Annotated in this window: 29 protein-coding genes (2 of these 29 running past the window's edge); 15 read left to right on the top strand and 14 right to left on the bottom strand. The window is 72.5% G+C overall.

The window, feature by feature from the left end:
• On the bottom strand, nucleotides 1-789 hold the 5' portion of the coding sequence (locus AB0A63_RS00965; protein ID WP_360383776.1) for a BTAD domain-containing putative transcriptional regulator. It extends 999 nt beyond the left edge of the window; only the first 789 of its 1,788 coding nucleotides appear in the window; the start codon lies at nucleotides 787-789; its stop codon lies beyond the left edge, outside the window.
• A 347-nt stretch (nucleotides 790-1,136) separates the two neighbouring features.
• On the opposite strand from AB0A63_RS00965, the gene AB0A63_RS00960 reads away from it, so the two are divergent.
• From AB0A63_RS00960 to AB0A63_RS00895, 14 genes are all read left to right on the top strand, one after another.
• Nucleotides 1,137-1,583 (top strand): helix-turn-helix domain-containing protein, encoded by a 447-nt coding sequence (locus AB0A63_RS00960; protein ID WP_360383773.1) that lies wholly within the window; start codon nucleotides 1,137-1,139, stop codon nucleotides 1,581-1,583.
• A 19-nt stretch (nucleotides 1,584-1,602) separates the two neighbouring features.
• The gene (locus tag AB0A63_RS00955; protein WP_360383771.1) at nucleotides 1,603-2,106 is read left to right on the top strand and encodes a hypothetical protein; all 504 of its coding nucleotides are present in this window, start codon (nucleotides 1,603-1,605) and stop codon (nucleotides 2,104-2,106) included.
• Nucleotides 2,106-3,269: an MAB_1171c family putative transporter gene (locus AB0A63_RS00950; RefSeq protein ID WP_360383769.1), complete on the top strand. Its 1,164-nt coding sequence runs from the start codon at nucleotides 2,106-2,108 to the stop codon at nucleotides 3,267-3,269. Before AB0A63_RS00955 ends, AB0A63_RS00950 begins: the two co-directional genes overlap by 1 nt.
• 38 nt (nucleotides 3,270-3,307) lie before the next feature.
• Nucleotides 3,308-3,619 carry a helix-turn-helix domain-containing protein gene (locus AB0A63_RS00945; protein ID WP_360383766.1) on the top strand — a complete coding sequence of 104 codons (312 nt, stop codon included), beginning with the start codon at nucleotides 3,308-3,310 and terminating at the stop codon, nucleotides 3,617-3,619.
• Nucleotides 3,616-3,864, top strand: coding sequence for a hypothetical protein (locus AB0A63_RS00940; RefSeq protein ID WP_360383763.1), 249 nt, complete (start codon nucleotides 3,616-3,618; stop codon nucleotides 3,862-3,864). The genes AB0A63_RS00945 and AB0A63_RS00940 overlap by 4 nt, the downstream gene beginning before the upstream one ends.
• A gap of 107 nt (nucleotides 3,865-3,971) precedes the next feature.
• Complete coding sequence (locus tag AB0A63_RS00935; RefSeq protein WP_360383761.1) at nucleotides 3,972-6,107, top strand: MMPL family transporter; 2,136 nt, start codon at nucleotides 3,972-3,974, stop codon at nucleotides 6,105-6,107.
• Between the two features lie 73 nt (nucleotides 6,108-6,180).
• The gene (locus AB0A63_RS00930; protein ID WP_360383759.1) at nucleotides 6,181-6,396 is read left to right on the top strand and encodes an MbtH family NRPS accessory protein; all 216 of its coding nucleotides are present in this window, start codon (nucleotides 6,181-6,183) and stop codon (nucleotides 6,394-6,396) included.
• A gap of 28 nt (nucleotides 6,397-6,424) precedes the next feature.
• Complete coding sequence (locus AB0A63_RS00925) at nucleotides 6,425-25,921, top strand: amino acid adenylation domain-containing protein (RefSeq protein ID WP_360383756.1); 19,497 nt, start codon at nucleotides 6,425-6,427, stop codon at nucleotides 25,919-25,921.
• The gene (locus tag AB0A63_RS00920) at nucleotides 25,918-27,135 is read left to right on the top strand and encodes an MFS transporter (protein ID WP_360383753.1); all 1,218 of its coding nucleotides are present in this window, start codon (nucleotides 25,918-25,920) and stop codon (nucleotides 27,133-27,135) included. The genes AB0A63_RS00925 and AB0A63_RS00920 overlap by 4 nt, the downstream gene beginning before the upstream one ends.
• Nucleotides 27,132-28,322, top strand: a complete 1,191-nt coding sequence (locus AB0A63_RS00915; RefSeq protein WP_360383750.1) for a cytochrome P450 — start codon at nucleotides 27,132-27,134, stop codon at nucleotides 28,320-28,322. The genes AB0A63_RS00920 and AB0A63_RS00915 overlap by 4 nt, the downstream gene beginning before the upstream one ends.
• A complete protein-coding gene (locus AB0A63_RS00910; protein ID WP_360383747.1) occupies nucleotides 28,319-29,071 on the top strand; it encodes an alpha/beta fold hydrolase in 753 nt (250 codons plus the stop codon). The genes AB0A63_RS00915 and AB0A63_RS00910 overlap by 4 nt, the downstream gene beginning before the upstream one ends.
• A 69-nt stretch (nucleotides 29,072-29,140) precedes the next feature.
• Nucleotides 29,141-33,880 (top strand): amino acid adenylation domain-containing protein, encoded by a 4,740-nt coding sequence (locus tag AB0A63_RS00905; protein ID WP_360383746.1) that lies wholly within the window; start codon nucleotides 29,141-29,143, stop codon nucleotides 33,878-33,880.
• Nucleotides 33,877-34,140 (top strand): phosphopantetheine-binding protein, encoded by a 264-nt coding sequence (locus AB0A63_RS00900; protein ID WP_360383744.1) that lies wholly within the window; start codon nucleotides 33,877-33,879, stop codon nucleotides 34,138-34,140. Before AB0A63_RS00905 ends, AB0A63_RS00900 begins: the two co-directional genes overlap by 4 nt.
• Nucleotides 34,137-35,480 carry an NAD(P)/FAD-dependent oxidoreductase gene (locus AB0A63_RS00895; RefSeq protein WP_360383741.1) on the top strand — a complete coding sequence of 448 codons (1,344 nt, stop codon included), beginning with the start codon at nucleotides 34,137-34,139 and terminating at the stop codon, nucleotides 35,478-35,480. Before AB0A63_RS00900 ends, AB0A63_RS00895 begins: the two co-directional genes overlap by 4 nt.
• A 248-nt stretch (nucleotides 35,481-35,728) precedes the next feature.
• On the opposite strand, the gene AB0A63_RS00890 is transcribed toward AB0A63_RS00895, so the two are convergent.
• The 7 genes from AB0A63_RS00890 to AB0A63_RS00860 all read right to left on the bottom strand — a co-directional run bounded on the left by AB0A63_RS00890 (nucleotide 35,729) and on the right by AB0A63_RS00860 (nucleotide 50,754).
• Entirely contained in the window at nucleotides 35,729-40,564 is a 4,836-nt protein-coding gene (locus AB0A63_RS00890) for a type I polyketide synthase (RefSeq protein WP_360383739.1), read from the bottom strand.
• Nucleotides 40,565-40,647: 83 nt separating this feature from the next.
• Nucleotides 40,648-41,694, bottom strand: a complete 1,047-nt coding sequence (locus AB0A63_RS00885) for a ketoacyl-ACP synthase III family protein (RefSeq protein ID WP_360383737.1) — start codon at nucleotides 41,692-41,694, stop codon at nucleotides 40,648-40,650.
• Between the two features lie 11 nt (nucleotides 41,695-41,705).
• Nucleotides 41,706-46,973, bottom strand: coding sequence for an amino acid adenylation domain-containing protein (locus tag AB0A63_RS00880; protein ID WP_360383734.1), 5,268 nt, complete (start codon nucleotides 46,971-46,973; stop codon nucleotides 41,706-41,708).
• A 9-nt stretch (nucleotides 46,974-46,982) separates the two neighbouring features.
• Nucleotides 46,983-47,975: a 2,3-diaminopropionate biosynthesis protein SbnB gene (gene sbnB / locus AB0A63_RS00875; protein WP_360384954.1), complete on the bottom strand. Its 993-nt coding sequence runs from the start codon at nucleotides 47,973-47,975 to the stop codon at nucleotides 46,983-46,985.
• 16 nt (nucleotides 47,976-47,991) lie between these two features.
• Entirely contained in the window at nucleotides 47,992-49,308 is a 1,317-nt protein-coding gene (locus AB0A63_RS00870; protein WP_360383731.1) for a cation:proton antiporter, read from the bottom strand.
• 15 nt (nucleotides 49,309-49,323) lie between these two features.
• Nucleotides 49,324-49,818 (bottom strand): flavin reductase family protein, encoded by a 495-nt coding sequence (locus AB0A63_RS00865; protein ID WP_360383729.1) that lies wholly within the window; start codon nucleotides 49,816-49,818, stop codon nucleotides 49,324-49,326.
• Nucleotides 49,819-49,821: 3 nt separating this feature from the next.
• Nucleotides 49,822-50,754 carry a TauD/TfdA family dioxygenase gene (locus AB0A63_RS00860; RefSeq protein WP_360383727.1) on the bottom strand — a complete coding sequence of 311 codons (933 nt, stop codon included), beginning with the start codon at nucleotides 50,752-50,754 and terminating at the stop codon, nucleotides 49,822-49,824.
• A 145-nt stretch (nucleotides 50,755-50,899) separates the two neighbouring features.
• Between AB0A63_RS00860 and sbnA the strand changes: the two genes are divergently transcribed.
• Nucleotides 50,900-51,847: a 2,3-diaminopropionate biosynthesis protein SbnA gene (gene sbnA / locus AB0A63_RS00855; protein ID WP_360383724.1), complete on the top strand. Its 948-nt coding sequence runs from the start codon at nucleotides 50,900-50,902 to the stop codon at nucleotides 51,845-51,847.
• Nucleotides 51,848-51,851: 4 nt separating this feature from the next.
• Here the strand turns inward: sbnA and AB0A63_RS00850 are convergent, their stop codons facing one another.
• The 6 genes from AB0A63_RS00850 to AB0A63_RS00825 all read right to left on the bottom strand — a co-directional run.
• Entirely contained in the window at nucleotides 51,852-52,598 is a 747-nt protein-coding gene (locus AB0A63_RS00850) for an alpha/beta fold hydrolase (protein WP_360383721.1), read from the bottom strand.
• Entirely contained in the window at nucleotides 52,595-53,854 is a 1,260-nt protein-coding gene (locus tag AB0A63_RS00845; RefSeq protein ID WP_360383719.1) for a cation:proton antiporter, read from the bottom strand. Before AB0A63_RS00845 ends, AB0A63_RS00850 begins: the two co-directional genes overlap by 4 nt.
• An 11-nt stretch (nucleotides 53,855-53,865) precedes the next feature.
• Complete coding sequence (locus AB0A63_RS00840; RefSeq protein ID WP_360383716.1) at nucleotides 53,866-54,954, bottom strand: acyl-CoA dehydrogenase family protein; 1,089 nt, start codon at nucleotides 54,952-54,954, stop codon at nucleotides 53,866-53,868.
• On the bottom strand, nucleotides 54,951-56,423 hold the full coding sequence (locus AB0A63_RS00835) for an amino acid adenylation domain-containing protein (protein ID WP_360383714.1): 1,473 nt from the start codon (nucleotides 56,421-56,423) through the stop codon (nucleotides 54,951-54,953). Before AB0A63_RS00835 ends, AB0A63_RS00840 begins: the two co-directional genes overlap by 4 nt.
• 188 nt (nucleotides 56,424-56,611) lie before the next feature.
• A complete protein-coding gene (locus AB0A63_RS00830) occupies nucleotides 56,612-56,872 on the bottom strand; it encodes an acyl carrier protein (RefSeq protein WP_360383711.1) in 261 nt (86 codons plus the stop codon).
• Nucleotides 56,872-57,671 carry the 3' portion of a chlorinating enzyme gene (locus AB0A63_RS00825; RefSeq protein WP_360383708.1) on the bottom strand. 163 nt of this gene lie beyond the right edge of the window, so 800 of the gene's 963 nt are visible here — the last part of the coding sequence; the start codon falls outside the window, past its right edge; the stop codon is at nucleotides 56,872-56,874. The genes AB0A63_RS00830 and AB0A63_RS00825 overlap by 1 nt, the downstream gene beginning before the upstream one ends.

The raw sequence follows: 57,671 nt of genomic DNA, 5'->3' as shown, positions 1-57,671 counted from the left end.
CAGCGCCACCGGTCTCGGCGCCGCGGTCATCGCGTGGCGCTGCTGGGGGAACGCCGACGGCACCTCGTTGGTCAGGATCGCCTGGTAGGCGCCCTTCAACGTCGGTCCGGGGTCGACACCGAGCTCGTCGGACAGCAGCCTGCTGCCCTCGTGGAACGTGGCGAACGCCTCTGCCTGCCGATCCGCCCGGTACAGCGCGACCATCAGCTGGGCTCTGAACCGTTCGCGCAACGGGTTGGCGTTCACCAGCCCGACCAGTTCGGAGGTGAGCTCGTGGTGCCGGCCGAGTGCGAGCTCGGCGTCGATCCGGAGCTCCAGCGTCTTCATCCGGACCTCCTCGATCCGTGGCCGCTCGGTCTCGGCCAGCAGGTCGGTCACGTCCGTGAGCGTCGGGCCGCGCCACAGGTCGAGCGCACCGCGCAACGTCTCGGAGGCGTGGTCGAACCGGCCGGCCCGCAACGCCTCGCGGCCGGTGCCCGCGAGCTCCTCGAACTCGTGGAAGTCGAACCGGGACGCCCCGATCCGCATGAAGTAGCCCGGTCCCTGCCGGATCAGCGCCATGCTGCCCTGCAGGTGCCTGCGCAGCCGGGAGGCGTAGGTGTAGATCTGGGCCTGATAGGTCGCGGGCGGGTGCTTGCCCCACAGCACCTCGCCGAGCTGGGCGTCGGAGAGCACCTTCTCCCTGGCGAGCAGCAGTGCCGCCAGGATCGTGCGCTGCTTGGAACCCTTCAGCGGAAGCTCAGCACCGTCCAGCCACAGGCCGACCGGTCCCAGTATTCGGAACTCCAAAGGACACTTCCCCCATTCGAAGTGTGCACCTTTCAGCAGTTCAGGATTGGTGCATACCCTGAAGAACCGAGCTCAGGACCTGATCGGACCAGGATTGTGCGTTCCGGCCGTGAGCTCGGTCGTCGTGCGCGCCAAATCCGCTCGCCGGTGTTCCCCTGGGCGAGCGCATTCCTCACCAGTTGTCGCGCGATCTCGTTGGTTAATCCCCAAACAAGGCCAACGTACCGAGACGCCCCAGGGGGCGTCAACTGTGGTGGGTGGTTCATGTACCTTTCATCCACATCGGCTGATACGTGTAGGGTCGACGGGCCCACCGGTGGCGGGTGTGCTGACAGCGGAGGTAGTGGATGGCCGATGCGGACGGGCCGCCGGAGGGCTCCCTGGCGGCGAAGGTCGACCACCTGTTCCGGACCGTGCGCCCGCGTGCCGGGCGCGAGTACTCGTTCGACGAGGTCGCCGAGACGATCAAGGCCCGTGGCGGGCCGACCATCTCCGCCACCTACGTGTGGCAGCTGCGCCGGGGCCTGCGGGACAACCCCACCAAGCGCCACCTCGAGGCACTCGCCGGGTTCTTCGGCGTGCCGCCCGCCTACTTCTTCGACGACGCGGTCACCGAGATGATCGACTCCGAGCTCGCGCTGCTGATCGCGCTGCGCGACAGCTCGGTGCGCCGGATGGCGTTGCGGGCGTCGGGTTTGTCGGCCAAGAGCTTGCACGCGCTCACCGCTATGGTGGAACGGGCGCGGGAGCTCGAAGGCCTTTCCGAGGGGTCGGAGGAGGAAGCGGGCTCGTGACCCGCCGGTGGGGGGTGTCGTGTTCGGTGGGGGACTGAGCCTGCGGCGGTTGCGCCGCCGGTGTGCCGCACGGGTGCGGGAGCTGCCGATGCCCGACCCGTTCGACGTCCGCGCGCTCTGCGCCCTCGTCGCCGGGCAGCGCGATCGGCCCATCACGCTGCTCCCGATGACCGGACGGCACGGCGTGCTCGGGTTGTGGGTCGCCACCGACGACAGCGACCTGATCTTCTACGAAGAGGCGACCACGCGGCCGCACCAGGACCACATCATCCTGCACGAGCTGTGCCACCTGCTCTGCGACCACTACGCGGCACCGCTGCCCGCGGCGAACCTGATGCCCCACCTCGACCCGGACATGGTCCGCTCGGTGCTGGAGCGCACCGGGTACTCGGCGGTGGAGGAGCAGGAGGCCGAGCTGCTCGCGTCGCTGATCCTGCAGCAGGCCGGTCATCCGGCCGCACCGCCCGCCGAAGGGCTCGCGCACCGGATCTCCGAGGCGCTGAACTGGCCAGACCCGCGCTGATGCTGGACGCACTCCGGTTCTACCTGCCGCCCCTGCTGGTGATCAGCTTCTTCGTGGCCATGCTGGTCAACGGCGAGTACCGGCCGCGCACCGACGCCCAGCGCGCGGTGCGCCTCGGCCTGCTGGCGCTCGGCATCTCGCTGATCGTGCTGACCCCCGCCGGCTACGCGTTCGCGGCGCGGGTGACCGGCGTTCCCAACATCGGCCGGCTCATCGGGCACGGCACGATGCTCGTGGTGGCGTGGGCGGGGCTGGCGTTCGTCGCCTGGCTGACCGCGCCGCTCACCGCCCGGCGCCGGTCCAGACGCGTCGCGTGGTGGCTGCTCGCCGGATTCGCGGTGCTGGTGGTCCTGTTCGTGCTGGCCCCGGTCGACGTGGACGACGTCCGCTTCTCCACGCGGTACGCGCGCACGCCGTGGGTGCTGGAGTACTGGGTCTTCTACGCGGCGTGCCTGACCCCCGCGTTCGCCACGGTCGTGCGCGAGTCGTGGCGGTTCGCGCGGGTGACGCCGGATGCCGTGCTGCGCCTGGGGTTGCGGTTCGTGGCGGCCGGCGGGTTCTGCGCACTGGCCTATCACGTCCACAAAGGACTGCTGTTCGCGGCGGCCAGGTTCGGCCTCCCGTACCTGTCCGTCCCGTTCGTGGACAAGTACTTCCCGCTCGCGGCGAACGTGTTCGCCTTCGGCGGCGCCACGATCCGCTGGTGGGCGCCCCGGATCGGGCTGACCGCGCTGGTGGCGCGGGTGAAGCAGTACCGCACGTACCGGTGGCTGCGGCCGCTGTGGGTCGACCTGCACCGGGTCAGCCCGCACATCGCGCTGCACCCGCCGCGCAGCGCCGCCGTCGACCTGCTGCCCGACGACCTGGGGCTGCGGCTGTACCGGCGGGTGATCGAGATCCGGGACGGCCGGGTCGCGCTCCAGCCCTACCTCGACCCGGAGGTCGCCGCGCGGGCCCGGCGCACCGCCGAGCACGACGGGGTGCGCGGAACGGACGTCGACGCGCACGTGGAGGCGGCGGTGCTGGCGGACGCGGTGCGGGCCGCGTCACGGGGCCGGGTGTTCACCGCGGAGGCGCAGGTCGGCGTGCCCGGCGGTGGCGACCTCGACAGCGACACGGCGTTCCTCGTCGCGGTGGCCAGGGCGTATCGCAGGCTCGCCTGACACCTGCTAACATTTCTTGGCATGTGCAGGGTTCAGTTGTGACAGGGGATGAGCTGCTGCGCATCCTCGCGACGCTGGCCAACCCGCACCGGTTGCGGGTGCTGGCGGTGCTCACGAGGGAGCGCACCTACGTCAGCGCGCTCGCCCGCGAGCTCGGGATCAGCCGCGCGCTGCTGCAGGTGCACCTGCGCAAGCTGGAGTCGGCCGGTCTGGTGCGCGCGCACCTGGAGCTGTCCGAGGACGGCAAGGCGATGAAGTTCTACGAGGTCGAACCGTTCGCCGTCGAGCTGTCACCGGAGTCGGTGGCGGTCGCCGTGCGGACTCTCACGGAGAAGGAAGCGCAGGCATGAGCCCCTACGACTGGCAGGAGATCATCGGCGTCGTCGGGGTGTTCGTCCTGATCACCGCGGTGACGACCGTCCTCATCTGGCAGCTGGCCGCGACCTGGCGGGCGAAGGCGGCGCTGGCGCGGGAGAACGAGTACCGGGCGCTCGCCGAACGGGCGGTCCAGGCGCAGGAGAGCTCGGAGCGCAAGCTCGACGAGCTGCAGGAGCGGATGCGGTCGGTCGAACGCATCCTCAAGGAAGTCGAGTAGGGGAAGTGCTGGGCCGGCGAGCGGCAACTCGGCGGCCCAGCGGAAGAAGCGGCTCTCGCCCGAGGGCGAGTTCTGGTGAGCACTCCTTCGAGGAAGGACTTTAGTCGATGCTGCCTGCGCGCAGGTCGAAGGTCGCACTGGTGGAACGGGTGGCCGCGTGGTCGGTCCGGCACCGGGGCGTGGCGGTGGCCGGATGGCTCCTGGTCGTGTTGCTGGCCGTGCTGGCCGGTGCGCTGGCGGGACAGGGGGCGTCCGCACGGGACCCCGGTGAGTCCGGCGTGGCGGGCGAGGTGCTGGACCGGCAACGGACCTACGCCCCCGTCCGGGAGAACGTGCTGGTCGAGGGGGCGGGGACCGAGGACCTCGTCGCCGCCCTGCGCGGCAGCGGCGCGGTCACCGAGCTGACCACCACCGGTGGGACGCCCTCGCTCGTGACGTTCCACGTCGCCGGTCCCGACGACCGGATCGCCGGCAACTACGACACGGTGGTCCGCGTCGTGTCCGAGGTGTCGTCCCGGCACCCGGACACGCGGTTCTCCCAGGCGGGCGACCGCAGTCTGGCCAAAGCCGTCGACCAGGCGGTGAAGGACGACTTCCAGCGCTCGGAGCTCATCTCCCTGCCGATCACCGTGCTCATCCTGCTGGTCGTGTTCGGTTCGCTGATCGCGGCGTCGGTGCCGTTGCTGCTGGCCGGGACCACGGTGGTCGCCGCGTTCGGGCTGCTGGGGCTGGTCGGCACCTGGGTACCGGTGAACAGCGCGACGTCGTCGATGATCCTGCTGATCGGCATCGCCGTCGGGATCGACTACTCGCTGTTCTACCTGCGCCGCGAACGCGAGGAACGCGCGGCGGGCCGGTCGGTGGCCGAGGCGCTGCGGATCAGCGCCCGCACCTCCGGCCGGGTCGTCCTGGTGGCCGGGCTGACGGTGATGCTGTGCGTCGCGGGCCTGCTGTTCACCGGTCTGGACAACTTCCGCGGCCTCACCGTCGGCACCGCGCTGGTGGTGGGCCTGGCCGTGCTCGGATCGGTCACCGCCCTGCCCGCGTTGCTGTCGCTGCTGGGCCCGTGGGTGGACCGGGTGCGCGTGCCGTTCCTGCGCCGCACGCACGTGCGCGAGTCACGGCTGTGGACCGCCGTCGCGCGTGTGGTGGTCCGCCGCCCGTGGCTGTGGGGCGGGCTCGCCGCGCTGTCGCTGGTGGTGCTGACGATTCCCGCGCTGGACATGCGGTTGCAGGACGCGGGCGCGGTGAACAGCCTGCCGCGCACGGTCGCCGCGGTCGACGGCGCGATCCGCATGCAGGAGGCGTTCCCCGGCACCCCGACGCCCGCGCAGGTCGTGCTGTGGGGGCAGGTGGACGACGTGGACGTCGCCGCGCTGCGCCGGGAGATCGCGGCCAGCGGCGGGCTGCTGCACGAGCCGCTCACCGCGGCACGGGTGGACTCCGCGCTGGTGGTGCGGGTGCCGCTCGCCGGCACCGGGACCGACGACCTGTCCAACCGGGCCCTGGAGCACCTGCGGTCCCAGGCGCTGCCCGCCGCGTTCGGCGACGTGCCTGGAGTGTCGTACGCGGTCTCGGGGAAGACGGCGTTCGCCCACGACTTCACCGCGCAGATCCGGTCCACCACACCGCTGGTGTTCGGGTTCGTGCTGCTGCTCGCGTTCGTGCTGCTGGTCGTGGCGTTCCGCGCGCTGGCCATCCCGCTGATCTCGATCGGCCTGAACGTGCTGTCGATCGGCGCGGCCTACGGGGTGCTCACGTGGGTGTTCCAGGACGGGCACCTGGAGTCGGCGCTCGGCTTCACGTCCTACGGCGGCGTGGTCGGGTGGCTGCCGCTGTTCATGTTCGTGCTGCTGTTCGGGCTGAGCATGGACTACCACATCTTCATCCTCAGCCGGATTCGCGAGCGCTGGTTCGGTGGTGCCGACGCGCGCGCCGCCGTCGTCGGGGGAGTGGGCAGCAGCGCCGGGGTGGTCACCAGCGCCGCGGTGATCATGACCGCGGTGTTCGCCGTCTTCGTCACGCTCAGCGCCATCGAGTACAAGATGCTCGGCGTCGGGATGGCCGTGGCGATCCTCATCGACGCCACCGTCGTGCGCGGCGTGCTGCTGCCCGCGGCCATGGCGGTGCTGGGCGAGCGCGCCTGGGTGCTGCCCGGTGGCCTGGGGCGGTTCTCGCACGTTCCCCGGCTGGCCGGCGGCGCTTCGCCGCAGCCGGTGGCCGCGCGCCTCGGCTCCGGATAGTTCGCGTATAGACGCAGTATTGGGCCCGCGAGAACTGTTCAGGCGACCGGAGACGATCACCTGAGGAGTTCTCGTGGCCGAGGAACAGGACGACAAGCAGACCTACCGCGTCGTGCTCAACGACGAGGAGCAGTACTCGATCTGGCCTGCCGACCGGGACCTGCCCGCCGGATGGCGCGCGGACGGCACCGAGGGTTCTCGGACCGACTGCCTCGCGCACATCGGTGAGGTGTGGACGGACATGCGCCCGCTCAGCCTCCGCCGCCGCATGGCGGAAGCAGCGCACTAGTCCACACGATCGGGAGGACAGGTCGACCATGAGCACCGGCGAGATCGAGCACACGAGCACCTCCGCCGACAGGGACGAGCTCCTGCGCCGGTGGCTCAGCGGCGGCGTGCGGGGCAGGCGGCGGACGATGGGGCGGGCGGACCGGTCCGCGCCGCTGCCGCTGTCGCACGGGCAGCGGCAGATGTGGTTCCTCAACCGGCTGGACCCCGGCAGCGCCGAGTACCTGGTGCCGCTGGCGTTCCGGTTGCGCGGGCCGCTGGACGTCACCGCGCTGGAACGGGCCTGGGAGCACGTCGTCGCCCGGCACGAGGTCCTGCGCACGCGGTACGCGGTGAACGGCACCGAGCCCGTGCAGGTGATCGACCCGCCCGCGCCGGTCGCGCTGCCGGTCACGCGGGTGTCCGATGTGGACGAGGCGGTGGGCGAGGAGGCCGTCGCGCCGTTCGACCTCGAACACGACTGGCCGGTGCGCGCGAAGCTGTGGCGCACCGGGCCCGAGGACCACGTGCTGACGCTCGTCTTCCACCACGTGGCGTTCGACGCCTGGTCCACGCGCGTCGTCGGCGAGGAGCTGGAGGCGCTCTACACGGCGTTCACGCGCGGTGAGCCCGCGCCGTTGCCGCCGGTGCCGACCCAGTACGCGGACTACGCCGTGTGGCAGCGCGAGGACCCGGCCCTGGAGCAGCAGCTCGCCTACTGGCACGAGCAGCTCGCCGGCATCGAGGTGGCCGACCTGCCCGCCGACCTGCCGCGGCCCGCGGTGCGCGACGCCGCCGGTGACGCCGTGGAGTTCGCGGTGCCGGCCGAGGTCGCCGGCAGGATCAGGGCGGTGGCCAAGGAGTACGGCACGACGCCGTTCGTCGTGCTCCTCACGGCCTTCCAGGTGCTGATGGCCCGCTACACCGGCCGCTCCGACGTGCCGGTCGGCACCACCGTGTCCGGCCGGACCCGGCCAGAGCTGCAGGGCATGATCGGCTACGGCGTCAACAACCTCGTGCTGCGCGCGCGGTGGGAGGGCGACCCGTCCTTCCGCGACCTGCTCGTCCAGGCACGCGGCACGCTCGCCGACGCCTACGACCACCAGGCAGTGCCCTTCGCCCGGCTCGTCGACGACCTGCAGCCCGAGCGGGACATGTCCCGCACCCCGCTGTACCAGGTCGCGTTCACCATGCACGACCGCGGCGGCGCGCCGTTCGGGCTGCCCGGCGTCACCGTCGAGCCGCGCACCGCCACCGGGCGGGTGGCCAAGTGCGACCTCGAACTGCAGATCAACGACCTGCCCGACGCCTCGTTCGCGGGGCAGCTGGTGTACGCGACGTCGGTGTTCCACGAGGAGACCGTGCAGCGCGCCGCCGGGCACCTGGTGCGGTTGCTGGAGTCCGCGCTGGCCGACACCGCGCTTCCGGTGTCCCGCCTGAACATCCTTGACGACGCGGAGTACGCGCTCGTCACCGGCGTGGTGCCCGGTCTGGGCAGCCCGGTGACCGACTGCGTGCACACCCTGTTCGAGGAGCAGGCCGCCCGCACGCCGAACGCCGTGGCGATCGTCGCCGGCTGCACCAGGCTGACCTACGCCGAGCTCAACGCCCGCGCCAACCGGCTGGCGCACCACCTGCGCGACCTCGGCGCCGGGCCGGAGACGCTGGTCGGCGTGCGCCTGGAACGCGGGCCCGACCTGCTGCCGGCCCTGCTCGGCGTGCTGAAGTCCGGCGCGGGCTACCTGCCGCTGGACCCGGTGAACCCGGAGGACCGGCTGCGGTACGTGCAGGCCGACGCGGACGTGTCCGTCGTGGTCGACGAGGAGCTGCTCGCCGCACTGCCGGACGGGCCAGACACCAACCCCGTGAACCGGTCCGCTCCCGACAACGTCGTCTACACGATCTACACCTCCGGCTCCACCGGCAAGCCCAAGGGCTGCGTGCTCACCCACGCCAACGTCGTGCGGCTCATGCGCACCGCCCAGGAGCACTACGAGTTCAACGAGTCCGACGTGTGGTCGATGTTCCACTCCTACGCGTTCGACGTGTCGGTGTTCGAGATGTGGGGCGCGCTGCTGCACGGCGGCACCCTCGTCGTCGTGCCGCGGGAGGTGACGCGGTCACCGGAGGACTTCCTGGACCTGCTGGTGGACAACGAGGTCACGGTGCTGAGCCAGACGCCGTCGGCGTTCCGCTCGCTCGTGTCCGCCGCCGCCGACGGCGACTCGCGCATCGACCGGCTGGTGCTGCGGGCGGTGATCTTCGCGGGCGAGAAGCTGGAGATGCCCGAGCTGCGGCCGTGGACCGACCGGCGCGGCCTGGACGAGCCGGTGCTCGCCAACATGTACGGCATCACCGAGACCACCGTGCACACCACGTTCTACGAGGTGCGGCCGGGAGACCTGGAGCTGTCGGCCGGCAACCCGATCGGGCGGCCGCTGGGCGACCTGAACGTGTACCTGCTCGACGCGCACGGCGGGCTGGTCCCCGTCGGCGTGCCCGGTGAGATCCACGTCGGCGGCCCCGGAGTCGCCCGCGGGTACCTCAACCGGCCGGAGCTGACCGCCGAGCGGTTCGTGCCGAACCCGTTCGGGCCGCCCGGCTCGCGGCTGTACCGCAGCGGTGACCTCGCACGGCGCCGCCCGGATGGCAGCCTGGACTTCCTCGGACGCGCCGACCACCAGGTCAAGATCCGCGGCTACCGCATCGAGCTCGGCGAGGTCGAGCTCGCGCTGACGGCACTGGACGACGTGCGCGACGCCGTGGTGATCGCACGCGACGAACGCCTCGTCGCCTACGTCGTGCCGGTCGCCGCAGAGCTGGACACCGCGTCGGTGCGGACGGCGCTCGGCCGCGACCTGCCGGACTACATGGTGCCGGCCGCGTTCGTGCGGCTCGACTCGATCCCGTTGACCCCGAACGGGAAGCTCGACCGCCGCGCACTGCCCGCACCCGACCTCGGCGCGTTCGCCCACGGCGAGTACGTGGCGCCGCGCACGCCGGTCGAGGAGCAGGTGGCCGCGGTGTGGGCGACGGCGCTGGAGGTGGAGCGCGTCGGTGTCCACGACGGGTTCTTCGACCTCGGCGGCGACTCGATCCGGGCGGTCGCGCTGGTGGGCGCGCTGCGGGCGGAGGGCTTCGACCTCGCCGTGCGCGACGTGTTCGAGCGCCGCACGGTCGCCGAGCTGTGCGAGCTGCTGACCGGCCGCACCGCCCTGGTCGCCGCGGACGACGCGCTGGTGGAACCGTTCGCGCTGATCTCGGCGCAGGACCGGGCCGCCCTGCCGGACGGCGTCGTCGACGCCTACCCGCTGTCGCAGATCCAGACCGGCATGGTCATCGAGATGCTGGCCGACGACAGCAAGAACAACTACCACAACTGCTCCTGCTTCCGGATCCTCGACGACCGCCCGTTCTCGTGGGAGGCCTTCGAACGCGCCGCGCGGATCGTGGTGGAGCGCCACGACATGCTGCGCACGAGCGTGCACCTCACCGACTACTCGGTGCCGCTGCAGCTGGTCCACGCCACCGCGACCATGGAGGTCGGTCAGCGCGACCTCGGCCACCTCGACGAGGAGGGCCAGCTCGCGACGCTGCGGGACTGGGTGCGCGAGCAGCGCGCCACGCCGTTCGACCTCACCGAGCCCACGCTCATGCGGTTCCACGCCCACCTCACCGGCACCGACCGGTGGTGGATCTCCATCACCGAGTGCCACCCGGTGATGGAGGGCTGGAGCTACCACTCGCTGCTGATGGAGCTGCTGCGGTTGTACCGCTCGATCCGCGACGGCGTGGAACCCGAGCCCCACGACCGCCCCGGCGTGCGGTTCGCCGACTCGGTCGCGGCGGAGCTGGAGTCGCTGGAGTCCGGTGTGGACGGTGCGTACTGGCGCTCCGTCGTCACCCGCTACCCGAAGGTCACGCTGCCGGCGGGCTGGGGTGAGGAGCCGGGGACGACGCACCACGTGCGGGTCTCGTGGGAGGACCTGGAGCCCGGCCTGCGGGCGCTGGCCGCGGACGCCGGTGCCTCGCTCAAGGCCGTCATGCTGTCGGCCTACCTCAAGGTGATGAGCCAGCTGACCGACCTGCCGTCGTTCCACGGCGGCCTGGTCTACGACGTGCGGCCCGAGGTGCTCGGCGCCGACCGGGTGTTCGGCATGTACCTCAACACGCTGCCGCTGCCGTTCGACCGCGGCGCGCCCTCGTGGCTCGACCTGGTGCGGCAGGTGTTCGCGCAGGAGGTCGAGTCCTGGGAGCACCGCCGGTACCCGCTGCCCGCAGTGCAACGCGAGTACGGCGCGGCCCAGCTGATCGACGTCTTCTTCAACTACCAGGACTTCCGCCAGGTGGACACCGGGCTGGTGGACGCCTCCGTCGGCATCGACGACAGCCCCACCGAGTTCCCGCTCACGATCTCCTCGCGCAACAAGCACATCTTCCTCACCGCCGCCTCGTCGTCGCTGAGCCTCGCCAACACCGAGCGCATCGCGGCGATGTTCCGCGCGGTGCTCGCGGACATGGCCGCTGACCCGGCGCGCGACGCCCAGAAGACGTTCGTCGCACCGGAGGAGACCGCGCGGACGCTGGGGGAGTGGGCGGTCAACCCCGCCCCCGCGGTCGAGAAGTGCACCTACGAGCTGTTCGAGGACCAGGTCGCCCGCACGCCGGACGCCGTCGCCGTCACCGACGGAACCCGGCAACTGTCCTACGTGGAGCTGGACGCGCTCGCCAACCGGTACGCGCACCGGCTGCGCGGCATGGGCGTCGATACCGAGTCCGTGGTCGGCGTGCTGCTCGACCGCGGCCCCGACCTGCTGGCGTGCCTGCTGGGCGTGTGGAAGGCGGGTGCGGCGTACCTGCCGATGGACCCGTCGTTCCCGGCCGGCCGCGTCACCGGCGCGCTCGCCGACGCCGAGGCCGCCGCGTTCGTCACGCAACCCGGGTACACCAACGACTTCGCCGGCCCGACGCTCCTCGTCGGCGTGGACGACGTCTCGGCCGAACCGGCGACCGCTCCCCAGCGGGTCGCCGACCTCGACCGGCTCGCCTACGTGATCTACACGTCCGGCTCGACCGGCCGGCCCAAGGGCGTCCAGGTGCCGCACCGCGGCCTGGTCAACCACGTGTGGTGGGCCGTGCAGGAGCTGGCGTCGCAGGGCACCGGTGGCGCGCCGCTGTTCTCGTCGATCGCCTTCGACCTCGTGGTGCCGAACCTGTGGGCGCCGGTGCTGGCCGGTCAGGCCGTGCACATGGTGCCGCAGGACACCGACCTGGCCGCGCTGGGTGAGGCGTTGTCCGGCCCGTACAGCTTCATCAAGCTCACGCCCGCGCACCTGGAGGTGCTGACCCACCAGCTGCCGCCCGAGCAGGCCAACGCGCTCGCGTCGGTGCTGGTGGTCGCGGGTGAGGCGCTGACCCGCCGGGTCGTCACGGCGTGGCGCGAGCTGGCGCCGGACGTGCGGCTGGTCAACGAGTACGGCCCGACCGAGACGTCCGTCGGAACGTGCACCCACCCCGTCGAGGGCCCGATCACCGCGGAGGTCCAGCCCATCGGGCGGCCGCTGCCCAACGTGACGATGTACGTGCTGGACCACCGGCTGGAGCCGGTGCCCGTGGGCGTGCCCGGCGAGCTGTACGTCGGCGGCACGGGTGTCGCACGCGGCTACGCCGACCGGCCGGAGCTCACCGCGGAACGCTTCCTGCCCGACCCGTACGGGTCGCCGGGAGCGCGGCTGTACCGCAGCGGCGACGTGGTCCGCGTGCTGCCCACCGGTGACGTGGACTTCCTGGGCCGCGGCGACGGCCAGGTCAAGATCCGCGGCTACCGGGTGGAGCTCGGCGAGATCGAGGCCAGGATCGCCGAGGACCCGCGCGTCACGGACGTGCGCGTGGTGCTGCGCGAGGACAACCCAGGTGAGAAGCAGCTCGTGGCCTACCTGGTCGGCGCGGACGCCGACCCGCAGGAGCTGCGCGCGCTGCTGGAACCCGTGCTGCCCACCTACATGGTGCCGTCGGCGTTCGTCCAGCTCGACGCCATCCCGTTGAACGCCAACGGCAAGGTCGACCGGGCCGCGCTGCCCGCACCCGGCGCGGACGCGTTCGCGCGGGCAGTGAGCGTGGCACCCAGGACACCGCTGGAGGAGCGGGTCGCCGCGGTGTGGCACGACGTGCTCGGCGCCGACTTCGGCGTGCACGACGACTTCTTCGACCTGGGCGGCGACTCGATCCGCGCGGTCGCGCTGATCGGCGCGCTGCGGGCCTCCGGGTTCGACGTGTCCGTGAAGGACGTGTTCGGGCACCGCACGGTCGCGGCGCTGTGCGAGCGGCTGTCCGGCCGCGCCGCGGTGTCGGAGGAGACCTTCGTCGAGCCGTTCGCGCTGATCAGCGCGGAGGACAGGGCGGCGCTGCCGGACGGCGTCGTCGACGCCTACCCGTTGTCGCAGGTGCAGACCGGCATGCTGGTCGAGATGCTGGCCGACCCCGGCCGCAGCAACTACCACAACGTCAACGTCTACACCGTGCACGACGACCGGCCGTTCGACGTGCTGGCGTTCGCCCGCGCGGTGCGGATCGTCGTGGCACGGCACGACGTGCTGCGCACCAGCGTGCACCTGACCGGTTTCTCGGTGCCGCTGCAGCTCGTGCACTGGGTCACCGAGACGCCGATCGGCCGGTTCGACCTGCGCCACCTCGACGTGCGCGACCGGCGGGCCGCGGTGTCGGACTTCGTCGCCGCCGAACGCGCGGACGTGTTCGACCTCGCCGCCGGCACACCGCTGCTGCGGGTCAGCGCACACCTCATGACCGACGACGAGTGGCTGTGCTCGTTCACCCAGAACCACGCGGTGATGGACGGCTGGAGCAACCAGCTGTTCCTGATGGAGCTCGTCGAGGTCTACCGGCGGGTGCGCGACGGCCAGGAGCCCGACCGGTACGAGCCGGTCCCGGTGCGGTACGCGGACTTCGTGGCGGCCGAGCTGAGGTCGCTGGAGTCGCGGGAGGACGCCGGGTACTGGCAGCGGCTCGTCGACGAGCACGCCAAGTTCGAGATCCCCGCCGGCTGGCACGGTGACCGCACCGCCCCGGTGGCACCCGTGCGCGCCGGCACCGACTTCGGCGACCTCGCGGACGGGCTGCGCGCTCTGGCGTCGGCGGCGAAGGTGTCGATGAAGAGCGTGCTCGTCGCCGCGCACGTCAAGGTGATGAGCCAGCTCACCGGCGAGACCGCGTTCCACACCGGGCTCGTCACGCACTCCCGGCCGGAGGCGCCCGGCGCGGACCGGCTGTACGGCAACTTCCTCAACACCCTGCCGTTCCCCTCCGACCGCTCCGCGCGCACCTGGCGCGAGCTGGTGCGGCAGGTGTCCGACCGGGAGATCGAGGCCTGGGCGCACCGGCACTACCCGATGCCCGCCATCCGCGGGCACGGCGGCCGGCTCGTGGACGTGTTCTTCGGGTTCCTCGACTTCCACCGGCTGGACGCGCGGGTCGCCGAGGACGGCTGGGGCTTCAACGACGCGCCCAACGAGTTCGCGCTCGCGATCACGACGCTCGGCGGTCTGCTCGCCATCACCACGAACTCGCACGTCCTCAGCCAGGACAACGCCGACCGCGTGGCCGGGATGTTCCGCGCCGTGCTGGCGTCCATGGCGGCCGAAGTGGACGGCGACGCACGGGCGGTGTACCTGCCGGAGGGCGAGCGGGACCGGCTCCTGGAGCTCGGCGGCACCAGCCCGGTACCCGTGGTGAAGTGCGTGCACGAACTGTTCGAGGACCAGGTCGCGCGCACGCCGGACGCGGTGGCCGTGGTCGCCGGCGGGGTGTCGCTGACCTACGCGGAACTCAACGCGCGGGCCAACCGGTGGGCGCACCACCTGCGTTCGCTCGGCGCGGGACCGGAGCAGCTGGTGGGCGTCTCGCTCGATCGCGGCCCCGGCCTGCTGCCCGCACTGCTGGGCGTGCTGAAGTCCGGTGCGGGCTACCTGCCGCTGGACCCGGTGAACCCGCCGGAGCGGCTGGAGCACATCCGCGAGGACGCCGGCGTCTCCATCGTGATCACCTCGCCCGAGGTGCCGGAGGGACCGGAGACCAACCCCGTCACGGTGTCCGGCCCGGACAACGTCATCTACACGATCTACACCTCCGGGTCGACCGGTAAGCCCAAGGGCTGCGTGCTGACCCACCGCAACGTCGTGCGGTTGATGGCGACGGCGCAGGAGCACTACGCGTTCGACGAGTCGGATGTCTTTTCGTTGTTCCACTCGTATGCGTTCGACGTGTCGGTGTTCGAGATGTGGGGGGCGTTGCTGCACGGCGGCACGCTTGTGGTGGTGCCGCGTGAGGTGACGCGGTCGCCGGAGGACTTCCTGGACCTGGTGGTGGACACCGGGGTCACGGTGCTGAGCCAGACGCCGTCGGCGTTCCGGTCCATCGACCCCGAGGACCCGCGCACCGGCCGGTGGTCGGTGCGGACGGTGGTCTTCGCCGGTGAGAAGCTGGAGATCGGCGAGCTGCGGCCGTGGCTGGACCGGGTCGCCCTGGTCAACATGTACGGCATCACCGAGACGACCGTGCACACGACCTACCACCGCGTCGCCGCGGCCGACCTGGCCGGTGGCAACGCCATCGGCTCGCCGTTGCGCGACCTGTCGGTGCACCTGCTGGACCCGCACGGGCAGCTCGTGCCGTTCGGGGTGCCGGGCGAGATCCACGTCGGCGGTCCCGGTGTGGCCCGCGGGTACCTGAACCGGCCGGAGCTGACCGCCGAGCGGTTCGTGCCGGACCCCTTCGGTGCGCCCGGCTCGCGGCTGTACCGCAGCGGTGACCTCGCGCGGCGCCGCCCGGACGGCAGCCTGGACTTCCTCGGACGCGCCGACCACCAGGTCAAGATCCGCGGCTACCGCGTGGAGCTGGGCGAGATCGAGGTCGCGCTCAGCTCGCTGCCCGGCGTGCGGGAGGCCGTCGTGGTCGTGCGCGACGACCGGCTCGTCGCCTACGTCGTCGGTGCGGACGGGACCGACCTGCGCCCGGCGCTGGCCAGGAACCTGCCGGACTACATGGTGCCGTCGGCGTTCGTGCCGCTCGACGCCATCCCGTTGACCGCCAACGGCAAGCTCGACCGGCGCGCACTGCCCGACCCGGACGCCGGCGCGTTCGCGGGCACCGGTCACGTCGCCCCGCGCACCCCCGTGGAGGAGCGGATCGCCGCGGTGTGGCGGGACGTGCTGAAGCTCGACCGGGTGGGCGTCCACGACGGGTTCTTCGAGGTGGGCGGCGACTCGATCCGCGCGGTGCGGCTGGTGGGCGCGCTGCGTGCGGGAGGCGTCGACCTGTCCGTGCCCGAGGTGTTCGAGCACCGCACGATCGCGGGCCTCGCCTCGATCGCGTCCGGACGCGCGGACGTCACCGCACGCGGACCGGTCGAGCCGTTCGAGCTGGTCAGCGCGGCGGACCGGGCGAAGGTGCCCGCGGGTGCCGCCGACGCGTACCCGATGTCGCAGGTGCAGACCGGCATGGTCGTCGAGCTGCTGACCGAGGACGACGCCTACCGCAGCTTCGCCTCCTACCGGATCGCCGGGCCGTTCTCGGCGGACGCCCTGCGCGCGGCGGCGCGGATCGTGGTGGCACGGCACGACCTGCTGCGGACCTCGTTCGACCTCTACACGTACTCCGTCCCGATGCAGGTCGTGCACGCCGAGGTCGACGTCCCGGTGACCGTGCACGAGGTGCACGGCGAGGACGCGTTGATGGAGTCGCTGCTCGCCCAGCGCAACGCGACCTTCGACCTGGACTCGGCGCCGCTGCTGAAGATCGCCGCGCACCTCACCGGTGACGACGGCTGGTGGCTCTCGCTGTGCCGGCCGCACGCGATCGTCGAGGGCTGGAGCCACAACTGGCTGCTCGCCGAGCTGGTCGACTGCTACCGGCGGCTGCGCGACGGCCTCGCGCCGGCGCCGCACACCCCGCCCGGAGTGCGGTACGCCGACTACATCGCCGCCGAGCTGGCGTCACTGGAGTCCGAAGAGGACGCCGCCTTCTGGCGTGATGTCGTGCACGCGCACGCCCCGGTGACGCTGCCGGAGCCGTGGCGCGGCGAGGAACCCGGCGAGAGCTACGACGTGCCGGTCGCGCTGGACGAGCAGGCGCTGACGGCGGTCGCGGCCGAGCTGCGCGTGTCGGTGAAGACCGTGCTGCTCGCCGCGCACGTCAAGGTGATGGGGCAGCTGACCGGGGCACCGGCGTTCCACGTCGGCCTGGTGTGCGACGCGCGGCCCGAGCTCGACGGCGCCGACCGCGTCTACGGCATGCACCTCAACACCGTGCCGTTCCCGGCGGACCGGTCCGCGACGACGTGGCGCGAGCTGGTGCTGCGGGTGTTCGACCGCGAGGTCGAGCTGTGGCCGCACCGCCGTTACCCGATGCCCGCGATCCAGCGCGCCTGGCCGGGCGGCCGGCTCGTGGACGTCGCGTTCAACTACGTCGACCTGCGGCACGAGGAGTCCGCCGGCGAGGACGTCGAGTCCCGGTACTCGGTGTCGCAGACCGAGTTCGGCCTCACGCTGCACTGCCGCCCGAACCGCCTGAACCTCACCGCGAACACCGCCGTGCTGTCCCGTGCGGACGGTGCGCGGCTCGGCGAGATGTACGCGGCGGTGCTCGACGCGATGACCGCCGACCTCGACGGCGACGCCCGCACGACCCACCTGCCCACCGGGGAACGCGCCCGCCTGCTCATCGAGGCGTCGGCAACCGAGCGGGAACCGGTCGACCTGTGCGTGCAGCAGGAGTTCGAGCGCCGGGTCGCGCTCGCCCCGGACGCCATCGCCCTGACCTCCGACGACTACGCGGCGACCTACGCCGACCTCAACGCACGCGTCAACCGGTTGGCGCACCACCTGACCGGCCTCGGCGTCGGACCCGAGACGGTCGTCGCGATCTGCCTGGAGCGCTCACCGGAGCTGGTCACCGCCGTGCTCGCGGTGCTCAAGGCGGGCGGCGCCTACCTGCCGCTCGACCCGGAGACCCCGCCCGCGCGCCTGGAGTTCATGCACTCCGACGCCGGCGCGCGGCTCCTGGTCACGCGGAGCTCCCTGCTGGACCGGGTGTCGCACGAGACGGTCGTCCTGGTCGACGAGCCCGCACTGCAGGACCTGCCCGACACCGACCCCGCCCCGCGGGCCACGCAGGACAACCTCGCGTACGTCATCTACACGTCCGGGTCCACCGGCCGGCCCAAGGGCGTGATGGTGCGCCGCGGCGGCATGGGCAACCACCTGCTCGCCAAGGTCGAGGACCTCGGGCTCACCGAGCGGGACAGCGTGGTGCAGAACGCCTCGCCGTCGTTCGACATCTCGGTGTGGCAGATGCTCGCACCGCTGGTCGTCGGCGGCGAGGTCCGGGTCGTGGACGGCGACACGGCGCTCGACCCGGACGCGCTGTTCGGCCTCGTGGCGCAGGAGCGGATCACCGTGCTGGAGGTCGTGCCCTCGCTGCTGCGCACCGCGCTGGACAGCACGGGCGCGGACGGCACCGGGCTGCCCCCGCTGCCGCACCTGCGGTGGCTGATGGTGACCGGTGAGGCGCTGCCGGCGGAGCTGTGCCCGCGGTGGTTCACCCGGTACCCGCGCATCCCGCTGGTCAACGCCTACGGCCCGACCGAGTGCTCGGACGACGTGACGCACGCGTTCCTGACCGAGCGGCTGCACGGACGGCGCGTGCCGATCGGTGAGGCCGTCCGCAACACCCGCCTCTACGTGCTGGACGCCCGGCTGGAGCCGGTGCCCTCCGGTGTCGCGGGCGAGCTGTACGTCGGCGGGCTCGGCGTCGGTCGCGGCTACCTGAACCGGCCGGACCTCACCGCGGAGAAGTTCGTGCCCGACCCGTTCGGCCCGGCGGGCGCGCGGCTCTACCGCACCGGTGACCTCGCGAGCTGGCGGCCGGACGGCGCACTGGACTTCCTCGGCCGGATCGACGACCAGGTGAAGGTGCGCGGCCACCGGATCGAGCTGGGCGAGATCGAGGCGGAGCTCTCGGCGTTCGACGAGGTCCGCGAGGCGCTGGTGATCGTGCGCGACGACCGGCTGGTGGCCTACTACACCGGTGGGTCACCGGCGCGGGAGGAGCTGCGCGACCGGCTCGCCCGCACGTTGCCCGACTACATGGTGCCGGCGGCGTTCGTGCGGCTCGACGAGTTCCCGTTGACGCCCAACGGCAAGCACGACCGCAAGGCGCTGCCCGAACCCGGTGACGACGCGTTCGCCCGCGGCGAGCACCTCGCGCCGCGCACGGAGACCGAGGCCCGCGTCGCCGAGATCTGGCGGACCGCGCTCGGACTCGACCGAGTAGGCGTGCGGGACGGGTTCTTCGACATCGGCGGTGACTCGATCCGCGCGGTCGGACTGGTCGGCGCGTTGCGGGCCGAGGGCTTCGACGTCGCCGTGCGGGACGTCTTCGAGGCGCGCACGGTCGAGAACCTGTGCCGGCTGTTCACCGGTCGCGGCGTGGCGGCCGAGCAGGAGTACGTCGAGCCGTTCGCGCTGGTCTCGGCGGAGGACCAGGCGTTGCTGCCCGCGGACGTCGTCGACGCCTACCCGGTGGGCCGCACCCAGCTCGGCATGATCATCGAGATGCTGGCCGACGACGGCAGGCACCCGTACCACATCATCAACACGTTCCGGGTGACCGAACCCGAGCCGCTCGACCACGCCGCGCTCACGGCGGCCGCCCGCGTGCTGGCCGACCGGCACGAGGTGCTGCGCACGTCGTTCCGGCTCACCGGCTTCTCCGAGCCGCTGCAGCTCGTGCACGGCAGCGCCGACCTGCCGGTCGAGCTCCGCGACGTGCGCGGACTGTCCGAAGAGGACCTGGTCGGCGTCAGGCAGGAGCTGGCGGCCGAGCAGCGCGCCGCGGTGTTCGACGTCGCGAGGGCACCGCTCATGCGGATCATCGCGCACGTCGAGGCCGACGACGCGTGGTGGGTGACGTTCACCCAGTCGCACGCGATCACCGAGGGCTGGAGCTACCACCTGCTGCTCATGGAGCTGCTGGACGTCTACCGGGCGATCCGCGACGGCGCCGAACCCGAGCCGTACGACCGGCCGCGGGTGCGGTTCGCCGACACGATCGCCGGTGAGCTGGCGGCACTGGGCTCCGCGGCGGACCGGGCCTACTGGCAGCGCGTCACCGGCACGCAGGCGCCGGTGGTCATGCCACCGGAGTGGGCCGGCGACTCCGACGAGCGCGTCTACGTCGAGGTGCCGTTCGACGACCTCGGCGCCGCCCTGCGCTCGGCGGCCAGCGCCGCCGGTGTGTCGATGAAGAGCGTGCTGCTGGCCGCGCACCTCAAGGTGATGGGCCAGGTCACCGACGAACCGGCGTACCACACCGGCCTGGTGTGCGACGTCCGCCCGGAGGTGCTCGGCGCGGACCGGGTGCCCGGCATGTACCTCAACACCCTGCCGATGGGCGTCGACCGGTCGGCGCGGACGTGGCGCGAGCTGCTGACGCAGGTGTTCGACGCCGAGGTCGAGCTGTGGGCGCACCGGCGGTACCCGATGCCCGCGGTCCAGCACGACTGGGGCGGCGGCCGGCTGATCAACGTGCTGTTCAACTACCTCGACTTCCACCACGTCGACACCGACCGCGTCGCGACCGGCACCCGGATGAACATCGGCCCCAACGAGTTCGACCTGTCGATCTTCAACCGCGGCGACCGGCTCTGGGTGAACTCGCACGAACGCGTGCTCAGCCGCGCCAACACCGAACGCCTCGCCGGCATGTACCGCGCGGTGCTCGAAGCCATCGCGTCCGACGTGGACGGTGACGCGCGGGCCGTGCACCTGCCGGCCGGTGAACGGGAACGGCTGCTCGGCTTCACCGACGCCGTCGCGGAACCGGTGTCGTCCTGCGTGCACGAGCTGTTCGAGCAGCAGGCGGCGCGCACCCCCGACGCGGTGGCCGTGGTCGCCGGCGGGGTGTCGCTGACCTACGCCGAACTCAACGCGCAGGCCAACCGCCTGGCGCACCACCTGCGTTCCCTGGGCGCCGGGCCGGAGCAGCTCGTCGGCGTGTGCCTCGACCGCGGTCCCGACCTGCTGCCCGCACTGCTGGGCGTGCTCAAGTCGGGCGCGGGCTACCTGCCGCTGGACCCGGTGAACCCGCCGGAGCGGCTGGAGTACGTCCGCGAGGACGCCGGCGTCTCGATCGTGGTGGACGCGGAGGTGCTGGCCGCTCTGCCCGAGGGGCCGGACGCGAACCCCGTGTCGCTGACGGTGCCGGACAACCTGATCTACACGATCTACACCTCGGGTTCGACCGGCAAGCCGAAGGGCGTCTGCCTGACCCACAGCAACGTCGTGCGGTTGATGGCGACGGCCCAGGAGCACTACGCGTTCGACGAGTCGGATGTGTTCTCGTTGTTCCACTCGTATGCGTTCGACGTGTCGGTGTTCGAGATGTGGGGTGCACTGCTGCACGGCGGCACGCTTGTGGTGGTGCCGCGTGAGGTCACCCGCTCGCCGGAGGACTTCCTGGACCTGTTGGTGGACACCGGGGTCACGGTGCTGAGCCAGACGCCGTCGGCGTTCCGGTCCATCGTCGCGTTCGCGGACGACCCGCGGATCACGCGGCTGTCGGTGCGCGCGGTGGTCTTCGCCGGTGAGAAGCTGGAGATCGGCGAGCTGCGGCCGTGGGTCGAGCGCGTCGGGCTCGGGCGGGTCGCGCTGGTGAACATGTACGGCATCACCGAGACGACCGTGCACACGACCTACCACCGGCTGTCCAAGAAGGACACGCTGCCCGGCGCGGGCAACCCCATCGGCCGACCGCTGAGCGACCTCGCCGTGCACCTGCTGGACGCGCACGGCAACCTCGTGCCGATCGGCACCCGCGGCGAGATCCACGTCGGTGGCCCCGGCGTGGCCCGCGGCTACCTGAACCGGCCGGAGCTGACCGCCGAGCGGTTCGTGCCGGACCCGTTCGGACCGCCCGGATCGCGGCTGTACCGCAGCGGCGACCTGGCCCTGCGGCGACCGGACGGCAGCCTCGGCTTCGCCGGCCGGGCCGACGACCAGGTCAAGATCCGCGGCTACCGGGTCGAGCTGGGCGAGATCGAGGCGGCACTGGTCGCTCACCCGGACGTGCGTGACGCGGTGGTCGTGCTGCGCGACGAGTCGCTGGTCGGCTACGTCGTGCCCGCGGGTGACCCGGCCGGACTGGACGCTGCCGCAGACCCGGCCGGGCCGGACTCCGCCGGGCCGAACCCCACCGGCCTCGACCCCGCCGACCTGCGGGCCTGGCTCGGCCGCACGTTGCCGGACTACATGGTCCCGGCCGCCTACCCGGTGCTCGACCGGATTCCGCTGACCCCCAACGGGAAGCTGGACAAGCGGGCACTGCCCGCACCGGACCGGGGCGCGTTCGCCGGTGCCGAGTTCGTCGCCCCGCGCACGCCGGTCGAGGAACGGGTCGTGGCGATCTGGCGCGCGGTGCTCGGCGTCGACCGGGTCGGGCTGGCCGACAGCTTCTTCGACCTGGGCGGGGACTCGATCCGCGCCGTGATGGTCGTGGGGAAGATGAAGGCCGCCGGGATCGCGGTGACCGCCCTCGACGTGCTGCGGCACCAGACGATCGCCGCGGTGCTGGCGCTGTCGTCCCACGACGCCGGTGCCGAGCCGGTCGAACCGTTCGCGTTGCTCTCCGACGCCGACCGGGCGCTGCTGCCGGACGGGCTGGTGGACGCCTACCCGCTGACCCAGCCGCAGACCGGCATGCTGGTGGAGATGCTGGCCGGGGACGGCCCGCGCAGCTACCACCGGGTGGCGTCGGCGCGGATCAGCGAACCGTTCTCCCGCGACGCCCTGCACCGCGCCCTGCACCTGCTCGTGTCACGGCACGAGGCGCTGCGGACGTCGGTGGACCTCGACCGGTGCTCGGTGCCGGTGCAGCTGGTGCACGCCTCGGCCGAGGTGCCGTTGAAGGTGGTGGACCTGACCACGGCCGCTGACGCGGACGAGCAGGTGCGCGCGGCGTTGCGCGGTGAGGCGGAGACCGCGATCCCGCACTCCGCGGCACCGTTGCTGCGGCTGACCGTGCACCGGCTCGCCGGCGGGCAGTGGCAGCTGACGATCACCCAGTCGCACGTGGTCATCGACGGCTGGACGTTCAGCACCCTGCGCGCCGAGCTGCTGGAGACCTACCGCGCCGTGCGCGACGGTGCCGACCTGCCCGCGTTCACGCCGTCCCGGCTGCGGTTCGCGGACACCGTCGCGGCGGAGCTGCGCGCGCTGCGGTCCACTGAGGACCGCGCGTACTGGCAGGACGTCGTCGACGGGTTCGAACCGTTCGCGCTGCCCGACGGATGGGGCGGTTCCGGTGAGGACAGCCACCTCCGCGTGCCGCTCGACGACCTGTCGGAGGGGCTGCGCGCGGTCGCCGCGGCGGCCGGGGTGCCGGTGAAGAGCGTGCTGCTGGCCGCCCACCTCAAGGTGCTCAGCCAGCTCACGCCCGCGCGGCGGTTCCACTCGGGGCTCGTCACGCACTGCCGCCCGGACGGCGGCGACCGCGTCTACGGCACGCACCTCAACACCGTGCCGTTCCCGGTGGAGGTCACCTCGTCCTGGACGGACCTCGCCCGGCAGGTGTTCGACCGCGAGCTGGGGATGTGGCCGCACCGGCACTTCCCGATGCCCGCGATCCAGCACGAGCTGGCGGGCGGCGGGCGGCTCGTGCAGGTCTACTTCAGCTACGAGGACTTCGGCACGCCCGACGTGGCCGCCGATCCCGCGGAGGGCTTCAGCCACGACGAGTTCCCGCTCGCCGTGACGGCCTCCGACACCTGCCTGTTCCTGGCGTGCGACGGCGCGGTCCTCAGCCGGGCCAACGCCGAGCGGCTCGCCCAGATGTACCGGGCGGCGCTGGCGTCGGTCGTCGCGGGTGAGGACTGCGGGACCTACCTGCCCGAGGGCGAACCGGTGCTGCCGGTCGGCCCGGAGCCGGCGGTGTCCAGGCCGGCCCCCGACATGTTCGAGTCGCACGTCCGGGCAACACCGGACGCACCTGCGGTGACGTTCGAGGGCGCCACCGTGTCGTACGCCGAGCTCGACGCGCGGGCCAACCGCGTCGCCCACCTGCTCCGCGCGAAGGGCGTGGGCACCGAGTCCCTCGTGGGCGTGCTGCTGGACCGCGGGGTGGACCTCGTCGCGGCGCTGCTGGGCGTGTGGAAGGCGGGCGCGGCCTACGTGCCGGTGGACCCGTCGTTCCCGGCGGCGCGGGCGGAGGAGATGCTGCGCGGCTGTGCGGCGGTGCTCGACGCGCCGGCGCTCGACGGGCTCGACGCCTTCCCGGCGACCACGCCGGATCGTGCGACGGACCCCGGCCACCTGGCGTACGTGATCTACACGTCCGGGTCGACCGGCCGTCCCAAGGGCGTGCAGGTCACCCACGGCGGCCTGGCGAACTTCCTGGCCTACGTGCGGGCCGAGTACGTGCGCGACCGCGGTGCGCCGCTGTTCGCGTCGATCGCCTACGACATGGTCGTGTCCAACGTGCACGGACCGCTGACCGCCGGTGCGCCGCTGCACCTGGCGCCGCGCGACCTCCCGCTCGACGAGCTGGGCGACTGGCTGGTCCGGCAGGGCCCGTTCGACTTCGTCGAGCTGACCCGCAGCCACCTGGAGCTGGTCACCGGGCAGGTGCCGGGCGTGCTCGCCCGCGACCTGGTCGTCGGCGGCGAGGCCGTGTCCGGTCACGTGGTGGCGTCGGCGCGCGGCCTGGTCACCGGTCGGATCGTCAACTCCTACGGACCGACCGAGACCACGGTGACGTCCAACGAGTTCGTCGTGCCGGACGGCGCCGACGCCGTGCCGATCGGCACGCCGCTGCCCGGTGTCTCGACCTACGTCCTGGACTCCGCGCTGCGACCGGTGCCCGTCGGCGTGCCCGGCGAGCTGTACGTCGGCGGTGCCGGGGTGGCCCGCGGCTACCGGGACGAGCCCGCGATGACCGCGGACCGGTTCGTGCCGGACCCGTTCGGCGCGCCCGGTTCCCGGCTCTACCGCACCGGCGACCTCGCCCGCGTGCTGCCCTCCGGTGACGTCGACTTCCTCGGCCGCGACGACGGCCAGGTGAAGATCCGCGGGTTCCGGGTGGAGCTCGGTGAGATCGAGTCGGTCCTGCGGGAACGGCTCGACGACGCCCGCGTCGTCGTGGACTCCGGCCGGCTCGTCGCCTACGTGGTGGGGGAGCGGGACGACCTGCGCCCGTGGCTCGCCTCCCGCCTGCCCGCCCACCTGGTGCCGGCCGCGTTCGTGCCGGTACCGGAGATCCCGTTGACCGCCAACGGGAAGCTCGACCTCCGCGCGTTGCCCGCGCTGGACGGGTCGGCGTTCGCGCAGCGGTCCTACCAGGAACCGATCACCGACACCGAGCAGTGGCTCGCCGACGTGTGGGCCGAGGTGCTCGGCCTGGAGCGGGTCGGTGCCGCCGACCGGTTCTTCGAGCTCGGTGGCCACTCGATCCTGGTCTTCCAGGTGATCGCGGCGGCCCGGCGCGCGGGACGGGCGCTGTCGTTGCTGGCGATGTACGCCGACGACCGCCTTTCGGCCGTGGCCGCGGCGATCGACCAGGCACGGCCGGCGCCGGTCGAACACAGCGTGGCGGACGTGAGCGTGACAGACGTGAGCGTGGCGGTGATCCGCGGTGGTGAGCTCGCCGAGGCCCGCACTCGGGGCGCGGTCAGCGCGGACACGGTGTTCCAGGTCGGTTCGCTGAGCAAGCCGGTCACCGCGTTCACCGCGCTGCGGCTGGTCCAGCAGGGCGTGCTCGACCTCGACGCGGACGTGAACACCCACCTGACGAGCTGGTCGGTCCCCGCCGACGGCCGCGTCACCCTGCGGCAGCTGCTCAGCCACCTGTCCGGGCTCGCCCCGGCGCCCAACCCGGGCTACGCCGAGCTGCCCGGACTGGCGGAACTGCTGCGGGACGTCCGGCTCGAAACGCCGCCCGGCGCGATGTTCCGCAAGGCGGACGTCAACTACACGGTCGTCGAGCAGCTCCTGGAGGACGTCACCGGCCGGCCGTTCGCCGAGCTGGTGCGGGAGCTGGTGTTCGCACCGCTCGGCATGGCGCGCAGCGGCTACGGCCCGGCGACCGGACCGGCGGCCCAGGGGCACGACCAGGACGGCAAGCCAGTCCCGTGGCTGCTGTGGCCCGCCGCGGCGAGCGGCCTGTGGACCACGGCGGGCGACCTCGCGTCGTTCCTGCTGGAGGTCCGCCGGTCGCGCCTCGGCCACGCCGGTGCGCTGCTGCCACCGGAGCTGGCCGGGGAGATGGTGACACCGCAGCACCGGCACAGCGCGTACGGGCTCGGCGTGGTCGTGGACGACCTCGGCACCGACGTCCAGTTCGGGCACGGCGGCACGGGCGGTGGCTTCCACGCCATGGCGATGTGCCGCATCGGCCAGGGCACCGGGTTCGTCGCGCTCACCGGTTCCGACGCGGGCGCCGACGTGGTGAAGCAGTACACCTCCCTGCTCGAAGGCGACCGATGAGCGCGGGGGTGCTGCGGCACAACCGGGACTTCCGGCTGCTGTGGACCGGCGCGGGCATCTCCGCGCTGGGCGGCACGGTCACGACGGTCACCTACCCGCTGCTGATGATCTGGCACGACGGGTCACCGGTGCGGGCCGGGCTCGTCGGGTTCGCGGCGCTGCTGCCGATGCTGCTGCTCCAGCTGCCCGCAGGGGTGTTCGTCGACCGCTGGGACCGGCGCCGCGTGATGATCACGTGCGACGCGGTGTCGTTCCTGTCGATCGGCAGCGTCGCGATCTCGTTGCTGCTCGGGCACCTGTGGCTGCCGCACCTGCTCGCCGTGGCGTTCCTGGAGGGCAGCGCGCAGATCTTCTACCGGCTGTCGGAACGCGCGGCGGTGCGCAACGTCGTGCACCCCGACCACCTGCCGGCCGCGCTGTCGCAGAACGAGGCGCGCGGCCGTGCGGCGGGGCTGCTGGGCCAGCCGCTGGGCAGCGTCCTGTTCGCGCTGGTGCGGTGGGCGCCGTTCGTGTTCACCGCGCTCGGGCACCTCGTCGCACTGGTCACGCTGCTGCTGATCCGCAAGGACTTCCAGACCGAGCGGGGTCAGCGCAAGAACATCAGGGCCGAGATCGCCGAGGGCGTCGGCTGGCTGCTGCGGCAGCGGTTCCTGCGCTCCGCCGTGCTCCTGGTGGCCGTGACCAACGTGCTGTTCCAGGTCCTGTCCCTGAGCCTGGCGCTGATCATCAAGGAGAACGGCGGCTCGCCCGCGGTGATCGGCGTGATCGGTGCCGCGTCCGGTGTCGGCGGCGTGCTGGGCGCGATGAGCGGCTCGTGGTTCGTCCGCAGGCTCCGGCCGGGCATGGTGATCATCACCGTGTTCGCGGTGTGGGCGCTGCTGATGCCGATGGTCGCGCTGACCTCCAGCCCGGTCGTCCTCGGCGGCCTGTTCGCCGGCATGTCGTTCGCCGGTGCCCTGGTCAACGTGATGGCCGGCGTCTACCAGGTGCAGGTCACGCCCGACGAGATGCAGGGCCGGGTCGGCAGCGTGGCCGGCCTGCTCAGCTCGGGTGCCAACTCGTTCGGCGCGCTGGCCGCCGGGTTCCTGCTGGCGTCCTGGGGGACCGGGCACACGGTGCTCGGCGTCGGCGCGGTGATGGCCGCCGTCGCCGTGACCGCCTGGCTGATGCCCGCCGTCCGCACCACCGAGTACCGGGAAAGGGTGACCGCATGACCAAGGCGATCGAGAGCCTGTTCAGCCAGTACGGGGAAACCGACCCGTACGCGCTGTACCGGCGGCTGCGCGAGCTCGGCCCGGTGCACTGGGACCAGTGGATGCGCACCTGGATCGTGCTCGACCACGAGGAGATCACCCGGCTGTCCAAGGACCCCCGGCTCTCCGGCGCCCGGATCGAGCAGTTCTACGAACAGCTCCCCGAGGAGGCGCGCACCGGGCTGGCGACGCTGAAGGACGCGCTGGCGCCGATGATGCTGTTCAACGAGCCGCCCCGGCACACCCGGCTGCGGCAGCTGTTGCGCCCCGGGCTTACCCCGCGGTTCGTCAAGGAGATCCGGTCGGTCATCTCCGACCGGGTGGAGTCGCTGCTCGACGAGGCCGCTGCCCGCGGCGGGATGGACGTGATCGCGGACTTCTCCGAACCGCTCACGCGGGACGTGGTCGGGCAGCTCGCCGGCGTTCCCGAACGCGGCGCGCACCTGCTGGAGAGCTGGCAGGGGCTGCTGCACGAGTTCTTCACCCAGTCCCGGCGCGAGGTGCCGCGGGTCGCCGCGCTGCGCGGCCTGTTCGACGAGGGCGCGCAGGCCCGCCGCGACGGCACCGGCACCGACCTGTTCACCAGGATGGTGTCCGGGCAGCTCGCCAAGGACGACTACACCGAGGACGAGGTCTTCGCGAACTTCCTGCTGCTCATCGACGCGGGCCAGGCGACGACCACGCACCTGATCGGCAACGCCGTGCTCGCCCTCGTCGAACACCCCGACCAGCAGCAGCTCCTGCGGTCCAGGCCCGAGCTGGCGGCGAACGCGGCGCACGAGTTCCTGCGCTACGACAGCTCCGTGCAGTTCACCAGCCGGGTGGCGCTGGAGGACATCGAGATCGCCGGGCAGCGCATCGAACGCGACCAGTCCGTGGCGCTCGTGCTCGGCGCGGGCAACCGGGACCCCAAGCGCTACGCCGACCCCGACCGGCTCGACGTGACCCGCAGGGCGCACGACCAGCTGTCGTTCGGGCACGGCATCCACTACTGCCTCGGCGCCTCGCTGGCGCTGGCCGAGATCGAGATCGCCGTCTCCCGGCTGCTCGGCCGGTTCTCCACCATCGAGCTGCTGGACCGGTCGCCTGCCTGGCTGGAGAGCATCAACTTCCGGTTCCTGCGGCACCTGCGGATCGAGGTCCGGTGACGGGCCGCTGGTTCCGCGCGTTCGTGCCGCGTCCGCAGGCACCGCGGCAGCTGGTGTGCTTCCCGCACGCCGGTGGCGCTGCCAGCGCGTTCCGCGGCTGGGCCGAGCTGCTCGGACCGGCCGTCGAGGTGGTGGCCGTGCAGTACCCCGGACGGCAGGACCGCATCGGCGACCCGCTGCCCGCCGACCTCGCGGAGCTCGCGACGTGGGTGGCCGAGCAGGTCGAACCGCGGCTCACGCGCCCGACCGCGTTCTTCGGGCACAGCATGGGCGCCGCGGTCGCGTTCGAGACCGCACGGCGGCTGCGGCCGCGGTTCCCGTCGCGGCTCGCCCGGCTCTACGCGTCCGCCTGCGACGCCCCACCCGCGCACCGCCGCCGCACGACCGACCACAGCGACGCCGAGATCCGCGAGTACGTTCGGTTCCTCGGCGGTTCCGGCGCGGCGCTGCTCGACGACGCCGAGCTGTGGCAGCTGTCGTTGCCCGCGCTGCGCAACGACTTCCGCCTCATCGAGTCCTACCGGTACACGGCGGGCGCACCGCTCACGTGCCCGGTGACGGCGATCGCCGGCGACCGCGACGAGTCGGTGGCGCTCGCGGACGTCCTGCGGTGGCAGGAGATCACCATCGGACGGTTCGAGGCGACCACCCAGCCCGGCGGGCACTTCTACTTCGACGACTCCGCGGCGGGACTCGCCGAGCTGATCAGGGCCGAGGAGAACTGGGCCACCGGTATGGCCGCGATATAGCCCGAGTATCGGGACCGGCGGGAGTTTCGGGACGGCAACCGTCCCAACGCGCACACAGTGGAGAGACGAATGAACAGCGTGCCCCACGCATGGATCGCGCGGCGGGCGGCCGGCGAACCGGACGCGGTAGCGCTCGTCGAAGGCACCCGCCGGATCACCTACCGCGCGCTGGACCGGTCGGCCAACCAGCTCGCGAACCTGTTGCGCGCCAACGGTGTCCGGCCCGGTGATCTCGTCGCCGTGCGGCTGCCCCGAGGCGTGCGCCTCGTCGTCGCGCTGCTCGCGGTGTGGAAGGCGGGCGCGGCTTACACGCCGCTGGACCCCGCCCACCCGGCCGAGCGGAACGCGGCGGTGCTCGCGGCCGCGCAGCCCCGCCTGGTCGTCTCGGACGCGGCAGCGGACGTCGTGCTCGACCCCGACCTGACCGTGCTGCACGACCAGGACCCGGCCGCACCGGACGTGCCACTCAGCGGCGACCACCCGGCGTACGTGCTCCACACCTCCGGTTCCACCGGCACCCCGAAGGGCGTGGTCGTCACGCTCGCCGGCATCGGCAACCAGCTGCGGTGGCTGACCCGCACCCACGGTCTCGCGGCCGGGGACCGGGTGCTGCAGAAGACCGCGCTCACGTTCGACGCGGCGGGCTGGGAGGTCTGGGCGCCGCTGATCAGCGGAGCGACCGTCGTGCTGGCACCGCCCGGGGCGGAACGGGACCCCGCCGCCATCGTGCGCGCGGTCGCCGACCACGGGATCACGGTGCTGCAGGTGGTGCCCTCGATGCTGCGCGCGCTGGTCGAGGAGCCGGGGTGGGACCGCTGCACGACGTTGCGCGTCCTCTCCTCCGGCGGCGAGCAGCTGCACGCCGAGCTCGTGCAGCGGTTCCTGCGGGTGGCGGAGAACTGCCCCGTCACGGTCTGGAACACCTACGGGCCGACCGAGGCGGCCATCGACGTGACCGCGCACCGGTTCGACGACCTGCAGCGGTCCGGCCCGGTTCCGATCGGCACACCGATCGACGACATGCGCGTGGAGATCGCCGAGGACGGCGAGCTGCTCATCGGCGGACCAGGCGTCGCCCAGGGATACCTCGCCGACCCCGCGCTGACCGCGGAGCGGTTCGTCCCGGGTCCCGGCGGCACCCGGTGGTACCGCAGCGGCGACCGCGTCCGCCGGCGCGCGGACGGCACCCTGGAGCACCTCGGCCGACTCGACCACCAGGTCAAGGTCAACGGCGTGCGGATCGAGCCCGGCGAGGTCGAAGCCGTCCTCAACGCCCACCCCGACGTGCGCGAGGCCGTCGTCGCGCCCTACACCGCGGCCAGCGGTGCCACCCGGCTCGCCGCCTACGCGCGGCTGGGCTCAGCGGTCGACCTGGCCGCCTACCTCGCCGCCCGGCTGCCCGAGACCCACGTGCCCGCCGCGTTCGTCGAGCTCGACGACTTCCCGCGCACGTCCAGCGGCAAGGTCGACCGCACCGCCCTGCCCGCGCCCGGCACCGCCGGACCCGCCGTGAGCACCGAGGCCGAGGAGCTGGTCGCCGGGGTGTGGCGTGAGCTGCTGGGCGTCGAGCAGGTCGGTGCGCACGACGACTTCTTCCGGCTCGGCGGCTCCTCGCTGCAGCTGACCAGGCTCGGCAACAGGCTGCGCGCGGCCACCGGTGTGGACGTCCCGCTGGCCGCGCTGCTCACCTCCACCACCGTGGCCGCGCAGGCCCGGCTGATCGACCCGCGGCCGGCGTCCGCGGTACCGGTGCGCCCGGTGCCGCGCGACGGCGCGCTGCCGCTGTCGTTCGGCCAGCAGCGGTTGTGGCTGCTCGACCGGATCCACCCCGCCGCACGCGAGTGGGTCTCCGGGCTGTTCCTGCGCACCGACGCCGGTGAAACCGCCGTGCGCACCGCACTGGACGCCCTGATCGCACGGCACGAGTCGCTGCGCACCCGGTTCGTCGTCGAGGATGACGAACCACGCCAGGTCGTCGACCCGCCGCGGCCGGTGGAGCTGCGCGTGCTCGACGTCCCGGCCGACCGGATCGCGGCCGTCCTCGACGAGGACGCCCGGCGCGGCTTCGACCTCGCCACCGGCCCCGTCGTGCGAGCGCTGCTGTTCCCGGCTGCGGGACGGCTCGTCGTGCTGATGCACCACATCGTCTGCGACGGCTGGTCCTCCGCGGTGCTGGAACGGGAGTTCCACGAGGTCCTGGCCGGCCGCACACCGTCCACACCGGACGTCCAGTACGCGGACTACGCGGTGTGGCAACGGGACCGCCTCACCGAGGAGGTCCTCGCCCGCGAGCTGGCGCACTGGGGCGAGGAGCTGGCGGGTGCCACGCCGCTGGCGTTGCGCACCGACCACCCGCGGCCCGCCGCGCGCGACGCCCGTGGCGCGGTCGTCGGCTTCACCGTCCCGGCCGCGGTCTCGCGGCAGCTGGAGGAGCTCGGCAGGCGCAGCGACGCGACCCCGTTCATGGTGCTGCTCACCGCCTACGCCACGCTGCTCGCCCGCTACACCGCCCAGTGGGACGTGGTCGTCGGCAGCCCCGTCGCCGGCCGCGACCGCCCCGAGATCGAGAACGTCGTCGGGTTCTTCCTCAACAGCATCGTGCTGCGCTGCCGCCTGGACGGCGACCTGACCTTCGAACAGGCACTCGACTCCGTGCGCAACACGTGCAAGCAGGCGTTCGCGCACCAGGAGCTGCCGTTCGAACGGCTCGTCGCCGCCCTGGCCCCGGAACGGGACCTGTCCCGCACGCCGCTCTACCAGGTGGCGTTCGACTTCCACGGCGACGAGCTGACCGGCGCACCCTCCGACGACGCCGAGCTGACCACCCTGCTCGAAGCGTCCCAGGTCGCCAAGACCGACCTCACGCTCTACCTGCGCAAGCAGTCCGACGGCTCGATGACGGGGATGCTGGAGTACGCGACCTCGTTGTTCGACCGGTCGACCGTCGAGCGGATGGCACGGCACCTCGGGCAGCTGCTGGCGTCCGTCACGGGCGACACGCTGCTCGGCACCGCGGACCTGCTGCCCGCGGACGAGCGCCGCGACGTGCTGTCGTGGAGCGGCAACCCGGTCGAGCCGGTCACGTCGTCGGTCCTCGACGGGTTCGAGCGGCAGGCCGCGGCGACCCCCGACGCGACCGCGCTGGTCGTGGCCGGCGCGACCGTCACGTTCCGCGAGCTCGACGCGCACGCCAACCGCCTGGCCCGGCGGCTGAGGGACGCGGGCGTCGGACCGGAGTCGGTCGTCGGCGTGCTGCTGGACCGCGGCGCGGACCTGCCGGCGGCGTTCCTGGCGGTGTGGAAGGCGGGCGGCGCGTACGTGCCGCTCGACCCGGACTTCCCGGCCGACCGCGTCCGGTACGTGCTGGCCGACGCCGGGGCCGACGTCCTGATCACCCACCGCGACGGCTTCGGCGGCCTGCGGCCCGACGTCCACGACGGCGACGCGAGCCCGTTGCCGCGTTCGACGGACCTGGACGCGCTGGCGTACGTCATCTACACCTCCGGCTCGACCGGGCGGCCCAAGGGCGTGCAGGTGCCGCACCGCGGCCTCGCGAACCACGTCCGCTGGGCGGTCGGCGAGCTCGCCGCAACCGGTGGCGCGCCGGTGTTCTCGTCGGTCGCGTTCGACCTGGTCGTGCCCAACGTGTGGGCGCCGCTGCTGGCCGGGCACCCGACGCACCTGCTGCCCCAGGACCTCGACCTCACCGAGCTCGGCGCGCGGCTGCTGGCCGCGGCACCGTTCGGGTTCCTCAAGCTCACACCCGGCCACCTCGACGTGCTCACCCAGCAGCTGGAGCCCGCGCAGCGCGCAGGGCTCGCCGACGTGGTCGTCGTGGCGGGCGAGGCGCTCCCGCCCCGGCTCGCCGCGCAGTGGGACGGCCTGGTCGACCTGGTCAACGAGTACGGCCCCACCGAGACCTCGGTCGGCACGTGCACCCATCCGGTGCGCTCGCCGCTCGGCGACTCGGTGCCGATCGGGACACCGCTGCCCGGCGTCACGATGCACGTGCTCGACACCCGGTTGGAGCCGGTGCCGGTCGGCGTGGTGGGGGAGCTGTTCGTCGGCGGCGCCGGCGTGGCCCGCGGCTACGCGAACCGGCCGGACCTCACCGCGGAGCGCTTCCTGCCCGATCCCTTCGGCGCGCCGGGAGCGCGGTTCTACCGCACCGGCGACCTCGTGCGGCTGCTGCCCGGCGGCGCCGTCGACTTCGTCGGCCGGCGCGACCAGCAGGTGAAGATCCGCGGCTACCGGGTGGAGCTGGGCGAGATCACCGCGGTGCTCACCGAGCACCCCGGCGTGCGCGACGCGGTCGTGGTCGCCGGGGACGGCGTGCTGACCGCGTACTACGTACCGGTGGCCGGTGACGTGGAGCTCGGCGGGTGGTGCGCCGGGAAGCTGCCCGCCTACATGGTGCCCGCCACGTTCACCTCGCTCCCGGCGTTCCCCCTGAACGCCAACGGAAAGCTCGACCGCGCCGCACTGCCCGCGCCCGGCCCGGCCGCCGAGACCCTGGTCGCACCACGCGGTGTCGTCGAGGAACGGGTTGCCGAGGTGTTCACCGCGCTGCTCGGCGTCCCCGTCGGCGCGCACAGCCACTTCTTCTCGATCGGCGGCAACTCGATCCTCGCGATCCGGCTGATCGCGACGATCCAGTCCGAGTTCGAGGTGACCGTGCCGATGCGCGCGGTCTTCGAAGGCGGCACGGTCGCCGACCTCGCCGCCGTGGTCGAGGAGCAGGTGCGGGCCGAGCTCGACCGGATGTCCGACGAAGAACTGGCCCTGCTCGACGAGAGTGAGAACCGATGACCGAGGAAGAATACGTCTCCGCACTGCTCGCCTTCGTGCGACGGGAGTTCCTGTCGGACTCCGACGACGTGGAGCTGACGGCGGCCACGCCGCTGATCGAGTCGGGCGTCCTCGACTCGCTGCGCATCGCCGTGCTGATGGCGTTCATCCGCGACGAGTTCGCCGTGCAGGTGCCGCTGACCAAGATCGACGCGCGGCACTTCGCGGACATCAGCACCATCGCCGCGATGCTGCACGAGGAGCAGGGGGTGCGCGCATGAGCACCGACTACGACGTCGCGATCATCGGCGGCGGCCCGGCCGGCTCGACGATGGCGTCCTACCTGGCCAGGGCCGGTCTGAACGTGGTCGTGTTCGAGGGCGAGACCTTCCCGCGCGAACACGTCGGCGAGTCCCTGGTCCCCGCCACCACACCGGTGCTGGCCGAGATCGGCGCGCTGGAGAAGGTCGACGAGGCCGGGTTCCCGAAGAAGTACGGCGCCTCCTGGACGTCCGCGGAGTCGCGCGACATCCCGAAGATGGGCTACAGCGGCCTGAGCCACGGCTGGACCGCGGACATCCAGTTCGTGGAGCGCAACCAGCCCGGTGTGGACCGCGACTACACCTTCCACGTCGACCGCGGCCGCTTCGACGCGATCCTGCTCAAGCACGCCCAGGAGCAGGGCGCCACGGTCTTCAACGGCGTCCGCGTGCGCGACGTCGACTTCTCCTCCCCGTCGGAGGTGCGCCTGACCTGCCGCGTCGGCCCGCGCGACGTCCCGTTCACCGCGCGCATGGTGGTCGACGCCTCCGGCCGCTCGACGCTGCTGGGCAAGCAGCTCAAGGTGAAGGTCAGCGACCCGGTGTTCGACCAGTACGCGGTGCACACCTGGTTCGAGGGCCTCGACCGCGGTGCGCTGGCGGGGGATGCGTCGCAGGTGGACCACATCTTCGTGCACTTCCTGCCCATCAAGGACACCTGGGTGTGGCAGATCCCGATCACCGACACCATCACGTCCATCGGGGTGGTGACCCAGAAGAAGCGCTTCCGCGAGAGCTCCGGCGACCGTGAGGAGTTCTTCTGGGACTTCGTGGGAAGCCGCCCGGAGCTGGCCGACGCGCTGAAGAACTCGCAGCGGCTGCGCCCGTTCAAGGTCGAGGGCGACTACAGCTACGCGATGGAGAAGATCTGCGGCGACCGGTTCGTGCTGGTCGGTGACGCGGCCCGGTTCGTCGACCCGATCTTCTCCAGCGGTGTGAGCGTGGCGCTCAACAGCGCGCGGATCGCGGCCCAGGACATCATCGCCGCGCACGCCGCCGGCTCGTACGAGAAGGAGCGCTTCGGCACCTACGAGACGAAGCTGCGGCGGGCGGTGAAGTACTGGTACGAGTTCATCTCCATCTACTACCGGCTCAACGTGCTGTTCACCGCGTTCGTGCAGGACCACCGGTACCGCGTGGACGTGCTCAAGATGTTGCAGGGCGACGTGTACGACGGCGAGGAACCCAAGGCGCTCAAGGCGATGAAGGAGGTGGTCGCCGCCGTCGAGGCGAACCCCGACCACCTCTGGCACCCGTACCTGGGCACGCTCAAGGCACCCACCTCGGCACCCAGCTTCTGACGGTTCGACCCCAGCGGGCCGGCTCCTCCGGGAGCCGGCCCGCTGTCGTGTGCGCCGATGGCTTTCGGCGCGACGAAAGGGGTGCCCGGACCGTGGCCCGAACACCCCTTGTTGTTCCGTCCTGCGGGCTAAGCCCCTTGGCCAGCAGTCTTGTCCGCCCCCTTCCTCTCGTTGCTGCCCAGGGCGTCTGCAAGTAGAGCCAGGGGCGGGAACGCGGGGCGGCAGAGGCACAAAAGCTGGCAACCTGCCTAGCTGGCTCCGAGGTGCTCTGCCAGGTGGTCGGCGATCGCGGTGACGCTGGGCTGGTGCCACAGCAGCGTGGACGGCAGCTTGTGGCCGAACCGCTTCTCCAGCCGCTTGCGCACGACGATCGTCATCACCGAGTCGAGCCCCTGCTCCACCAACGACCTGCGCACGTCGAGCGAGGCCGCCGGCAGCCGCATCTCGCCGGCGATCTGCGCCCCGATCACCTCGATGAGCCGGGCCTGGAGCTGGTCGGAGCCGAGCCCCTGGAAGTCGTCCGGCGCGGTGTCCTCGGCGGCGACGGCCTCGACGGTGGCGAGCTCGCTGAGCAGCGGAGGCCGGTCGGCGTCGGCCGCGGCGACCACCCGCAGGACCGGGTAGTGGCCGGGGCCCCGCGCCGCCGCGTGGTCCCACGCGCGGAACGCCTCGGCGGCGGAGATGTCGCCCACGCCGCGTGCGGCGAGCTGGCGGTCGACGGAGGCGTTGACCGCCATGCCCTGGCCGCGCCACGACGTCCAGCCCAGGCTGGTGACGTCGGGGCGGTGGGCGGCCAGCGCGTCGAGGAACGCGTTGGCCGCGCCGTACGTCGCCTGGCCGGGGAGGCCGAGCAGCTGGCCGCACGACGAGAACAGGACGAAGAAGTCGAGGCTCCCCACCGGGAACGCCTGGTGCAGGTTCCACGCACCGGTGACCTTCGGGGCCAGCACCGCCCGCATCGAGGCGAGGTCGACGTCGGCGGCCATGCGGTTGTCCAGCACACCCGCGGCGTGCACGATCCCGCTGATCGGCGGCAGGTCCAGCTCCCGCAACGACGTCACGGCTGCGGGATCGGTGATGTCCAGCGCGACGCAGTGGACGGTCACGCCGGCGCTCTCGAGCCCGCGGATCGCCTCGACCTGGCGCTGGTCGGGGTGCGCCGCCCAGTCCCGGCGCGCGGGGAACGGGGTGCGGCCCACGAGCACGAGCCGCCGCGCGCCGCGCTCGGCCAGCCACCGGGCGACCTCCAGACCCAGCACGCCCAGACCGCCGGTGACCAGGTACGTGCCGTCCGGGCGGCACGTCAGCGGGGTGTGGGAGGGTTCCCGGGTGGTCGGCAGCAGCGTGGCCGTCTCGACCCCGGACCGCAGCGAGATGACGTCCGCTGCCGGCGCTGAGCCGATCACCTCGTGCAGCCGCGCGGTGGAGCCGTCGGCGGGCAGGTCGACGACGCCGCCCCACAGCTCCTCGTACTCGCTCGCGAGCACCCGGCCCAGCCCCCACAGCACGGACTGCGCGAGTGCCTGCGGTGTCGCGCTTTCCCGCACCCCGGTCGTGACGCACCACAACCGCGGCGGGCTGTCCATCGTGGACAGCCGGTGGGCCTCCTCCAGCAGCTTCCAGGCGATGGCGGCCGGCTCCCCGTCGCTCGGGGCGAAGAACAGCTCGTCCGTGACGCCGGGCACCACCTCGCGGGAGGGGCCGAGCTCCAGGGGTCGCCAGCCGATCTCGTGCACCAGGTCCGCCGGGGCGGCCTGCTCGGTCATGCCGCCGTACCGCAGACCGGTCAGCTGCGCCCGCACGGTCCCACCGCTGTCGGCGACGAGGACGTCGACGGTGTCGGCCGACGTGACGGACACCTGGACGTCCACCGCGGCCGTCGGCGTGCCGGAGACCTGGACGGAGCCGATCCCGGCGACCATCCGCAGCTCGGCGGGACCGGGGAACGCGGCGGGGGCGATGGACAGCGCGGCGTCGAGCACCGCCGGCCACGAGCCGTCGGCCAGCACGCGTGCGCGCAGGACGGTGTCGGTGCGCAGCAGCTCCTCGACGGTCCACTCGAACGCCATGTCCGGGACGCCCACCGAACGCAGGTGGGCGCGGACGTGGCCGGGCGGCAGCGGTGCGGAGCCCCTGGGCAGCTTCGGCAGCCGGGCCGGGAGGCCGGCGACCGGGCCGAGCGCGGCGGTGCAGTGGGTGAGCCAGCTGTCCGAGGCCTTCGCGGCGATCCGCAGGCCGTTGCCGTCGCGCACGACCTGGATCTCACCGCCGCGCACCGGCAGCCGCAGGTCGACGTCGCGGACCGCTGTCACGCCCGCTGCCAGGAAGAAGGTGTTGACCAGCACCGCGGCCGGGACGATCTCGGTGCCGTGGATGGTGTGGCTGCCGGGGTACGGGCGGTTGGCGTCGTCGAGCGCGGTGCGCCACAGCGTCAGGTCCGGGCGGCCCGCCACCGGCACGGGGGCACCGAGCAGGGCGTGGTCGGCCGGGTCGTGCTGCTGCGGTGCGCCGCTGACCGAGGACTCGTGCCAGTGCGGCGTGTGCTGCCAGGCGCGCACGGGCAGGTCGGCGAGGTCACCGGCGGGGTGCAGGCGGTCCCAGTCGACGTCGACACCGGCGCAGAACGCGGCACCGACCGCCGTGAGCACCGAGACCTGCTCGGGCTTGTTGCGCCGCAACGTGATCCCGACGAACGCGTCCTCGTCGCCGAGCGTCTCGGTCAGCGAGTGCGCGACGACCGGGTGGGCCGAGACCTCGACGAACCGCCGGTAGCCGTCCTCGATCGCGGCACGGGTCGCGTCCAGCAGGCGCACCGGGTTGCGCAGGTTCGCGGCCCAGTAGTCGCCGTGCAGCAGCCCGGTCGACCGCGGGTCGGGCAGAGCGGTGGAGTACATGGGGATCTGCGGTTCGCGGGGCTCCAGGTCGCTCGCGGCCGCGGCGAGGCCGGCGGTGAGCGCGTCCATCTGCGGGCTGTGGAACGCCACGTCGGAGGCGACCCGCCGGACCTGGACGTCGTCCCACTCGGCGATGAGGGCGTCGATCGCGGCGGGCGAGCCGGAGACCACGGACGAGGACGGCGAGGCGGAGATGCCGGCGACGACGTCCGTGCGGCCACCGAGGCGCTCACCCGCCTCCTCGAACGACAGCGACGTCATCGCCATCGCACCCTGCCCGGCGACGCGGCGCAGCAGCGCGGAACGGCGGCAGCTCAGCCGGGCACCGTCCTGCGGGGTCAGCGCGCCGCAGGCGACCGCGGCCGCGATCTCGCCGACCGAGTGGCCGATCACCGCGTCCGGTGTGACGCCGTACGACCGCCACACCGCGGACAGACCCACCTGGACCACGAAGATCATCGTCTGGATGCGGTCGATCGTGTCGAAGTCGCCGTCGCGCAGCACCTGGGTGGGGGAGAAGCCGATCTCCTCCAGGAAGACCGGTTCCAGCTCGGCGACGGCCGCGGCGAACTCCGGTGAGCTGTCGAGCAGTTCCCTGCCCATGCCCGGCCACTGCGCGCCGTGCCCGGAGAACACCCACACCAGCCCGGTGCCGGGGTTCGACGGGACCGGGTTCGGCAGTCGTTCACCGGCCGCGACCTCGCGCAGGCCCTCGGCCAGCTCCTCGGCGGTCTGCGCGACCACGGTGGCGCGGTGCGGGAGGTGTGACCGGCGGTGGGCGAGGGTGTGGCCGGCCGCGGTGAGGTCGCCGTGCCCGGCGAGCCGGTCGGCGAAGGCACGCAGGGCGTCCTGGGAGGCGGCGGACACGGGGAACAGCCGGGGCGCGTCGTCCGGTGCGGCCACCGCCGCACGCACGGGTGCCTCCTCCAGCACGACGTGCCCGATGGTGCCGCCGTACCCGAACCCGGAGACCCCGGCGCGGCGCACCCGGTCCCCGCGCCGCCACGGCGTGCGGGTGGTGTTGACCAGCAGTCCGGACGTGGCCCAGTCGATCGCCGGGTTGGGGGTGGCGCAGTTGAGGCTCGGCGGCAGCTCGCCGTGGTGCAGGGCGAGCGAGGCCTTGATGAGGCTCGCGATCCCGGCGCCCGCCTCCAGGTGCCCGATGTTGGGCTTGACCGACCCGATCCGCACCGGCTCGGTCCGCCCGGCCCCGTAGACGGCCGCCAGCGCGCCGGCCTCCAGCGGGTCGCCGAGCCGGGTGCCGGTGCCGTGCGCCTCGACGTAGTCCACGGAGGACGGTTCGACGCCCGCGCGGGAGCAGGCCTCCCGCAGCAGCGCCTCCTGCGCGGAACCGGACGGCGCCATGATGCCGTTGGTGCGCCCGTCCTGGTGCACGGCCGATCCGCGGATCACCGACAGGACCCGGTCGCCGTCGCGCAGCGCGTCGTCGAGCAGCTTGAGCACGAGGACGCCGCCGCCCTCGCCGCGCCCGTAACCGTTGGCGTCGGCGGAGAACGGCTTGCACCGGCCGTCGGGCGAGGTCGCCCCGGCGGCGTCGAGGGTGAGCGTCAGCCCCGGCCCGATGATCAGGTTCACACCGCCGACCAGCGCGATGCCGCACTCCCCGTCGGCCAGCGCCCTGCTCGCCAGGTGCGTCGCGACCAGCGACGCCGAGCACGCGGTGTCGACGGCGAGGCTCGGCCCGTGCATGTCGAGCGCGTAGGAGATGCGGTTGGCCGCCGCGCACAGCGCGCTGCCGATGCCGGTCCACGCCTCGATCGAGGGCAGGTCCTCCAGCATCCGGCGGCCGTAGTCGTCGGACCCGATGCCGACGAACACGCCGGTGTCACCGCCCGCGAGCGACCGCGGCGGGATGCCGGCGTGCTCCAGCGCCTCCCACGCCACCTCCAGCAGCAGGCGCTGCTGCGGGTCCATCAGCTCGGCCTCGCGCGGGGTGAGCCCGAAGAAGCCGGAGTCGAACCCGGAGACGTCGTCCAGGAAGCCGCCGGGAACGGCGGCGCGGCGCAGCTCCGCGGGGAACGAGCCGTCGTAGGCGCGCCACCGGCCCTCCGGCAGGTCGCCGACACCGTCCCGGCCGGAGACCAGCATGTCCCAGAACGCGGCCGGGCCATCGGCGCCGCCCGCGAACCTGCAGCCGACGCCGATCACGGCCACCGGTGGTGTGCTCATGACTTTCCTCGCATTCTCGATCCCGACGGCGGAGGGCGTGACCGCGGGACCGAGCCGCCGGTCACGGCCCACCGGTGGTGTGCTCACGGTTGTTCCGGCGAGTCCAGCCAGGGGGCGGGGTGGTCGATGCCGACCACCGCGGCGGACAGCGTCACGCCGGGACCGACCCCGAGCATCAGCAGGTGGTCGCCCGGTCCGAGCTCGCCCGCGGACAGCAGGTGGTCGAGCGACACGACCTGGTCGCTCGCGCCGAGGTGGCCGACCGTGCGGCCGAACTCCCAGGTGGAGCGGGACATGCCGAGCCCGAGCGCGGCCATGCACCGCTGCTCGACGATCTCCCGCGAGTAGTTCATGTACGCCACGCGCGTGACGTCGCCGAGACCGATGCCGGCCTCGTCGAGCACGCGCTCCACGACGGACAGCGTCTGCTGGTGGATGCGGATCAGCGCGCCGGTGCCCTCCCCCGAGGAGACCATCCGGCTCTTGTACGCGGCGTTGCGCGCCACGAAGTCGAGCGGTGCGCCGACCGTCGGTCCCGGCGGGAACAGCGGCTCGTCGCCCCGGTGCATCTGCTCCGCCTCGGGCACGGCCACCGAGGCGACCGCGAGGAGCCGGGCGAAACCCGGTTCCCGTGACAGGATCACGGCCGACGCCGCGTCACCCGCGACGTAGCCGGGGCCCATCCGCCACCGGTCCATCATCGGGGTGCCGAAGTTGTCCGACGCCACCAGCAAGGCGTTCCCGCGGCCGGCCAGCACGTGCGCCGCACCCAGCTCCAGCGCGCCGAACATCCCGTTGCACCCCATGCGCACCTCGACCGCGAGCACGTCACCGCCGAGCAGGTGCCGTTGCAGGTGGTATTGCGGCTGCCAGCCGTCCGGGCCCTGGTGCCACGAGTCGGCGTACAGCAGCACACCGACGTCGTGCGGGTCGTGGCCGGTGCGCTTGAACGCGTCCTGCGCCGCGAGCAGGGCCATCTCCGGCGCGGGCACCTCACCCGCCACGGCGGCGCCGGCGAGCTGGTGCAGGTCCACCTCCTCCGCGGGGTAGAGCCCCTGCGCGACGGCCGACTCGATGCCGACCACCGGCGGCAGGTGGACGCCGATTCCCTTGATGTACACGTCGCGCACGGGGTGTCCCCTCAGTCGGCGAAGGTGCCGAGCACGTGGACCAGGCGGTCGAGCAACCGCCGTGCCTCGGCCGGGCGGAACAGGTCGGGCCGGTAGCCGAGCCGCAGGTGCAGCCGTTCACCGGGCACCGCGGCGAGCCGCAGCGGGTAGTGGGTCTCGTCCTCGACCTCGAACCCGGTCAGCCGCAGCTCCTCCGGCAGCGCGTCCGCCCACTCGGCGCGGTCGAAGGAGTAGTTGACGAACATGATCGCCGTGTCGAACAGGTCGCGGCCGATGTCGGCCAGCCCCAGGTGGTGGTGCGGGATCAGGGCCGCCTGCTCGGCCTGCAGCCGGGTCAGCAGGTCGGGGCCCAGCCGCACGCGCACGGGGACCGTGTTGGTCAGCAGCCCGACCATCCGCTCGATGCCCGGGAGGTGCGGCGGCCGGCCCGACACCGAGCAGCCGAACGCCACGTCGTCGCGCCCGGTCACCTGGCCCAGCACGGTCGCCCACGCCGCCTGCACCACCGTGTTCAGCGTGACACCGGGGATGCGGGCGAGCGCGGCCGTCGTCGTGGCGTCGAGGTCGGTCCTGACCTGTTCCTGCCGTTCGCGGGCAGGCGGTGCGCCGGGTGCCACGAGCGTCGGCGCGGAGAAGCCCTCCAGCGCCGCGACCCAGGCCCGGCGCGACTCGTCGAGGTCCTGGCCGGCCAGCCACCGCAGGTAGTCGGAGTAGGGAGGGCCGGGACGGGGTTCGGTGTCCTGCGCGTACCGCTCGAACAGCTCGCGCACGATCAGCCCGGTCGACCAGCCGTCCCACAGCACGTGGTGGGCGGTCAGCAGCAGCCGGTGGTGGTGCTCGCCGAAGCGCAGCACGTGGAACCGGACCAGCGGCGGGCGGGTGAGGTCGAACCCCTCGGCGCGCTCCCGGGCCGCGATCCGGTCGGCGTCGCCGGCCGTGCACGCGGTCTCGCGCCACGGCAGCGTGACGTCCGAGCACACGATCTGGACGTCGTCGCGGAAGGCCGCCCGCAGGTTCGGGTGCCGCCGCAGCAACGCCGTGGCCGCCGCCCGCATCCGTGCGGCGTCGAACGGGCCCTCCAGGTCGAACCGCAGCTGCGAGACGTAGGAGTCCGCGTGCTGCCCGGACACCGCGTGCAGGAACACGAACCCCGCCTGCAGCGGCGACACCGGCAGCACGTCGGTCACGTCCGGGTGCGCGGCGGTGATCGCGTCGAGCTCGGCCCGGGTGAGGCCGGTGAGCGGCACGTCCGCCGGCGTCAGCGCGGCGCGGCCCCGCAACGCGGCCAGGTCGCCGAGCGCGGCACGCCACTGGTCGGCGAACTCGTGCACGTCCGCCTCCGAGAACGCGGACTCGCGCCACGCCAGCTGTGCGCGCAGCACGCCACCGACGGAGAACGTGGTGCACGCCAGGGCGTGTCCCGGATCGGGGGTGCAGGTGAACGACTCGACCGGCAGCTCGCCGAGGTCGCGGAACGCGATCCGCGGGTGCGCGTCGGCACCGCCGCCCCGCCGCTGTTCCTTGACCTGCCGCAACGCCTTCTCGGCCGGCGCCCACGCGCAGTGCACGGGCACTTGGGCGGCGATCCGCCCGACCGGCCCGGTGGAGCGCGGCGCCTCGGCGAGGCACGGTTCGGTCACCGCCTGGGTGAGCCCGGCCAGCACGACGTCGGCCCGGTCCACCCGGTACCGCTCGGCCAGCGAGCCCCAGTCGGCGTCGGGCAGCGTGATCTCCACCGTCCGCACGGGACCCGCGTCCACCGGCCCGCCCGGCGTGCCCGACACGTGGTCGCGCAACGGGACGGCGGCAGGCAGCGCGGCCCCGGACCACAGCGCGTCCAGGTCGGACAGCAAGGTCCGCCACGACTCGCCGTCGGCGAGCAGGTGGTGCAGCACCAGCAGCAACCGACCGGGGTGCGCGGGACCGGAGTCGAACCACACCGCCTGGACGACCCGTCCGTCGGCTGGGGAGAGGCGTTCGGCGGCCGCCGCCCGTTCGGTGTCCACGACCTCCGGCTCGGGGTCACCGACGAGCAGCACGCGGCTCAGGCAGTCGGCAGCGGCGTCGGCGACCTCCCACGTCCCGTCCGCCAGCACGCGCATCCGCAGCGCCTCGTGGTGCGCGACGAGGGTGTCGACGACCGAGGTCACCGCCTTCAGCCGGGTGCCGAGCGGCACCGGCACGACCACCGACTGGTGCAGGCCGTCCAACCGGGTGCCCAGCCGCGCGAGCTCGGGGGTCGGAGGGAACGGGCCGGTGCCCGCCGCGGTCAGGACGTCCCTGGCCACCCGCGCGAGCCGGGCCGGCGTCGGGTGCTGGAACACCTCCCGCGCGGTGAACTCCAGTCCCGCCGCGGCCGCGTTCGCCACCAGCGGGAACACCATGATGCTGTCGCCGCCGTGGTCGAAGAACGAGTCCTGCGGACCCACGCGGGCCACCCCGAGCGCCTGCGCGAACAGCCCGCACAGCAGGGCCTCCCGCCCGTCCTCGGGGGTGGCGTCGTCGGTCGAGGAGAAGTCCGGCGCGACCAGGAGCCTGCGGTCCACCTTGCCGTTCGGGGTGACCGGCAGCTCGTCCAGCAGCACCACGGCGGCCGGCACCATGAAGTCCGGCACCAGGCGCGCGGCGTGCTCGCGCAGCTCCTCCGCGGTGACCGCACCGTCCGGCACCACGTACGCGACGAGCCGTTTGCGCCCCTCGTCCAGCCGCACCACGGCGACCGCGGACCGGACCGCGCGATGACGGAGCAGCACGGCCTCCAGCTCGCCGAGCTCGACCCGGAACCCGCGGATCTTGACCTGGTCGTCGGCGCGGACGCGGTACTCCAGGTTGCCGTCCGGCCGCCACCGCACCAGGTCGCCGGTGCGGTACATCCGCGCACCCGGCGGCCCGAACGGGCACGGCACGAACCGCTCGGCCGTCAACGCGGCCCGGCGCAGGTACCCGCGCGCCAGCCCGTCCCCGGCGAGGTACAGCTCGCCCTCGACACCGGGCAGCGCGGGTTCCAGCCGCGAGTCCAGCACGTACACCCGCGTGTTCGCGACGGGCTTGCCGATCGGCGCCCCGTCCCCCGGGGTGAGCGGGCAGGTCGTGCTGGCCACCGCGGCCTCGGTGACGCCGTAGACGTTCACCATCCGCCGGCCCGACGCCCACCGCCGCACCACGTCCTGGTCAGGCGGCTCCCCGCCGGTGATCAGCAACCGCAGGTCGGGCAGCCCGTCGGACGGCAGCTGCGCGAGCATGACCGGCGGGATGGTGGCGTGCGTGACCCGCTCCGACCGCAGCAGCCCGGCGAGGTCCTGCCCGTCCGGTGCGAGCACCAGGCAGCCCCCCGACACGAGCGTCGGCCAGATGTCGCCCACGGCCACGTCGAAGCTGGGCGAGACGAACTGGAGCACCCGGCTGCGTTCGGTCACGCCGAAGCGTTCGGCGTGGTCCAGCACGAAGTTGCGCATCGCGTCGTGCGGTACGACGACACCCTTCGGGGCACCGGTCGACCCGGACGTGTAGACGACGTAGGCCGCGTGCTCGCCGCGAGGGGCGGGCGGGGTCGCCGTGGAGGGACCGCTGAACCCGGGATCGTCGAACGCGGCGTCGTCGATGACCACCGCTGGCCGGAGGTCGCCGAGCAGGTACGCGACGCGTTCGGCCGGGTACTCGGGGTCGACCGGCACGTACGCGGCACCGGCCCGCAGCACCCCGAGCATCGCCACGACCAGCTCGGGCGAGCGGCGCAGCGCGACCGCCACGAGGTCCTCCGCGCCGATCCCACGTGCGACCAGCCCGGCGGCGAGCGCCGACGCGCGTGCGCCCAGCTCGCCGTAGGTGAGGGTGCGGTCGCCGAACCGCACGGCCGGTGCACCGGGGGTGCGAGCGGCTTGGCGGGCCACGAGCTCGGGCACGGTCTCGCCCGGCAGGTCGCGCGCTGTGGCGTTGCGGTCGACGAGCAGATCACGTCGTTCCACGTCGGACAGCAGCGACACGGCACCGATCGGCCGCGCCGGGTCCGCGGTCACCGCACGGAGGAACGCGGACAGCCGGTCGCGGTGGGCCAGGAACCCGGACAGGCTGTGGTGCTGCGGGTTCGCCTCGAACACGAGCGACATCTGGCCGCCCACCTGACCGCGCACACCCAGCGAGAGGTCCACGATCGGGCCCGACGCCAGGTTGTGCGTCGTGGCCGTCGCGGCACCGAACCGCAGCGTGCGGTCGTACGGCATGAAGTTGACCATCGGTCCGATGAACGCCTGCTCGCTGCCGTCGAGCCCGAGGTCGCGGCGCAGGTCCTCCGCGCGGTAGCGCTCGTGCCGCAGCGCCGCGCGCACGACCTCGGCCATGCGGGGCACCAGGTCCGTGAGGCTCTCGGCCGCGGAGACGTCCATCCGCAGCGCGACGGAGTTCGTCGCCATGCCGGGCGCACGCCGCGACACCGTGCTGCGCCGCCCCGCGACCGGCATGCCGATGACCACGTCCCTGCGGTCGGTGACGCGGTGCACGTAGGCCGCGACCGCGGCGAGCACGACCACCTGCCACGTCGACCCCGTCGCCGCGGCGGCCTGCTGCAACGCCGAGACGTGCGCGGGTGCCAGCTCCGCGACCCGGCTGAGCCGCAGCGGCAGCGACGCGGGATCGGCGCCGGGCGGCACGTCGCCGAGCACCCGCATCTGCGCGGGCTGGTCGCCGAACCGCTTCATCCAGTACTCGCGGTCCTGCTCGAACTGCGCGGAGGCCCGGTAGGCCAGGTCCTCGGTGAGGATGTGCTCGAACGACGTGCAGGGCGTCCCGCCGTCCACATCGGACACCAGCGACGTGTAGAGCTCCGCGAGCCGGGTGCCGATCAGCTGCACCCCGTACCCGTCGACGACCGCGTGGTGCATGCGGTAGTAGAAGAGGAAGCGCGAGTCGGACACCTTGAACAGCGCGAACGCCGAGATCGGCGGCACGGCCAGGTCGACCGCACCGGTCGTGTCCGCACGCATCCACCGCAGCGCGTCGCCCTCGGGATCGGCGTGGCCGGTGTGGTCGAAGAACAGCAGCGGCGCGTCGCCGCCGGGTGCGACGAACTGCCAGAGCTCGCCGTCGGCCCGGTCGAGCGCGGTGATCCGCAGCGCGTCGGCCTCGGCGCGCAGCCGGTTCCACGCCGCGGTGAACACGCCGACGTCCAGCTGACCGTCCACGGCCAGGTACTCGGCGCAGTTGAACAGCTGCCCGGTCGGGTCCAGCTGGTGCGCGAACCACACACCCCGTTGTGCCGCCGACAGCGGCAGTCGCTCGGTCATGCCTCCCCCTCAGCCGTGGCGCTTCAGCTCGTCGAAGAACCCGTCCACGACGAGCCCGCCCGCGTGCTCGTGGACGTGCACCGCCACCGCGAGGTCCAGCACCCCCAGCCCGAAGGGCGAGAACACCACCGGCCGGTCCGCCGGCACGTCGATCTCGCCCGCCAGCAGCGCGCGCATGTCGCCCGCCATGAAGGAGCGGTCCCCGGTGCGCTGCTCGGTCAGGTGCGGTGAGGTGTTCGCCTTCATGCAGTGCTCGACGTCGTCGGCGACGTTGCAGGACGCGAGGACCACCTCGGGCGACAGGTCCCGCAGCGACAGGTGCAGCACCAGCGGGTTGTGCGCGAACCACGCCGGGTCGTGCACGTGCGGTTCGCCGGCCACCGTCGCGAACACGACGAGGTCCGACGAGCGGATGAGGTCCTCGGACCGGTCGTGCACCACGACCGGTCCGGACCGGCGCAGGTAGGCGGCGAACCCGTCGGCGTGCTCGGGGGACAGGTCGTGCACACCGGCCTCGTCGAACGCGAACCCGTTGGCCAGCAGGTAGGTGTGCACGTACCGCGCGATCAGCCCCGCGCCGACGAAACCCACGCGGGTGGGCCGGACACCGCGCGCGGCGCTGAGCCGCACGGCCGCGAGGGCGGCGGACGCGGCGGTGCGGGCGGCGCTGATGACCGACGCCTCCACGCAGGCGAACGGGTACCCGGTCTCGGCGTCGTTGAGGATCAGCACCGCGGAGGCGCGCGGAAGTCCGCCCGCGACGTTCTCCGGGAAGCTGGAGATCCACTTGATGCCGTGCACCGCGCCCAGCGACGCGGGCAGCGCGATGATCCGCGCTGACGGCCGGTCGGGGAAGCGCAGGAAGTACGAGTCCGGGTTCACCGTCCGGCCGTCGCCGTGCAGCCGGTACGCGGCCTCGACCACGTCGGTGACCTGTTTCTCGGCACCGGTCAGGACCTTGCGGACCTGCGCGCCGGAGATGACGGTGAAGGGGGGAGGCAGCACGGGGTGTCCTTCCTCAGGCGGGGTCGGCGGCGGGTTGCTGCCGCGACGGGGGCTCGTACTCGCTCAACCGCAGCCGCTCGCTCGCGGTCACCTCGATGCGGGCGGCCGCGGCACGCAGGATCGGCGGGCTCATCAGCGACGTGACGATCGCGATCAGCACGACGATCGTGTACATCTCGGTGCTGAGCACGCCCAGCCGCAGCCCGACCATCGCGACCACGACCTCGACGACACCGCGCGCGTTCATGCCGGCGCCGATCCCCAGCGCCTCCCAGCGGTTGAGGCCGCTCAGCCACGCGCCGAGGAACGCGCCGGCGAACTTGCCGAGGACCGCGATCAGCAGCAGGACCACGGCGGCGACGAGCACGGACGGCTGGACGAGGGCGGTGAGGTCCATGCGCAGCCCGGCCATCGCGAAGAAGACCGGCGCGAGGAACGTCATGACGACCGTGCGCAACGGGAGCAGCTTCTCCAGCACGTCGCCGCCCGCGTTGCGGATCAGCATGCCGCCGACGAGCGCGCCGAGCACCGCTTCGAGGCCGAGGAGGTGGCTGGCGGCGCTCATCGTCAGCAGGACCACGACCGCGGCACCGATCGTGGCGCCGTCGCTCACCCGCCGCATCACCGCGCGCACGACCGGCCTGCCGACGACGACCGAGACCACGACGAACAGCACGAGGAACCCGACGGACCGCGCGACCGTGCCCGCGTGCAGGCCGGTCGTGGCCATCGCGGTGACCAGCGACAGGCCGAGCCAGCCGACCATGTCGTCGACCGTGCCGGAGATGAGGATCAGCTGGCCCACGTTGCGGTGCAACAGCTTCAGGTCGATCAGGGTCTTGGCGATCACCGGGATCGCGCTGACGCACATGGCGATGCCGAGGAACAACGCGAACACCGCGCGCTGGTCACCGGAGCCGGCCAGCAGCGCCGACGGCACCAGGAACCCCGCGCCGACGCCGAGGCCCAGCGGGATCACCAGACCGGGGATGCTGATCTTCGCCGCGGTGCTGCCGCGCTTGCGGATGAGCTTGAGGTCGAGCGACACCCCGGTCACGCCGACCAGCAGCAGCACCCCGATCTGCCCGAACGCGTCGAGCACGTGGAACTGCTCCGCCTGGTGCGGGAACAGCCACTCCGCCCAGCCGGGCGCCACCGCGCCGAGCAGCGACGGGCCGAGCAGGATGCCCGTGAGCAGCTCGCCGACGATCGCGGGCATCCCGAACCGCATCGCGAGCCTGCCCGTCAGCAGCGCCAGCAGGAGCAGCACCGCGACCTGGACCAGGAACAGGAACAGGGAGTGGCCGCCGAAGGGCGGTACCGGGGTCATGTCAGGTGGCTCCAGTCAGCTGAACTTGCCGTCGAGGAAGATGAGCGGCGCGCGTTCCTCGCTGACCACGCGGCTCTCGACCACCGAGCCGATGATCAGGTCGTGGTCGCCGACCGGGTGCGTGTGCGCGAACTCGCAGACGAAGTAGGCGACGCAGCCCGGTACGACCGGCGCGGGCACGCTGCCCAGCGTGCGCAGCACGAGGTGCTCGGGAGCACCGGCGCGGCCGCGGCTCGCGTAGTGCCGCGCGTACTCCTCCTGGCCGGCGTCGAGGACGCTGATGCCGAAGTAGCGGGCGCGTTCGGCGAGCAGGCGCATCCGGCCACCCGTCGTGACCGACACGCCCACGAGGGCCGGCTGCAGCGACAGCGTGACGAACGAGTTGGCGGTCAGCGCGTGGTCACGACCCTCGTCGCTCACCGCCACCACCGTCACGCCGGTGGCGAACCGGCGGGCGGCGCGGCGCAGCGACTCGGCCTGGTGCTCGTGGTGGAGCTGGGTGCTCGACACGGGTCAGTCCGACATCGCGACGAGGATGCGGCGCGGCCCGGTGAACGACCGCCTGCCGTGGCCGACCGCCACGTTGTCGATCAGCAGCACGTCGCCCGCGCGCCAGCTCACGTCGACCGCCTCGGACAGGCCGCGGTCGCGGATCTGCCGCACGTGCTCCGCCGGGATGGGGGAGCCGTCGGCGAACGTCACCGACTGCGGCAGGTCCTCTTCGGACATGATCTGGTACAGCGCCGCCGCGGTCTCGTCGCCGAGCCCGGCCGCGTGCCACTGGTCGGCCTGGTTGAACCAGACCTCGTCACCGGTCACCGGGTGCTCGACAGTCGAGGGCCGCACCTGGCTGACCCGCAGCCCGCCGTCGGCACGCCACGAGAACTCGCTGCCGGAGGTGCCGAGGAACTCCTCGACCACGTCCCGGTCGCCGGTCTCGAACGTGTCCTGCCAGCTCTTGCCGAAGCCCTTGCCACCGTGCAGGTTCTGCGTGTACCGCACGCCTTTCGCGAACGCCTCGCGCACCTCGTCGTCGAGGGAACCCAGCCAGCGCACCCCGTCCACCACGGGGGTCGCGCCACCCGTTTCCGGTGCCACGTCGCAGAAGAACATCAGCCGTTCCGGCCATTGATGGGCGTACGACATCTCGTTGTGCATGGAGATGTCGAATTCCGGCGGGTATTCCGTGGACGTGTACACGTTCTGACCGACCTTCGTGCGCGGCGAGTTGCCGTGGACGTAGGCGAGCCGGTTGGGCAGCAGCAGGTCCATCACCTCGTCGAGCTCCGCGGTGGTGACCTGGAAACCGCGGAAGACCAGGGCCTTGTTCGCCGCCAGCAGCCCGGCCAGGTCGGCCCGTCCGCGCAGATGGTCGACCAGCCCGTGTGGACCTGGCTCGGCTCCGATGCCTGCCGGGTCGAGCTCGAGTGGAGCCCAGTGTCCCATCTGCCTCTCCCTCCGGTTCGTCGTGAAAACGACCCTGCGGAGAGCGCCTATATTTCATCGGTATCGCACCTATGGCCGTCCGTATAGCGGAAATATGGCGTCCCTGGAAAGGATTTGCGCGTCGGCTACGAGATGGGATTTCGGTGTGGCAGCTGTCATCACGAGTCCGCTGGAGTTCAACGTCGCGGACTTGTACGTGGACCTGCGGCCGGTCGTCGGACGGCGGCTGCTGCTCAAGTGCGAGGGCTTCAACTTCGCGGGCTCGATCAAGCTGAAGGCCGCGGTGGAGATGGTCGGCGCGATGGAACGCGACGGCCGCATCACCCCCGGCTCGACCCTGGTCGAGTCCTCCTCCGGCAACATGGGCGTCGCCCTCAGCCTCGTGGCGGCCAGCAAGGGGTACCGGTTCATCTGCGTCACCGACGTCCGCTGCACCGGTGCGGCCCGCCGCGCGATGGAGACGCTGGGCAGCGAGGTGCACGTGGTGTCCGAGCCGGACCCGTCCGGTGCGTTCCTCGGCACCCGGATCGCGCACGTGCAGGCGCTGTGCCGCGACAACCCCGGCTTCGTCTGGCTCAACCAGTACGCCAACCCCGGCAACTGGACGGGCCACTACCGCTCCACGGCGCCCGAGATCGCCAAGGAGTTCCCCGACCTGGACGTGCTGTTCATCGGCGCGGGCACCACCGGCACCCTGATGGGCTGTGCGCGGTACTTCCGCGAGACCCAGCCGGCCGTGCGCATCGTCGCCGTCGACAGCGTCGGCTCGGTCACCTTCGGCACGCCCGCGGCCACCCGGCTGATCCCGGGCCTGGGCACGAGCGTCCGCCCGCAGATCCTGGACGAGTCGCTCGTCGACGACGTCGTGCACGTCGAGGAGAGCGACACCGTCCGGACGTGCCACGAGCTGGTGCGGCACGGTTACCTGTTCGGCGGGTCGACCGGCACCGTCGTCAGCGGCGCGCTGCGGTGGCTGGAGTCCAGGGACGAGGACCTGACGTGCGTGGCGATCGCACCGGACCTGGGCAGCAACTACCTGGAGTCGCTCTACGACGACAGGTGGCTCGCGGACTCCGGTCTGCTGCCCGGCTGAGTCCTCACGCGCGCGACGACACGAGTCCGCGCACCTCGTCCCCGACCAGGCCGGTGATGCGGGGCCACTGGTCCTCCAAGAAGAAGTGGCCGCCCGGCAGCACGTGCAGCTCCGTGGTCCCGGTGGTGTGCCGCTGCCAGGCGCGGGCCTCGTCCAGCGTCACCAGCGGGTCGTCGTCGCCGACCAGCACGGTGACGGGCGCGGTGAGGTCCGGGCCCTCGGCGTACCGGTAGGTCTCCGCGGCCCGGTAGTCCGCGCGCACCGCGGGGAGCACCATGCGGAGGATCTTCTCGTGCTGCAGCAGCGCGGAGCTCGTGCCGTTCAGCGCGCGCATCTCGGCGATCAGGCCGTCGTCGTCGCGCTGGTGCACGCGTTCGTCGCGCCAGCACGACGGCGCACGCCGGCCGGACGCGAAGAGGTGCGCCGCGGTCGTCCTGCGGGCGACCTCGAACGCGAGCGTCGCGCCCATGCTGTGTCCGAAGTAGATGGTCGGGCGGTCCAGGTGCGGTGCGAGGACCTCGGCGACCCGGTCCGCCAGCACGGCGATGTCGTCGATGCACGGCTCGTGCCTGCGGTCCTGCCGGCCCGGGTACTGCACGGCCAGCACGTCGGCCACCGGGGACAGCTGCTCGGCGAACGGCACGTAGTAGCTCGCCGAACCACCGGCGTGCGGGAAGCAGACGACCCGGACCTCGCTGTCCGGGCTGGGCGAGAAGCCGCGCAGCCAGGCGTCCTGACCGGGCCGGCTCATCGACCGGCTCCTGCGCCGCGGCCGGCCAGCGGATCGGCGGTCACGAGGGGGTCCGCCAGGCGGCGCTGCAGCACGGTGATGACCGGTGCCGCCATGAACGTGGTGGCCAGCGCCATCAGGACCATGATCGTGAACAGGGAGGAGGAGACCACGCCCAGCTGCACGCCGACGGTCAGGATCACCACCTCCGTCAGCCCGCGCGTGTTCATGAGCACGCCGATCAGCAGCGACTCCGTCCACCGGTCACCGGTCAGGCGCGCGGCGATCGCCGCGCCGCCGAGCTTGCCGACCGTGGCGACCACGACGACCAGCAGCGCGGTCAGCCAGAGGGCGGCGGTGGTGAGCTGGTCGATCCGGGTGGACAGCCCCACCAGGCCGAAGAACATCGGCAGCAGCAGCACGGAGATCATGCTCTCGAGCTTCGCCTCGACGCCGCGCTGCCACTCGGGGTCGCGCGGCATCACGGCACCGGCCAGGAAACCGCCGAAGATCGCGTGGATGCCGATCTGGTCGGTCGTCCAGGCGCTCAGGATCGCCACCGCGACCATCACCCACATCGACGGGTGGCCCAGGCGCCGCAACAGGGGCCGGACCACGGCGAACATCACGACGAGGTAGCCGGTCGACAGGGCGAGCGTCAGCAGCACGTCCCCGAGGCCCGTCGACTTGGCCACGGCGACCACGACGGCCAGCATGATCCACGCGTAGACGTCGTTGATCGCCGCGCACACCAGGCTGATCACGCCCACGCGGGTGGGCATCAGGCCGGACTCCCGCAACAGCCGGGAGAGCACGGGGAACGCGGTGATCGCCATGGCCGCGGCGAAGAACAGGCAGAACGCCAGCCGGTCGGTCTGCGCACCGAACCGGGGGTACAGCCACAGCGCCAGCGGCACCGCGAGCGCGATCGGCACCAGCAGCGACGCGTGGCTGATGACCGTGACCTTGCGCCCCTGCCCGCGCAGCGACCTCAGGTCGATCTCCAGGCCGATCAGGAACATGAACATCACCAGGCCGGTCTGGGCCAGCACGTTCAGCCCCGCGATCACCTGCTGCGGGAAGAGGTGGGCCATCATCTCCGGCCACACCAGTCCCAGCACGCTGGGTCCCAGCAGGATGCCGGCGACGATCTCCCCGAGCACCCGCGGCTGGCCGATCTTGCTCACCGCCCAGCCGACGACCCGCACCGCGACCGTGAGCACGGCCATGGCGAGCAGCAGGCGGCCGCTCACCGTCGCGGCGTCCAAGTTCCCCATGTCTCCACTCCTCATCGCCCCGACTCGAAGATCAAGTCACGCATGAGCTCGCTCGCGCCGGCCGCGATGGTTCCCGCCATCGCGTCGCGGTACAGGCGGGCCGGCGCGGAGTCGTCGAGATACCCCCGCGCCCCGTGGAACTGCACGCACGCCTGTGCGGCCGCGACCGCCAGCTCGGTCGCCGTGAGCTTGAGAACGGCCGCGGCCTTGGTGTCCAGCCGCCCGGCGCAGTGCTCCTCCGCCAGCCGGTGGGCGAAGGCCCGCACGAGCTCGAACTGGGCGTCCAGGTCGGCCAGGCGGTGCCGCACCGCCTGGTTGGCGCTCAGCGCCTCACCGCGCACCCGGTGCGACCGCACGAACGACCGCAGCAGGTCGAGGCAGTGCCGGACGCCGCCGACCGCCAGCAGACCGGCGACCAGCCGTTCGAAGTCCAGCGCCGGCATCAGCTGCAGCAGCGCCCGGTCCGGCCGGCCGATCACCCCGTCCGCGACCACCCCGTCGAACGACACCCGGCACGTGTCGGCCGCGCGCCAGCCGAGCGTCCGCTGCGGGTGCCGGGTGATGCCGGGGGAGCGGCCGTCCACCACGAACAGACTCGCCCCGGACAGCACGCGGGTGGTGCCGCCCTCACGGGTCTTGGCCAGCACGACGAAGTAGTCCGCGGTGGAACCGTTGGCCACGTAGAACTTCTCCCCGGTCAGCCGGTGACCGGCACCGTCCGGTTTGGCCACTGTGGACAGCGAGGACAGGTCCGTTCCCGCGTTCTGCTCGGTGATGGCCAGCGCGGCGATCCGGTCCGATCTGAGCCAGGCCGCCCGCTGGGCGTCGGTGCCGAACATCCGCAGGTAGGCGGGTGCCATGTAGGCGTGGACGCCGATGGCCGCGCGGACGCCGGCGTACCCGGTGCCGCCGAGCTCCTCCAGGAACACGGCGCTGCGCAGGAAGCCTGGGCCCTCGTGCGGCAGGGAGAGCAGACCGGTCTCCGCCAGCGCACGCCACCCGTCGGCCGGGATGTGCCCCTGCTCCTCCCAGCTGTCGGCGTGCGGCAGCACGACCGCGTCCAAGACGGACCGGATCTCGTGGCGGACGTCGTCGCTCATGACCCGGACCGCAGTGACGACAGGAGGGCCTCGCGGTCCACCTTCCCGTGCGCCGACAGGGGGAGCGACGCGCGGACCTCGATCACCGCGGGCACCATGTACGGCGGCAGGCGGTGCGCCAGGTGCTCCCGCAACGCCTCCGCCGGCGCGTCCGAGACGGCGAAAGCCATGAGCACCCGTTCGCCGGTGCCGGTGACGTGCACGGTGACGAAGGCCTGGCGCACGTCCGGGTGCCCGGTCAGCACGTGCTGGACCTCGCCCAGCTCGATGCGATGACCGTTGACCTTGACCTGGTCGTCGTCACGGCCCTGGAACACGAGCACGCCGTCCGCCTCGAAGTACGCGAGGTCACCGGTGCGGTACAGGCGTTCGGTGACGCCGTCGACCTCGCAGTCCACGAACCGCCGCGCGGTCTCCTCCGGCATCCCGAGGTAACCGGGGGACAGGCCGGGACCCGACAGGCACACCTCACCCGTCTCACCCGGCTCGCACAGCCTGTCGTCGCGGACGAGGTGCACGCGGGTGTTCTGGATCGGCCGCCCGATCGGCAGCGGCCGGTCCTCCGGCTGCGGCCCGGTGAGCGGGTAGTAGGTGGCGAACGTGGTGCATTCGGTGGGGCCGTAGACGCTGACGATCCGGCCCGCGCCGTAGTGCGCCAGCGCCTTTTCGACGTGCGGCAACGAGTGCGCCTCACCGCCGGTGAGAACGGTGTCGACGGTGCCGAGGGCGTCGACGTCCTCGTCGACCATCGTGTTGAACAGCGCCGTGGTCAGGAAGACCGTGCTGACCGCGTGCCGGCGGACCACCCGGCGCAGCTCGGACAGCCGGACGAAACCACCGGGGTAGACCACGCACGTGCCGCCGTTGAGCAGCGCTCCCCAGATCTCGAACGTGGCCGCGTCGAAGGTGACCGGCGCGAGGAACAGGGTGACGGCCCTGTCGTCGAGCCGGGTGTAGCGGGCGTCGTGGACCAGCCGGACGACCGACCGGTGCTGGATCGGCACGCCCTTGGGCCGCCCGGTCGACCCCGAGGTGAAGTTGACGTACGCGATGTCCGTGGGCAGCACGGCGACCGCGGGGTCCGCGGCACCGTCACCGTCCGAAGAGGACACATCGGTCACCTGGCACCGCGGCAGCCGCGCCGCCAGGGCCTCCCGCTGGTCGGTGACCACCCGGTCGCAGCCGGCGATGCCGAACATCACGTGCAGGCGCTCGTCCGGCCAGGACGGGTCGAACGGCAGGTACACCGCCCCGCACTTGACGATCGCGAGCAGCGCGACGACGAGCTCGCACGACCGCCGCACGCACACGCCCACCACGTCACCGCGCCGGCACCCCTGTCGGACGAGGTGCCCCGCCAGCCGGTTGGCCGCCGCGTTCAGCTCCGCGTAGGTCATCCGCCGGTCGCCGTGCACGAGCGCGGTCGCCCCGCCGTTCCGCCGGGCACGGTGTTCGAACAGCTCCTTCATGCTGCTGTCCGACGGAAAGGGAACCGACGTGTCCACATTGGCCAGAGCGTGCACATCGCGCGCTCTGGGTCCGGCGGTGAGCCGTTTCATGCGCTTCCCCTCGACATCTGCTCCCTGCTTCCGGGTGGACGGCGTGGAGGGGTGACCCCCGGCAGGCACACCGGGGGCCACCCCTCATCGCGGTGCGCCTACGCCGGTGACGCGTCGGCCTGCTGCCCGTTGCGGGCGATGCTCTCGGCGATCTCGCGGACGCTGCTGTTGCTGAACAGGTCGTCAGGCGGCAGCGCGTCCTCGCCGTAGGCCTCCTCGGCCCTGGCGATCAGCTTGACCGCCGTCAGCGAGGACCCGCCGGACCGGAAGAAGTCGGACTCCGCGTCCACGCTCAGCCCGAGGTCCTGACAGGTGGTCACGACCCACTTCTGGATGGTGTCGATGTCGTCGGTCGCCATCAGGCCGGCACCCCGTCCCTGACGGGGAAGCGGAAGCCGTTCACGGTGGTCTCGACGAACTTGTTGTGCCCGAAGTTGTCCCGGCCCGAGGTGAGCACGTTGCCGAACTTCTCCAGGCTGGCCGCACCGCCGAACTCGGCGAGCGCGTCGGAGTGCGGGTAGACGCGCACGGAGGTCGGCAGGTAACGCCCCGCGAAGCCGAGTCGCATCTGGTCGGTCTTGCCCGCGTGCGGGTGCGAGGCGTGCATCAGCGTGGACCAGAAGATGATGAACTGGCCCTGCCTCATCGCCTGCGAGACCGCTTTGGACTCGTCCGGGGACCAGTTGGGGTCCTTCTGCAGCTGCCGGTAGTCGTAGCCGAAGAACCCGCGGCGCACCCCGCCCTTCTCCTGGTTGTTGATCAGCTCCGGGTTGTAGTCCATGACCTTGGACTCGTCGTAGTTCATCGACTTGTGGGAGCCGGGGATGAACTGCAGGCAGCCCATGTCCACCGACGCGTCGGTGAACGCCGTCCACACCGTGATGGTGCCGCCGAAGTCCGCGTCCTCCGGCCACACGATCTGCGGGTGCTTCGAGCCGGCCACGTTGGAGAAGTTGTCGGCCTGGTGCCAGTCCGTACCCTCGTCACCGGGGTACTTGGGGAAGAACTCCGAGCGCCAGCACAGCGTGTCCGGCCCGAGGATGCTCGACACCCGGTCCACGATCTCCGGCCGGGTGATGTGCTCGGCCAGGAAGTCGACGTCCAGGTGCCGGTCGTAGTTCGACAGGTTGGTCACGCCGGAGATGGTCTTGCCGCCGC

The sequence above is a fragment of the Lentzea sp. NPDC042327 genome (assembly GCF_040647275.1).
Classification (GTDB): Bacteria; Actinomycetota; Actinomycetes; order Mycobacteriales; family Pseudonocardiaceae; genus Lentzea.
Note: the sequence above shows the minus strand (reverse complement) of the source record. Positions and strands in the feature narration are given on the sequence as shown.

Coding starts and splice junctions, on each gene's coding strand:
- AB0A63_RS00915 (WP_360383750.1), top strand. CDS start 27,132: ATGACCAAGGCGATCGAGAGCCTGTTCAGCCAGTACGGGGAAACCGAC.
- AB0A63_RS00900 (WP_360383744.1), top strand. CDS start 33,877: ATGACCGAGGAAGAATACGTCTCCGCACTGCTCGCCTTCGTGCGACGG.
- AB0A63_RS00840 (WP_360383716.1), bottom strand. CDS start 54,954: ATGAGCGACGACGTCCGCCACGAGATCCGGTCCGTCTTGGACGCGGTC.
- AB0A63_RS00895 (WP_360383741.1), top strand. CDS start 34,137: ATGAGCACCGACTACGACGTCGCGATCATCGGCGGCGGCCCGGCCGGC.
- AB0A63_RS00935 (WP_360383761.1), top strand. CDS start 3,972: ATGCTGCCTGCGCGCAGGTCGAAGGTCGCACTGGTGGAACGGGTGGCC.
- AB0A63_RS00890 (WP_360383739.1), bottom strand. CDS start 40,564: ATGAGCACACCACCGGTGGCCGTGATCGGCGTCGGCTGCAGGTTCGCG.
- AB0A63_RS00920 (WP_360383753.1), top strand. CDS start 25,918: ATGAGCGCGGGGGTGCTGCGGCACAACCGGGACTTCCGGCTGCTGTGG.
- AB0A63_RS00940 (WP_360383763.1), top strand. CDS start 3,616: ATGAGCCCCTACGACTGGCAGGAGATCATCGGCGTCGTCGGGGTGTTC.
- AB0A63_RS00905 (WP_360383746.1), top strand. CDS start 29,141: ATGAACAGCGTGCCCCACGCATGGATCGCGCGGCGGGCGGCCGGCGAA.
- AB0A63_RS00830 (WP_360383711.1), bottom strand. CDS start 56,872: ATGGCGACCGACGACATCGACACCATCCAGAAGTGGGTCGTGACCACC.
- AB0A63_RS00835 (WP_360383714.1), bottom strand. CDS start 56,423: ATGAAGGAGCTGTTCGAACACCGTGCCCGGCGGAACGGCGGGGCGACC.
- AB0A63_RS00850 (WP_360383721.1), bottom strand. CDS start 52,598: ATGAGCCGGCCCGGTCAGGACGCCTGGCTGCGCGGCTTCTCGCCCAGC.
- AB0A63_RS00870 (WP_360383731.1), bottom strand. CDS start 49,308: ATGACCCCGGTACCGCCCTTCGGCGGCCACTCCCTGTTCCTGTTCCTG.
- AB0A63_RS00950 (WP_360383769.1), top strand. CDS start 2,106: ATGCTGGACGCACTCCGGTTCTACCTGCCGCCCCTGCTGGTGATCAGC.
- AB0A63_RS00845 (WP_360383719.1), bottom strand. CDS start 53,854: ATGGGGAACTTGGACGCCGCGACGGTGAGCGGCCGCCTGCTGCTCGCC.
- AB0A63_RS00860 (WP_360383727.1), bottom strand. CDS start 50,754: ATGGGACACTGGGCTCCACTCGAGCTCGACCCGGCAGGCATCGGAGCC.
- AB0A63_RS00925 (WP_360383756.1), top strand. CDS start 6,425: ATGAGCACCGGCGAGATCGAGCACACGAGCACCTCCGCCGACAGGGAC.
- AB0A63_RS00880 (WP_360383734.1), bottom strand. CDS start 46,973: ATGACCGAGCGACTGCCGCTGTCGGCGGCACAACGGGGTGTGTGGTTC.
- AB0A63_RS00960 (WP_360383773.1), top strand. CDS start 1,137: ATGGCCGATGCGGACGGGCCGCCGGAGGGCTCCCTGGCGGCGAAGGTC.